Source organism: Phaeodactylibacter sp. (assembly GCF_022763345.1).
Lineage (GTDB): Bacteria > Bacteroidota > Bacteroidia > Chitinophagales > Saprospiraceae > Phaeodactylibacter.
Genome location: NZ_JALEGS010000105.1, coordinates 1 through 54,569, shown reverse-complemented (window position 1 = coordinate 54,569; position 54,569 = coordinate 1). Strand labels below are relative to the sequence as shown.

45 protein-coding genes are annotated in these 54,569 nt (G+C 52.4%); 23 read left to right on the top strand and 22 right to left on the bottom strand.

The features are described from left to right. Positions 1–185 precede the first annotated feature (185 nt). Positions 186–1,457 carry a SpoIIE family protein phosphatase gene (locus MRY86_RS25715; protein WP_293570283.1) on the top strand — a complete coding sequence of 424 codons (1,272 nt, stop codon included), beginning with the start codon at positions 186–188 and terminating at the stop codon, positions 1,455–1,457. Here MRY86_RS25715 and MRY86_RS25710 read toward each other — a convergent pair. After that, on the bottom strand, positions 1,454–1,636 hold the full coding sequence (locus MRY86_RS25710; protein WP_282784554.1) for a hypothetical protein: 183 nt from the start codon (positions 1,634–1,636) through the stop codon (positions 1,454–1,456). The genes MRY86_RS25715 and MRY86_RS25710 overlap by 4 nt on opposite strands. 258 nt (positions 1,637–1,894) lie before the next feature. On the opposite strand from MRY86_RS25710, the gene MRY86_RS25705 reads away from it, so the two are divergent. From MRY86_RS25705 to MRY86_RS25695, 3 genes are all read left to right on the top strand, one after another. Then, on the top strand, positions 1,895–5,152 hold the full coding sequence (locus MRY86_RS25705; RefSeq protein ID WP_293570282.1) for a DUF2723 domain-containing protein: 3,258 nt from the start codon (positions 1,895–1,897) through the stop codon (positions 5,150–5,152). Beyond that, on the top strand, positions 5,139–5,585 hold the full coding sequence (rpiB, locus tag MRY86_RS25700; RefSeq protein ID WP_293570281.1) for a ribose 5-phosphate isomerase B: 447 nt from the start codon (positions 5,139–5,141) through the stop codon (positions 5,583–5,585). The genes MRY86_RS25705 and rpiB overlap by 14 nt, the downstream gene beginning before the upstream one ends. A gap of 261 nt (positions 5,586–5,846) precedes the next feature. Next, the gene (locus tag MRY86_RS25695; RefSeq protein WP_293570280.1) at positions 5,847–6,269 is read left to right on the top strand and encodes a transcriptional repressor; all 423 of its coding nucleotides are present in this window, start codon (positions 5,847–5,849) and stop codon (positions 6,267–6,269) included. A 162-nt stretch (positions 6,270–6,431) separates the two neighbouring features. On the opposite strand, the gene MRY86_RS25690 is transcribed toward MRY86_RS25695, so the two are convergent. Next, entirely contained in the window at positions 6,432–7,295 is an 864-nt protein-coding gene (locus MRY86_RS25690) for a DUF4625 domain-containing protein (protein WP_293570279.1), read from the bottom strand. A 158-nt stretch (positions 7,296–7,453) separates the two neighbouring features. On the opposite strand from MRY86_RS25690, the gene MRY86_RS25685 reads away from it, so the two are divergent. Both MRY86_RS25685 and MRY86_RS25680 read left to right on the top strand, forming a co-directional pair. Then, positions 7,454–9,811: a TonB-dependent receptor gene (locus tag MRY86_RS25685; protein WP_293570278.1), complete on the top strand. Its 2,358-nt coding sequence runs from the start codon at positions 7,454–7,456 to the stop codon at positions 9,809–9,811. Between the two features lie 31 nt (positions 9,812–9,842). Then, positions 9,843–11,300, top strand: coding sequence for an RNase adapter RapZ (locus MRY86_RS25680; protein ID WP_293570277.1), 1,458 nt, complete (start codon positions 9,843–9,845; stop codon positions 11,298–11,300). Between the two features lie 156 nt (positions 11,301–11,456). Here the strand turns inward: MRY86_RS25680 and MRY86_RS25675 are convergent, their stop codons facing one another. The 3 genes from MRY86_RS25675 to MRY86_RS25665 form a co-directional block, all read right to left on the bottom strand. Continuing rightward, entirely contained in the window at positions 11,457–12,065 is a 609-nt protein-coding gene (locus MRY86_RS25675) for a hypothetical protein (protein WP_282778681.1), read from the bottom strand. 228 nt (positions 12,066–12,293) lie between these two features. After that, positions 12,294–13,313, bottom strand: coding sequence for a T9SS type A sorting domain-containing protein (locus MRY86_RS25670; protein WP_293570276.1), 1,020 nt, complete (start codon positions 13,311–13,313; stop codon positions 12,294–12,296). 581 nt (positions 13,314–13,894) lie between these two features. Beyond that, on the bottom strand, positions 13,895–14,275 hold the full coding sequence (locus MRY86_RS25665) for a T9SS type A sorting domain-containing protein (RefSeq protein ID WP_293570275.1): 381 nt from the start codon (positions 14,273–14,275) through the stop codon (positions 13,895–13,897). A gap of 474 nt (positions 14,276–14,749) precedes the next feature. Between MRY86_RS25665 and hemN the strand changes: the two genes are divergently transcribed. The 5 genes from hemN to MRY86_RS25640 all read left to right on the top strand — a co-directional run bounded on the left by hemN (position 14,750) and on the right by MRY86_RS25640 (position 20,518). Then, the gene (gene hemN, locus MRY86_RS25660; RefSeq protein WP_293570274.1) at positions 14,750–16,105 is read left to right on the top strand and encodes an oxygen-independent coproporphyrinogen III oxidase; all 1,356 of its coding nucleotides are present in this window, start codon (positions 14,750–14,752) and stop codon (positions 16,103–16,105) included. Between the two features lie 103 nt (positions 16,106–16,208). Next, complete coding sequence (locus tag MRY86_RS25655; protein WP_293570273.1) at positions 16,209–17,564, top strand: vanadium-dependent haloperoxidase; 1,356 nt, start codon at positions 16,209–16,211, stop codon at positions 17,562–17,564. 3 nt (positions 17,565–17,567) lie between these two features. Continuing rightward, positions 17,568–18,872 carry an amino acid permease gene (locus MRY86_RS25650; RefSeq protein ID WP_293570272.1) on the top strand — a complete coding sequence of 435 codons (1,305 nt, stop codon included), beginning with the start codon at positions 17,568–17,570 and terminating at the stop codon, positions 18,870–18,872. A gap of 57 nt (positions 18,873–18,929) precedes the next feature. Beyond that, on the top strand, positions 18,930–20,147 hold the full coding sequence (locus tag MRY86_RS25645; RefSeq protein WP_293570271.1) for a M20 family metallopeptidase: 1,218 nt from the start codon (positions 18,930–18,932) through the stop codon (positions 20,145–20,147). A 2-nt stretch (positions 20,148–20,149) separates the two neighbouring features. Beyond that, entirely contained in the window at positions 20,150–20,518 is a 369-nt protein-coding gene (locus MRY86_RS25640) for a YraN family protein (protein WP_293570270.1), read from the top strand. Between the two features lie 3 nt (positions 20,519–20,521). On the opposite strand, the gene MRY86_RS25635 is transcribed toward MRY86_RS25640, so the two are convergent. Together MRY86_RS25635 and MRY86_RS25630 are read right to left on the bottom strand one after the other, a co-directional pair. Beyond that, positions 20,522–21,370, bottom strand: a complete 849-nt coding sequence (locus MRY86_RS25635) for a hypothetical protein (RefSeq protein ID WP_293570269.1) — start codon at positions 21,368–21,370, stop codon at positions 20,522–20,524. Positions 21,371–21,390: 20 nt separating this feature from the next. Then, complete coding sequence (locus MRY86_RS25630; RefSeq protein ID WP_293570268.1) at positions 21,391–24,171, bottom strand: hypothetical protein; 2,781 nt, start codon at positions 24,169–24,171, stop codon at positions 21,391–21,393. 990 nt (positions 24,172–25,161) lie between these two features. On the opposite strand from MRY86_RS25630, the gene htpG reads away from it, so the two are divergent. Continuing rightward, positions 25,162–27,027 carry a molecular chaperone HtpG gene (htpG, locus tag MRY86_RS25625; RefSeq protein WP_293570267.1) on the top strand — a complete coding sequence of 622 codons (1,866 nt, stop codon included), beginning with the start codon at positions 25,162–25,164 and terminating at the stop codon, positions 27,025–27,027. Between the two features lie 82 nt (positions 27,028–27,109). Here htpG and MRY86_RS25620 read toward each other — a convergent pair whose 3' ends face one another. Together MRY86_RS25620 and MRY86_RS25615 are read right to left on the bottom strand one after the other, a co-directional pair. Continuing rightward, positions 27,110–27,859, bottom strand: coding sequence for a hypothetical protein (locus tag MRY86_RS25620; protein WP_293570266.1), 750 nt, complete (start codon positions 27,857–27,859; stop codon positions 27,110–27,112). A gap of 39 nt (positions 27,860–27,898) precedes the next feature. After that, complete coding sequence (locus tag MRY86_RS25615; RefSeq protein WP_293570265.1) at positions 27,899–28,510, bottom strand: sigma-70 family RNA polymerase sigma factor; 612 nt, start codon at positions 28,508–28,510, stop codon at positions 27,899–27,901. Positions 28,511–28,794: 284 nt separating this feature from the next. On the opposite strand from MRY86_RS25615, the gene MRY86_RS25610 reads away from it, so the two are divergent. Beyond that, on the top strand, positions 28,795–29,178 hold the full coding sequence (locus tag MRY86_RS25610; protein WP_293570264.1) for a nuclear transport factor 2 family protein: 384 nt from the start codon (positions 28,795–28,797) through the stop codon (positions 29,176–29,178). Here the strand turns inward: MRY86_RS25610 and MRY86_RS25605 are convergent. Next, positions 29,175–29,618 (bottom strand): cyclase, encoded by a 444-nt coding sequence (locus MRY86_RS25605; protein ID WP_293570263.1) that lies wholly within the window; start codon positions 29,616–29,618, stop codon positions 29,175–29,177. The two genes, MRY86_RS25610 and MRY86_RS25605, sit on opposite strands and share 4 nt — an antisense overlap. 139 nt (positions 29,619–29,757) lie before the next feature. Between MRY86_RS25605 and MRY86_RS25600 the strand changes: the two genes are divergently transcribed. After that, positions 29,758–31,386, top strand: coding sequence for a mechanosensitive ion channel family protein (locus MRY86_RS25600; RefSeq protein ID WP_293570262.1), 1,629 nt, complete (start codon positions 29,758–29,760; stop codon positions 31,384–31,386). Positions 31,387–31,467: 81 nt separating this feature from the next. Here the strand turns inward: MRY86_RS25600 and rho are convergent, their stop codons facing one another. Next, the gene (rho, locus tag MRY86_RS25595) at positions 31,468–33,138 is read right to left on the bottom strand and encodes a transcription termination factor Rho (protein ID WP_293572046.1); all 1,671 of its coding nucleotides are present in this window, start codon (positions 33,136–33,138) and stop codon (positions 31,468–31,470) included. Positions 33,139–33,601: 463 nt separating this feature from the next. On the opposite strand from rho, the gene serS reads away from it, so the two are divergent. The 4 genes from serS (at position 33,602) to rpmH (ending at position 36,670) form a co-directional block, all read left to right on the top strand. After that, positions 33,602–34,879, top strand: coding sequence for a serine--tRNA ligase (gene serS / locus MRY86_RS25590; RefSeq protein WP_293566861.1), 1,278 nt, complete (start codon positions 33,602–33,604; stop codon positions 34,877–34,879). 42 nt (positions 34,880–34,921) lie between these two features. After that, a complete protein-coding gene (locus tag MRY86_RS25585) occupies positions 34,922–35,614 on the top strand; it encodes a zinc metallopeptidase (RefSeq protein ID WP_293566862.1) in 693 nt (230 codons plus the stop codon). 191 nt (positions 35,615–35,805) lie between these two features. Further along, complete coding sequence (gene frr / locus MRY86_RS25580) at positions 35,806–36,372, top strand: ribosome recycling factor (RefSeq protein WP_293566863.1); 567 nt, start codon at positions 35,806–35,808, stop codon at positions 36,370–36,372. Positions 36,373–36,514: 142 nt separating this feature from the next. Continuing rightward, positions 36,515–36,670 (top strand): 50S ribosomal protein L34, encoded by a 156-nt coding sequence (gene rpmH, locus MRY86_RS25575; RefSeq protein ID WP_072013644.1) that lies wholly within the window; start codon positions 36,515–36,517, stop codon positions 36,668–36,670. A 165-nt stretch (positions 36,671–36,835) separates the two neighbouring features. Here the strand turns inward: rpmH and MRY86_RS25570 are convergent, their stop codons facing one another. The 11 genes from MRY86_RS25570 to MRY86_RS25520 form a co-directional block, all read right to left on the bottom strand. Beyond that, the gene (locus MRY86_RS25570; protein ID WP_293566864.1) at positions 36,836–38,653 is read right to left on the bottom strand and encodes a tetratricopeptide repeat protein; all 1,818 of its coding nucleotides are present in this window, start codon (positions 38,651–38,653) and stop codon (positions 36,836–36,838) included. A 176-nt stretch (positions 38,654–38,829) separates the two neighbouring features. Next, positions 38,830–39,732, bottom strand: a complete 903-nt coding sequence (locus MRY86_RS25565) for an energy transducer TonB (protein WP_293566865.1) — start codon at positions 39,730–39,732, stop codon at positions 38,830–38,832. Positions 39,733–39,743: 11 nt separating this feature from the next. Next, on the bottom strand, positions 39,744–40,094 hold the full coding sequence (locus MRY86_RS25560) for a VanZ family protein (RefSeq protein WP_293572045.1): 351 nt from the start codon (positions 40,092–40,094) through the stop codon (positions 39,744–39,746). Between the two features lie 79 nt (positions 40,095–40,173). Continuing rightward, positions 40,174–40,566 carry a glycine cleavage system protein GcvH gene (gene gcvH / locus MRY86_RS25555; RefSeq protein WP_293566866.1) on the bottom strand — a complete coding sequence of 131 codons (393 nt, stop codon included), beginning with the start codon at positions 40,564–40,566 and terminating at the stop codon, positions 40,174–40,176. Positions 40,567–40,758: 192 nt separating this feature from the next. Beyond that, on the bottom strand, positions 40,759–42,078 hold the full coding sequence (locus tag MRY86_RS25550) for a citrate (Si)-synthase (protein WP_293566867.1): 1,320 nt from the start codon (positions 42,076–42,078) through the stop codon (positions 40,759–40,761). A gap of 236 nt (positions 42,079–42,314) precedes the next feature. Further along, a complete protein-coding gene (locus MRY86_RS25545; RefSeq protein ID WP_293566868.1) occupies positions 42,315–42,725 on the bottom strand; it encodes a hypothetical protein in 411 nt (136 codons plus the stop codon). A 237-nt stretch (positions 42,726–42,962) separates the two neighbouring features. After that, on the bottom strand, positions 42,963–43,865 hold the full coding sequence (locus MRY86_RS25540) for a MoxR family ATPase (protein WP_363325415.1): 903 nt from the start codon (positions 43,863–43,865) through the stop codon (positions 42,963–42,965). A 98-nt stretch (positions 43,866–43,963) separates the two neighbouring features. Further along, positions 43,964–44,818 (bottom strand): xanthine dehydrogenase family protein subunit M, encoded by an 855-nt coding sequence (locus tag MRY86_RS25535; protein WP_293566870.1) that lies wholly within the window; start codon positions 44,816–44,818, stop codon positions 43,964–43,966. Positions 44,819–44,851: 33 nt separating this feature from the next. Continuing rightward, positions 44,852–47,221: a xanthine dehydrogenase family protein molybdopterin-binding subunit gene (locus MRY86_RS25530; protein ID WP_293566871.1), complete on the bottom strand. Its 2,370-nt coding sequence runs from the start codon at positions 47,219–47,221 to the stop codon at positions 44,852–44,854. Further along, positions 47,218–47,709 (bottom strand): (2Fe-2S)-binding protein, encoded by a 492-nt coding sequence (locus MRY86_RS25525; RefSeq protein WP_293566872.1) that lies wholly within the window; start codon positions 47,707–47,709, stop codon positions 47,218–47,220. The genes MRY86_RS25530 and MRY86_RS25525 overlap by 4 nt, the downstream gene beginning before the upstream one ends. Before the next feature lie 61 nt (positions 47,710–47,770). Beyond that, positions 47,771–48,229, bottom strand: a complete 459-nt coding sequence (locus MRY86_RS25520) for a carbon monoxide dehydrogenase subunit G (protein WP_293566873.1) — start codon at positions 48,227–48,229, stop codon at positions 47,771–47,773. A 195-nt stretch (positions 48,230–48,424) separates the two neighbouring features. Between MRY86_RS25520 and MRY86_RS25515 the strand changes: the two genes are divergently transcribed. From MRY86_RS25515 to MRY86_RS25495, 5 genes are all read left to right on the top strand, one after another. After that, positions 48,425–49,534 (top strand): XdhC family protein, encoded by a 1,110-nt coding sequence (locus tag MRY86_RS25515; protein WP_293566874.1) that lies wholly within the window; start codon positions 48,425–48,427, stop codon positions 49,532–49,534. Positions 49,535–49,648: 114 nt separating this feature from the next. Beyond that, positions 49,649–50,602, top strand: coding sequence for a phosphotransferase (locus MRY86_RS25510; protein ID WP_293566875.1), 954 nt, complete (start codon positions 49,649–49,651; stop codon positions 50,600–50,602). Next, positions 50,599–51,417, top strand: coding sequence for an inositol monophosphatase family protein (locus MRY86_RS25505; protein ID WP_293566876.1), 819 nt, complete (start codon positions 50,599–50,601; stop codon positions 51,415–51,417). The genes MRY86_RS25510 and MRY86_RS25505 overlap by 4 nt, the downstream gene beginning before the upstream one ends. A 31-nt stretch (positions 51,418–51,448) precedes the next feature. Then, positions 51,449–53,122, top strand: a complete 1,674-nt coding sequence (locus tag MRY86_RS25500) for a hypothetical protein (protein WP_293566877.1) — start codon at positions 51,449–51,451, stop codon at positions 53,120–53,122. A 159-nt stretch (positions 53,123–53,281) separates the two neighbouring features. After that, positions 53,282–54,436, top strand: a complete 1,155-nt coding sequence (locus tag MRY86_RS25495; RefSeq protein WP_293566878.1) for an FAD-dependent oxidoreductase — start codon at positions 53,282–53,284, stop codon at positions 54,434–54,436. The last annotated feature ends 133 nt before the right edge of the window (positions 54,437–54,569 follow it).

Below are 54,569 nucleotides of genomic sequence, written 5' to 3'. Positions count from 1 at the left end.
TATCTCGTCGGCAACTTGTTCTAGCTCGCTCGGGGTGGGGGTTGGCTTCTTCATACTTTAAAGATAGCTAACTTGTGCAATTTGTTATACACACAATCTGGCCTTGACTTTAGGTGCCGAAGCGGAGTTTACTATATTTACTGCATACTGACCGGGAATACCTCCGGAAAACTACAAAATTAACCATGCCTGGTTTCTCAGATTTAAAAAAAGGACTGTCGAGCATCGAATCCCTGGAGCGTGAGCTAAACCTCAAACAGCTCCAAATCAATCGATTGCTGAACATCACCCAAGCCATCAACAATAATGTGTCGGCTGAGGGGCTGTTCAATATGTACCGGTCTTTCCTGAGCTGGGAAATCGGCGTAAAGAAAATGGCGCTCTTCGTTCAGGATGAGGAGAGCGGAAAGTGGAAATGTACGGCAAGCATCGGCATTGAGGAGGATATCCCTACCCCTGACGTCAGCAAGCAATTCCACAAATACACCCGCCTGATCAGTGTAGACGAGGAGGAGCACCCCTTCATTCGACGTTTTGATGTGGTCATCCCGGTGCGGCACAAGGAAAAATCCATTGCCTACGTCTTTATCGGTGGCTTTAACGAGGAAGATGACATGTACAACAAGGTGCAGTTCATCACTACCATCACCAATATCGTGGCTGTGGCTATTGAGAACAAGCGCCTCTTCAAGCGTCAACTGGAGCAGGAGCGCCTCAAGCGGGAAATGGAACTGGCGGGCGAAATGCAGCGCATGCTCATTCCCAAACAACTGCCTTATACCAGCTGCTATCAGCTCGACAGCATCTACAAGCCGCACTACGGGGTGGGCGGCGACTACTTCGACTTCATGGAGTTTGACAATGGGCGAATCATTTTCTGCATCGGTGATATTTCCGGTAAAGGAGTGGCTGCCGCACTGCTCATGGCTAACTTTCAGGCCAACTTCCATACGCTGATCAAGAAGCAAGCCGACCTGGGCGAGTTCGTCCGCGACCTCAATCATTCCGTCAACCTCATCACCAAAGGCGAGCGGTTCATCACCTTCTTCATTGCAGCCTACGATATGAAGACGCAGACGCTGAGCTACGTCAACGCCGGCCACAACCCGCCTGTGCTGGTCAACGATGGTCAGGTACAATTGCTGGACCGGGGGTGCACCATCCTGGGGTCCTTCCCGGAACTGCCGGAACTGGAAGTAGGCGCAGTTAACCTGGACGGCGAAGCCATCATTCTCACTTTTACCGATGGGCTGACCGACCTGCAAAACGAGAAGGAAGAATACCTGAACGAACAACAGCTGTACAGCTTCGTCCGCTCCAACTACAAGCTTACGGCAACAGACTTCAACCAAAAGCTTATGGGCTATCTCGAGGCCTTCAAAGGGGAAAATATTTACCCGGATGACTTCACGGTGCTCACGTGCAAGATTTTCACGCCCGGGCACAGTCAGGGCTAATCCACCTCTTCGTAGTCAATGTAGTCCTCATCGTTATCCTCGCGGCGTGACGCCTTCCGCTGGTCATCGTAACGGATTTGGTCCCGCTCCTCCTTCTGTCCCCTGCCAATAGCATTGGGGCCAAAAAAGAATTTGTAGGCAGCATAGAGGATCAGTCCGGTGACAAGAAGCTTGAGCATATCAAAACAGATTAGGCATGAATTTCCGGAAAGGAATTGAACCCTGCCGGTTTTCGGGTTTATGAAGAAGCGAAAATAAGCCTTAGTTCGGACTCCCCCGAAAAAGAAGGCTTAAATCAGGGAAGGTAGCCCCAAGTATTCAGCAGGCATTGCTGCCCTCCACTGCCAAGATTTTTTTACTTTTGCAATTCTTACTGCCGGAGCCTGGGCTAAAGTTACCGTTGCCTATTAGTAGCCGGCGAAAAAAGAAAAATATAAATGGGATCAACAAACCGCTTACACACTATCGCTGGCTGGCTGGTATTTGCTATCGCGCTGACGGTCTACTTTTTCTCCGCCGAGCGCACCGGCAGCCTATGGGACTGTGGAGAATTTATCCTTGGCGCCTACAAACTACAGGTGGTCCACCCACCGGGTGCCCCCTTCTTCATTCTTGTGGGCCGGTTGTTCACCTGGTTCGCAGAGCTCTTTTCTGACGCCCCGGAGGATATTGCCTTTGCGGTCAACCTGATGTCGAGTATTTCTACGGCTTTTGCTGCCGCCTTTGTTGCCTGGACAACCATCATCCTGGGCAAGATGGCGCTTGTAGGCCGGGAAGGTACACCGGACAGCGGGCAGAATATCGCACTTGCCGGCGCAGGAATTGTCGCCGGTCTGACCACTGCATTTGCCACCTCTATCTGGTTCTCTGCCGTAGAAGGTGAAGTCTACGCCATGTCCACCTTCTTCACCACCCTTACGCTATGGGCGATGATGAAGTGGTACAATCTGCCGGACACGCCTTCAGCCGACCGCTGGCTGCTGTTTACCGTATATGCTGCCGGGCTTTCTACCGGTGTCCACCTGCTCAGCTTGCTGACGTTCCCGGCACTGGCCCTATTCTACTACTTCAAAAAATACAATGAATACTCCTGGAAGGGCATCGCTATCGCTGCTGCGGTAGGCGTGGCGATCATCGTGGCGGTCCAAAACTTTGTGATCGTTGGCATTCCGGGGCTTTGGTCCACCTTCGACCTCATGATGGTCAATGGGCTGGGGCTGCCTTTCCACTCCGGCATTATCCCGACCTTCATCGTGGTAGCTGCCATCATCGTGCTCCTGTTGATGTATGTGCACGGAAAGATCACTTCTCCCGTCCCGATGTACGTGCTGGCGGGCGTGTTCCTGCTGATCGGGCTGTATGCTGAAAACAGCATGGGCGGTGGCCGGTTTATCCGTATGGTGGCTCGTGCGGCAGTTATCGGCGCTTTAGGCTTCTTCATGAGTTCGCTGCTTAACCGTTATCGGCGGGAGATGCAACTGTTTGCCATCGGCGCTGCACTGGTCATCGTTGCCTTCTCTACCATCGGGCTGGTGGTGATCCGGGCCAATGCAAGCCCGCCCATCAACATGAACGCACCAACTGATGCCATGCGCCTGTTGCCCTATCTCAACCGTGAGCAGTACGGTGAGCGGGCACTGCTGAAAGGTCCGCACTTTGATGCGCGCCCCATGAAGACAGAGATCGAAGACCGCTACGGCCGTAAAGGCGACCGCTATGAGATCGTGGACCAAAAAATCTCCTACGTCTACCGGGATCAGGATAAAATGCTGTTCCCGCGTATGGGCGATTACAGTCAGGGACGTCCGCGACTTTACAAACAGTGGGTCGGTATGGACCCAAGCAAGCCGCTCCCCCCGGGCCGGCCTAATCAGGCGGACAACATAAGTTTCCTGGTGAATTATCAGCTGGGATGGATGTACTGGCGCTACTTTATGTGGAACTTCTCCGGCCGGCAAAATGGAGAACAGGGTTTCTATCCCTGGGATAAATCTGCCGGCCATTGGATATCCGGCATCAAATTCCTGGATGAAGCCCGTCTGGGCAATCAGGATAAAATCCCGGAAGCCGAGAAAAATGCGGAGGGCCGCAACGTCTACTATATGCTGCCGTTCTTGTTCGGACTGTTGGGGCTGATTTTCCACTTCTGGAAACGGCCTAATGAGGCTACGGGGCTCCTGGCCTTGTTTATCATCACTGGTATTGGCATCATTATCTATTCCAATCAGCCTCCAAATGAGCCTCGTGAGCGGGATTACGTACTTGTAGGGTCCTTCTTCACTTATGCGATTTGGATTGGAATGGCAGTGCTGGCACTGTTCGAGCTGCTCAGGGAACGCGTCAAACTGGCTGGCCCGGTATCTGCCGCAGCAGCCGCCGCCGTTATACTCATTGCACCTGCACTCATGGGCACGCAAAACTTCGATGATCATAGCCGGATCCACCACACCGGTGCACGGGACTATGCCAACAACTTCCTGCAGAGTGTGGAGGAGAATGCCATCATCTTCACTTATGGTGACAACGATACCTACCCGCTTTGGTATGCACAGGAAGTGGAAGGCATTCGTACCGATGTACGGGTCGTTAACCTTAGCCTGATTGCGGTAGACTGGTACATCGATCTGTTACGCCGGAAGGTCAATGACTCTCCTCCGATCAAGATGACGATCCCTAGCGAAGCTCTGCGCGGCAATATGCGGAATCAAGTCTTCTACTACAACACATCAGGGCAGGATCGCCCTAAGACGCTTCAGAACTTCCTGGAGTTTATTGGCAGTGACCATCCGATCACCCTGCCGTTCTCCTCCGGTGCACGCGAGGTGGAAAGCTACTACGACACCAAGCAGGTCTACATTCCGGTCAATAAGCAGGAAGTCCTTGCCAAAGGCGTGGTCAGTGAAAAGGATACCGCCAATATTGTAGACGCCATACCGCTCAACCTGCAGTCCAAAGAATACATGATCAAGGATGAATTGGCGATACTGGACGTGATTGGCAGCAACCTTTGGGACCGCCCCATTTATTTTGCAGTAACGGCCAGACAGGAAAAGCTCTTCGGCCTGGACGACTACATGCAACTGGAAGGCCTGGCACTGCGCATCGTCCCCGTAAAGTCGAGTAGCGAGCAGCAATACGGCATCATTGGCAGTGGCCGGGTGGACGGTGAGAAGGTCTACGATAATGTCATGAACGAATTCATGTGGGGCAACTTCGATCAGAAAGAGCTCTTCGTGGACCGCAGCTACGCACCAAGTGTACAGAGCCATCAGCTGAGTATGCGCCGCGCCGCCCTACAGCTGCAGCGTGACGGGGAAACAGAAAAAGCGGTTGAGCTCATCGATAAGTACTTTGAAGTCTTCCCGGATATGAACTTCCCATACGATTACCGGGCCTACTACATGATTAGTGTATACCTCGAAGCCGGAGCGTATGAAAAAGCGAAACCGCACCTTCAGATTCTGGCGGAACGCACTGCTGACGAGCTGGACTACTACAACTCCCTCGATCCGGAAATTCTGGAGACCAGCTTCCAAACTGAATACATGCTGGCGATGCGCACTATGGACGATATCGTTCAGGCCGCCCGGCAAAACAATGACGAGGCATTTGCGCAGGAGCTACAGCGCCTGTTCGAGCCATTCCAAATGGAAATGCCGGAAAACATGATGCAACAACGCAATGGAGGACGCTAAAAAAACCATCGCCATCGGGTGCGACCATGCCGGCTACCCTTACAAAGACTGGATTATTGCTTTCCTTGAATCGGAAGGCTGGGCGGTCCGGAACTTTGGCACGGATTCACCGGATTCCGTTGACTATCCTGACTTTGTGCACCCAACCGCCGAGATGGTGGAATCGGGCGAGGCACAACTGGGGATTGTCCTCTGCGGCAGTGGCAATGGCGTGGCGATAACCGCCAATAAACATCAGGGCATCAGAGCGGCACTTTGCTGGCTTCCGGAGCTGGCGAGCCTGGCACGGGAGCACAACAACGCCAATATGCTCGCTTTGCCGGTCCGTTTCATTGAGGAAGAAACCGCTGTTGAGATTACCCGGGCCTTTTTGGCCGCTTCCTTTGAGGGAGGGCGGCACGCTCGGAGAGTAGGCAAAATTGCCTGTGGATAACCCTCTACAGTGATCCTCGAAAAGCCCCGCCTGCAACATCAGGCGGGGCTTTTTTTTGACCGAAGCTCGTCTCTCTGACTTCTAGAAGCAAAAAAGCCCGGAATTTCCATCCCAGGCTGCTGTATATTGAATTAGTATGAAAAAATAAACCTTTTAAATGCAACGTCGTTGCAATAATTCTTATTGTGCACGCCTCCCATTCAACCGAATCCCCCTCAATTTTGTACATTTGAAAGGCAATTAATTTATAAACTGCGCAGTATGGTCCGGGAAGAAGACATTCTCCAGAAACTGGAATCGCACCAACTACGGAAGACCGCTTTTCGAAAGGAGGTCCTTGAGCTTTTCATGGCTTCTGAAGGGGAAGCACTTTCTAATCAGGAACTCGAGTCTCAACTCGACAACCCGGACCGCATCACCCTTTACCGCACCCTCAAAGCCTTTGAGGACAAAGGGCTGATCCACCTGGCGGCAGACAGTGGGGGCATTAGCCGGTATGCCCTGTGCCTTGCCGATTGCACTACCCACGCCCACCATGATCAGCATGCGCATTTTCAGTGCCGGACCTGCGGCAAAACCATCTGCCTCGAAGGCGAAGTCGTCATCCGAGCCCAAGCCCCCAAGGGCTATAAAGTCGAGCGGGAAAACCTCACCCTTGAGGGGCTCTGCAATGAATGTCTTTAGTGCCTCAAGCCTATAAATTCTTGACACCCCAAGTTTCGTTCTTTTCCGCCTACTCTTCGTTGAAGAACCGCTCCTTTAGCTCGGGCTAAAGTCGCGAACCTTCGCCTTGATTAGTCGAAAAATAACTTCAACCTAAGTATCAGAAATCTATGACTTGAGGCACTAGTCCGTAACGACCACTTCAAAAGTAACCGGTTCAGCTATATTCCGCACCCCATCGTGTGCGTCCACCCTAAAGCGAAAGTTGCCGGCTTTCAGTGTCTGTGGAATGGTATATTCAAAATCGAAATTGTAATCTTTTTCCACTCCTGAATCAAAGGCGACATAAGCGCCTGTGCTAAAGGTATTGCCTGAGCTTAGGTCCGTGTAGCTCAGAAAGACAATGCCATTCCCCCCTTCGCTCAGGGAGTAGTTGTCGGTGACCGTCCCGGAAAAGGTAACGGTACTACCCTTGGCAGCAGTAAAGCTGGCTTCCGAAGGAGAGCTGAGCGTCAGGGTTGGCGCTTCTCCGTCTGTAGGATTGATCGCACGGATGCTGTAAAAATTGGCCAAAGGGTTGTCATTACCGGCTTCATCAATGACTTGTATCTGAAAATGATAAATGCCCGAAGTAACGTCTGTAGGCACCTGCAACTGCAACTGCTCTTCGGCAGCTTCACCCGAAAGCCCTTTAATATCGAGCACGGTCCAGTCCTCCGTCTGATTGCTCACATTCGGTACGGCGACGCCTGGTACGGCACTCCCCCCGTGCCCGTGGCAGTCAAAATTATTATGGATATCCACTTTGTACTGCGATAGCGAACGGTCGTCAGCAAAGCGCAAAGATGCCACCAGGGTCTCTCCACCAAGAACTGTAAAGACCGTGTCTTCAATACTTCCGCAAACAAGGCCGGCCTCAGGAGCAGGAGTCAGGGAGAGTATCTGCATAGATGGAGCAGATATATCCACTTCATCAGATCCGCCACAGCTCATGGCAAGCAATACGAAGAGGACAGTTCCGGTAAAAATAGTTTGAATTGAATTCATAAGTCAAAAGCGTCAGTTACTTCACAAAGATAACCTCCTAAAATGCAACTATGTTGCATCAAGTGCGTTATTTTGCAAGCCCAATAGCAAAATGGGCGAACATAGGTCCTTACAAGCTGCATATGAGAAAAAGAGCCTTTTTAAAATACACACTTGCCGTGCTATCATTTCTGCTGCTACAGACCGCAGCCGCGCAGGTTTCCGGCCGGGTGGTTGACCCACAGGCTGCCCCACTGACCGGAGCCACCGTATTGCTGTTGCCGGACAGCCTGGTCCGGATTGCAGATGAAGAAGGGCGGTTCCGGTTCAGCACATTGCCCAACGGGGCGCATCTCCTCCGGGTGTCTTTTGTAGGCTATGAGACGACAGAACAGCCCATCCGCTACGAAGGTGTTCCCATTCAGCTCCCCCCCGTCACGCTGCAGGATGCGCAGGAGCTACTGGAAACTGTGGTCGTCACCGAAGAGCACGCCAAGCAGGAAGAAACCCTAGCCACCGAGCACTTTACCGGGGCCGTGATCGAAGAAAACCTGCAGGGTACCTTCGCCCAATCTATCGACAAGCTCCCCGGGCTCAGCGCCATCAACATAGGCACGGGCATCGCCAAACCGGTGATCCGGGGCTTGTCCTCCAACCGCATCATCGTCAACCATCAGGGGATCAAGCAGGAGGGGCATCAATGGGGAGCAGACCACGGCCTGGAGATCGATCAGTTTGGGGTGGAACGGGTGGAAATCATCAAGGGGCCCGCTTCCCTGCAGTACGGATCAGACGGGCTGGGCGGCGTGATCAACATTATGCCCGGAAAAGTGCCCCCGGAAGGCGTTATACTGGGCAGCATAATGGGCCTGCACCGCACCAACAACGCCCACTGGGGCGGCTCTGCCAAGCTTGGCTTCAACCTCAACGGCTTTTTTACTCAGGCCCAGTACAGCCATCAGGACTTTGCCGACTACCGCGTGCCGGCAGAGACCTTCGACTACAACACCTTTAGGCTGCCCATCATCGATGAACGGCTCAAAAACACGGCAGGCAATGAGCGCACCATCAGCGTCACCACTGGGCTCAACCGCGACTGGGGCATCACCCGCCTGACCTTCAGCCGCTATCAGCTGGAAGCCGGGCTGTTCTCGGGCGCCGTGGGTATCCCCCGTTCCTACGCCCTCACCGATGATGGCAACCGCCGGGATATCGACATTCCCAAACAGGAAGTGGAGCATACGCGCCTGAGCCTGCATCAGGACCTGGTGCTGCCGCAGGGGCACATCAATTTCAACATCGGCTATCAACGGAATCTGCGGCAGGAGTTTTCCTTTCCGGAATTCCACAGTATTCCCAGTTCGCAGATTGACCCCGGCAATACGCTCGGGCTGCAGTTTTTGCTGGAAACGTTCAGTGCTGACCTCCACTACGAGCGCGAAGGCACCAACGGCTGGCGGGAAGTCTACGGCGGCAACGCGCAGTGGCAGTTCAATGAACGGGCAGGCTTCGAGTTCCTGTTGCCTGACTTCCGCACCTTCCGGGCGGGAGTATTCGGGCTGGTGGAAAAGCAGCTTTCGGAGGACCTGCTTGTCAACGGCGGGCTGCGCCTCGACTATGCCACCAACGATACGGAGTTCTACCGGCAGTGGGTGTGGGACAGCAATGAGAATATCACCGATTCCCTGGTTGCGCCGGTCACGACGCCGGAGTTTTTCAACTGGTCCGCCTCAGCTGGGCTTTCAGCTGTGCTTTGGGAAGACCGCGCTCAGTTCAAAGCCAATATTGGCAAAAGTTTCCGGGTACCTTACCCGGCAGAGACGGTTTCCAATGGCATCCACCACGGCACCTTCCGCCACGAGATGGGCACGCCCGGGCTGGACTCCGAGCATGGGTATCAGCTTGACCTCAGCCTGGAGTGGGAACGCCCCCGCTTTTCCGGTATGGTCGCGACCTACTTCAATTACTTCGATAATTACATCTACCTGGGACCGACTTTCCCGGCCCGTTTTTCGCCCCTGCCAGAGTCCGGGCAGATTTTCCAGTACCGGCAGGATGATGCCATTTATACCGGTTTTGAGGTGCAGTACGACTGGGATTTTTTCCCCCGCTGGCGCTTTTCGCAAACCGCCGACTTCGTGCAGAGCTACAATATTCGCACCCAACTGGCGCTGCCCTTTACGCCTCAGCCCACGGTACAAAGTAGCCTACGCTATACGGTGGAGCCCCAGAACAGCCGGGTCGCTTCCTTCTACGCTGAGGTCAGCCATCAATACGCCTTTGCTGCGAAAGGCCCCTACCGTGTAGACCGGTCGGAACGCTCCACGCCTGCTTATCAACTATTCGGGGCAGCACTGGGGCTGAAGTTGCACTGGTTTGGGCCGCAGCCGCTGCAGTTTAATGTGCAGTTGCAGAATGCCCTCGATGTCTTCTACCTCAACCACCTGAGCCGCTATCGCCTGATCAATGTGCCGGAGCAGGGCCGCAACGTCAATATCAGCCTGAAAGTGCCCTTTTGGGGGCGGTTGAAACGATAAGAATCTCCCGCATTTTTCGCAACTTCGCAGCATGAAGACATCCCTGCTCGAGAAGCACTTATCCGACCTTTTTGAAGAATGGGCAGGCGTCAGCCCGGAGCTGATGCTGCCCCTTGCGCCTTCCGGTTCGGCGCGCATTTACTACCGCCTGCAGCACGATGGCAAAAGTGCGATAGGCACCTACAGCCCCAACCGGCAGGAGAATGAGGCTTTTGTGGGCTTCTCCCGCCACTTTCATGCCAAGGGGCTACCGGTACCGGAGATTTACGTGGAACAGCTGGACAACAACGTTTACCTGCAGGAAGACCTTGGGGCGACGACCCTCTACAGCTACCTGCTTCAGCGCGACGATGGCCCTTTCCCCAATCACCTGATGACCATCTACAAGCGGGTGGTGGAAGACCTGGCGCGGGTGCAGATCAGGGGCGGGCAGGGGCTGGACTACAGCAAGTGCTTCCCCCGCGCTGCGTTTGACCAACAGTCGATGCTCTGGGATTTCAATGCCTTCAAATATCAGTTTCTGCGGCTGGCGGGTACCGATTTTAATGAGCAGCGGCTGGAAGAAGATGCCCATCGCCTGGCAAATTTCCTGCTGGAAGCCGGCACCGATCACTTCATGTACCGCGATTTTCAGTCCCGCAACATTATGGTGCGGGGTGGCAAGCCATTCTTTATCGACTATCAGGGCGGGCGCCAGGGTGCGTTGCAGTACGACCTGGCTTCCCTCCTGTATCAGGCCAAAGCCAATATCCCGGATGAGCACCGCGAAGCCCTGCTCGACCACTACCTCGACACCGCCACACAGCTTACGAAGATCGACCGGGCGGCATTCCGGCGCTACTACTACGGCTTTGTGCTGATGCGCAGTGTGCAGGTGCTGGGCGCCTACGGCCTGCGCGGGCTGTACGAGCGCAAAGAGCATTTTCTCAAAAGCATTCCCTTCGCCCTCGACAACGTACAGGAACTCTTCAGTCAGGGCCGCATAGCGGTGGAACTGCCGGAATTGAAAAAAGCCATCGAACAGGTGGTGGCTTCCGGTCAGTTTGAGCCCTTCGATACGGAGCGGGGCGCGCAGAGCCTGCTCACGGTGCGTATTCACAGCTTTTCCTACAAAAAAGGCGGCATCCCTCCTGACCCTTCCGGCAACGGCGGTGGATTCACTTTCGACTGCCGCTTTCTGCATAATCCCGGGCGCTATGAGCCTTACAAACAGCTCACGGGCCGGGACGAGCCGGTAATCAACTTCCTGCAGCACCATAGCAAGATGGGGGAATTTCTGAACGATGTCTTCCGAATTGTGGACGAAGCTGTGGAGAACTACATAGAGCGCAGTTTCACCAACCTAATGGTCAGCTTTGGGTGCACCGGCGGGCAGCACCGTTCTGTCTACGCAGCCGATGCCCTGGCTAAGCACCTGAAAGAAAAGTACGGTGTAGCGCTGGAATTGGAGCACATTGAGCAGGAGAAGAAAAACTGGATTAATAAGTAGGGGGTTCCGGGAGGGATCCCAAGGGAGGTAGAGGATAAGGTTGAGGTTGAGACCAGGTTTGGGCTGCAGGGGAGAGGAATAGCAAGCTATTCCCGCCTGGAAGCCATCGCAAAGCCACTCAACCTTAGCCTCAGCCTCAACCTCAGCATGGCTCCCCTAGCTCAGCACCCCCTGCATCAGCTCTCCAAACTCGGCAGGAGCTTTAAAGAGGCTATCGTTGTAAGTGGTCGCCCGGAAGCGCAGGTTGTGCACCCGGTCGTTGCGGTGCTCCAGCTCGATCATGATGTTGCCAAAGTGCTGCACGAATCGCCCATCCTCCTCCTGATTGCTTCGGATGCTCAGCCCCGGCTTCAGGTAGTGGCGCTCGATGGTTTCCACCCAGTTGGCGCGCTGATAGCTGCGGCGGTCGGAAATCTGCGTACGGTACTTCAGCGCCAGTACCTGCTCTTTGAGGAAATCAAAAAAGTGCTGCACATCCCGCTGACTGTAGCCCGTCTGACTGAAGTGGACCACAAAACCCTTGGAGGAAGGCGTATTGAGGAAGTCCAGCGCCTCGTCGATATCATCCGGCCGGATACGGTAAATGGCATACTGTTCGTTGAGCCAGTTGAGCAGGCGGCGCAGCACCAGCGTTTTCTTCCAGAACTGGTAGTCTTCCCGTTCTTCCGCACTGCGCTCAATCATCTCATGGATAAGCGGCTGGGAAGGCGAGCTTTCCTCCGCTTGCTGAAATAGATTCTTGAAATATGACCACAGCTTATCCATCGTGCTTTTTGGAATGTTCAACAGCGGGGCGGGCGGTTTGTTTTGGGAGGCGTTGCCGGGCAGGCTGCCAGAACTATAGGTGAAGCTGTCTCGCCGGGCGCTCTCCTTTCGCCCGGCGTGCTGACCAGGAGCAAACCAAGAGAACACAGGGTGAATGCCCTGGCAAGGGCTTAGATGAGTGCACCCCGTGAGCTTCCTACCACTTTGCCCCTTTAACCTTATCCCCCCTCACTCCACCAACACCCGCAACACCTGCAAAGCCCGCCCCGACTCCTCCATAAGCCGCAAGAAGTAGACGCCCGGCGGCCAGTCCCCAACCGGGATATTTTGAAGCGGCAAAGAATCAAGCGCGTGCTCCGCCAGGTGACGGCCGTACGCATCCAGCCATTGTGCCCGCGCAGCCTGAGGGTTGTCTGTTAAAGCCTCCAACTGAAGGACTGCCCCTCCGGAAATCGGATTGGGATAGACCCGGTAAGTGCTTACGCTGTATGGCGGTGCCGCAATCTCCTCCATATCTACAAACTGTAGTCCCTCCTCACAGTTGGGGTGGTAGCAGCCGGCGCTGTCTAGTTTTAGGAGCCAGGCGGTCTGCTGTAATAGGATAGTATCTTCCAGAAAACCTCCGAGGATCAATCCTCCATCTTCAGTTTCTATCCCACAATTAAGCACCCCTAGATGCAGCCCTCCACTGTTATCTAGATACATACGCTCCCAATTGAGCTCACCTGACTGTGTCATGGAAAATACCCAGCCTACACCACCGTAGAAATCTTCTCCCAAGTAAGTATTTGAGGCTCCTACACCGATTATATTCCCGGCTTCAGTTAAGAACAAATCAGATATATAATTGCCAAGGCTGACAAACTCAAAGTCGTACTGCTGCAAGACTTCACCCTCTGGGCTGACCCACAATAGAACGGGGGCTCGTCTAACCCCCTGTCCGATTTCCCGGAAAAAAGAAACGAGCAATTGACTATTGTCCAGCTCAATTACATTCTCGGTTTGAGCACCCGATAAATAATACTCCCCGATGGTAGAGGTCCAAAGCTCATTGCCATCCGGGTCTATACACAGCAGCCGCAGCCGTTTGTCTACTCCTGAGCCGCAGGACTGATAGGAAAGACACTCTCTATAGACGATCACCACATTGCCATTTTCTAATACGGCTAAATCCCGGCTCCTGATCAATCCATATTCCCCTGCGTAAAAGCGCTCCCACAGGATGTTGCCCTCCAGGTCTAATGCCATTACCCACACTTTCTCTTCACCTGGGGAAAGGGTGCCGTGATCTCCATGAACAATGAGCGTGCTATCATTTAAAAAATCGATTCCATAAAATCTATCATTATAAATACCGCCAAATGATTTCAACCATAAACTATCACCTTGCTTACTTTTTTTTAAAAAATAACCATCAATATCGTTAACCTGCCCATTATCGATATTTCCTACAAAAAACACAGCATCATCTGAGATTGCCATTGATTGATTTCCGGAGCCTATACTAACTGAGACCCTGGCTCCATTGCTTACAACAGACTCTGAGATGAATGCTGCTTCCAAATCAGTTATTGCCATTTTATGAACATACTCATACAGAGGAGGAGGAGAGCTGAGTACATCTAAATAGTATACAGAATCCTCTGTGGCAATTGAGGCAATCTGCTCTGGAGGATCAAGGTAGAGTGCTTTTGAAAACGGAGCCTGTCCGAACAGAGTGCCTTGCATTAAGGATAAGCAAAAGGGTATGAACCAAAGGTTTTTCATGATTCCGTATTGTAAAACAGCAGTGAGGGCATTCCCCCACCGCTGTAGATAGATTAAAATAATTACTTGACAATTCCTTTCAGCGTACCAATTCGTTCCCCTTCTGATACCGCTTCAAAGAAGTACAAGCCTGTAGGCTGCCTGCTCAAATCAATCTCAAAACGCTGTCCTTCCGGGAATTCCAGGCTATAGATACTACGTCCTGCCAAGTCTCTGATTTCAATCAGGATGGGCTCAGCGTAATACTGGCCAAGGTCTAAAGTGAATGCCCCGGAAGATGGGTTGGGTGCGATACTTAGGCCAGGAACCGTATTATTTGCTTCTGTTCCCGGAAGCTCAACCCCAAGCGGTAATTGATAGTCCGGCCAAAATTGACGGTCTAGTAACAGCCCCAGCAAAGCCCTGGCGTAACTGCTTTCCGGGGCTGAATGTATATAGAACATGTTAAGCTATTTTAAAAGATTTAGAATACAGATAGACAGCGGCTGAAAGTTTATGTACTCTATATCAATAGTAACATGGTTAGCCACAGATGATCGCAGTACATTTTTCATCAAGCGCATACTGCAAGATAACATTTTAGCTCAAAGCTCGATTACCAAATCAAAACTTCAACATTGTGAGGGCTTGTTGCTGGTTCAATAACCTGGCACAGCGCACCGGGTGAATCCCCCGGCAATGGCTTGGCTTAGTGCACCCGGTGAGGCTGTCTCGCCCGGCGCACTCCCTTCGCCGGGCGTACTGACCAAAAGCGCACCGGGTGAATGCCCCGGCAGTGTCTCGGCTTAGTACACCCGGTGAGGTGGTCTCGCAAAACCTGACTTTAATCACCCGCCCCCAATGACCTCCATCACCCAAAACGAGGTGAGCCTGCCCTAAATTTGCCCCATTGAATTGACCTCACAAACAAGACACACATGACCGCGCAGCAATTGCTCGACAAATACAATGTCGCCGTTCCCCGCTACACGTCTTACCCTACTGTACCTTACTGGGATGCTTCCTGCCCTTCCACCGGAGATTGGAAAGGGAGTGTACTGCAGGCTTTTGGCGAAAGCCGCGAAATCAGCCTTTACCTCCACCTGCCGTTTTGCGAAGCGCTTTGCACCTACTGTGGCTGCAATAAACGCATCACCAAAAACCACGCTGTGGAGTCGCCTTACATCGAGGCAGTACTCAAAGAGTGGGCCCTGTACCGCGACTTGCTGCCGGGCCGCCCTATCCTCCGGGAGCTGCACCTTGGCGGGGGCACGCCGACGTTCTTTGCGCCGGAGAACCTGCACCACCTGCTGTCCAATATCCTGAAGGATGTGGACCTGGCAGAGGACTATGAGTTTGGCTTCGAAGCTCACCCGGGCACGACCTCTGCCGAACACTTGTCCACCCTGCGCGATCTCGGCTTCACCCGCCTGAGCATCGGTATTCAGGACTTCGCACCGGAGATCCTGGAAATTATCAACCGCAAACAGACTTTTGAGGATGTACGCTTCGTAACCGAAAAGGCACGGGAACTGGGCTATGAATCCATCAACTACGACCTCATCTTCGGGCTGCCCCTGCAAACCCCGGCCCACATCATGGAGACCATCCGCAAGACCAAAGCCCTGGCACCGGAGCGCATTGCCTTTTACAGCTACGCCCATGTGCCCTGGATCAGCCCTGCCCAAAGAGCCTACTCCGAGGATGATTTGCCGAAAGGTAAAGACAAACGAGCGCTCTACGAGCTGGGGCGGGAACTGCTGGAAGAAGCGGGCTACGTGGAAATCGGCATGGACCACTTCGCACTGCCCAAAGACAGCCTCTATCAGGCTATGCAGGAGGGCGCCCTGCACCGGAGTTTCATGGGCTACACCCCATTCACGACCCACCTCAACCTGGCACTGGGCGCTTCCTCCATTAGCGACAGCTGGGGCGCTTTTGTGCAGAATGAGAAAAAGATCGAGCGCTATCAGGAGCTGGTCAATGCCGGGGAGCTGCCCATCGTAAAGGGGCACCTGCTGACGGAAGAAGACCGCACCCTGCGGCAGCACATCCTCAACATCATGTGCCGCTACCGGACGAACTGGGCCGATGCCGGGCTGCAGTGCGAGGCGCTCTACGCCGGGCTGGACCGCATGGACGAGCTGGAAGCCGACGGGCTTATCATCCGGCGCCCCTTTGAACTCGAAGTGACCGATATCGGCAAGCCGTTCATCCGCAATATTTGCATGGCGCTTGATGCCCGCTACTGGCGTAAGAAGCCCGAGGGGCAGCTCTTTAGTCAGGCGGTTTAGGCCTTGCCAAAGTCAAGCTTTGCAAATGAATCCCCTTTTCCCCATCAAGATTGGGGATTAAGTTGTTACTTTTGATGAACTTTTAACCACAACCCGGTTGATTATGCATTGGAAAGTTGGATTGTACCTCATTGTACTGGCGGCCATCACCTGGTCCTGCCAACCGACAAACCCCAATTATCAGGAGGACATCAATGACGCAGCTTACTTCCATGAGTCCATGAAGAAGCTGAGCGACGTGATTGTGTACGATATTTTTTCGCCACCGGTCGCGAGCCGCATCTATGCCTACGCGAGCATTGCGGGCTACGAGGCCCTGCAGCCGGACTATCCGGAATACCAAACGCTGGCCGGCCAAATCAATGGTCTGGAAGCATTGCCGCAGCCCGAGGAAGGGCAGGTCTACTGCCACCCGCTTGCGTCCCTGCATGCCTTTCTGAAAGTCGGCAAAGCCCTGACATTCTCAGAAGACAAAATGGATGCCTATCAGCAGGAGCTCTATCAGCGCCTCGACAGCATACATGTGCCAGAGGATGTCTGGGATCGTTCCCTGCTGTACGGAGAGGCGGTAGCCGACCATATTCTGAAATGGGCAGACAAGGATATGTACAAGCAAACGCGGACATATCCCAAGTTTTCCATCAATGATGACCCCGCCCGCTGGCAGCCCACGCCCCCTGACTACATGGACGGTATTGAGCCTCACTGGCGGGAAATCCGGACGCTGGTGCTGGAATCTCCACAGCAATTTACACCACCGCCGCCCACGGAATTCAGTACGGAAAAGGACAGCAAGTTTATGCAGGAGACCATGGAGGTCTACAACGCCCTCGCTGTTGCCGATACTACTGAGCAAACGGAACGCCGGTCAATTGCTAAGTTTTGGGATTGCAATCCCTACGTATCCCACCACACTGGTCATGTTATGTTTGCCACCAAGAAAATCACCCCGGGCGGTCACTGGATCGGCATCACCAAGATTGCCTGTGAACAGGATGAGGCCAGCTTTATGAAAAGTGTGGAGGCGTATACCCTGACCTCAATCGCCCTGTTTGATGGTTTCATCAGCTGCTGGGACGAGAAATACCGGAGCAATCTAATCCGGCCCGAGACGGTCATCAACAAATACATTGACGAAGACTGGGTGCCAACGCTCCAAACGCCACCATTCCCGGAACATACGAGCGGGCATAGCGTGATTTCCCGCGCTGCCGCTGTAGCCCTGACTTCGATTTTTGGCGATGACTTTGCCTTTAATGACACCACCGAAGAAGAATATGGCCTGCCCGCCCGTCAATTCAAGTCCTTCTACCACGCTTCCAACGAAGCAGCCGTGAGCCGCCTGTACGGGGGCATTCACTACCGCCCGGCCATTGATTACGGAGTGGCACAAGGCGAAAAGGTGGGCGAATATGTGGTCGAAGAACTACAATTAAAGCAGCAACTGAGCTCGAAGTAACCCATGCCGGGGCTCGACCGCAAACTCACCCTCTACGGGCTCACCATGATTGCGGTGGGCTCCTGTATCGGTAGTGGCATCTTTGTAACGCCCTACGAGGTGGCGGCGGCGGTGCCCCATCAGGGCATTATCTTGTTGGTGTGGATACTGGGCGGGCTGATTGCCCTAACCGGTGCGCTGACATTCGCGGAGCTGGGCGGCATGTTCCCCACTGCAGGCGGTGTTTATGTCTTTCTTCGGGAAGCTTACGGCCCCTTTGCCGGGTTCCTGTACGGCTGGACCATCCTGCTGGTCATCAACACCGGCGCTTTGGCGGCACTGGGCATTGCCCTGGCGGAGTACCTTTCCTTTTTCTACGCTTTTTCGGCTTCCGCCAAAATCGGGATAGCCATTGGGGTGATTGCCGGGCTGACCCTGTTCAACCTGGTCGGCGTCAGTGCCAGTCAGTGGCTGTCGAATGTCTTCACCGGGCTGAAGCTGCTGGCCATTGCCGGGCTGATTGGGCTGGGCTTTTGGTTTTATGATGCGCAGCAAGTCACATTCGATCCTTTCACTGCCCATAATCTACCTGATAACATCCTTTCTGCTTCCCTTCTGGCACTGGTTGGCGTTCTCTGGTCTTTTGGCGGCTGGCACCATGCCTCTTATCTGGCGGGGGAAGCCGTAGCGCCGCAGCGTACCGTACCCCGGGCGATGGTGCTGGGCGCGCTGATTGTCACGCTTACCTACGTGCTGGTCAATATCGGCTACATGCTGCTCCTTCCGGTGGAGGCGATTGCGCAAACGACCCGGGTAGCCGGGGATGCAGCGGCAGTAGTACTCCCTGCAGGCGGGCAAATTATGACGGTCGCTATTGCCATTTCCATCTTCGGCACGATAGGAATTTACACCATGTCTGCTCCACGCATCTACTTTGCTATGGCGCGGGATAAGGTGTTCTTCCCGCAACTGGCTAAGGTGCACCCCCGTTTTCACACCCCGGCGGCAGCCATGTTGGTACAGGCCGCCTGGGCGGTACTGTTGTTACTGTTCTGGGGCACCTTTTCCGACCTCATCACTTACGTCACCTTCATGGATATTGCCTTTATGGCGCTGGCAGGCGGCAGCATCTTCTACTTCCGCCGGAATCAGCCCGAGCGGGATCGGGTATACCGCTGCTGGGGCTATCCGCTGGTGCCGGGCATTTTCGTGTTCATCAGTACGGCTTTTGTCCTCAACACCCTTTACCAGCGCCCGGTACAGGCCCTTGCCGGGTTGTTTATGCTGGGGCTGGGCATGGCTGCTTTCCGATTTTTCCGTCATAAATAAGGGTGGCGTTCGGCTTACAGCTGCCAATTCCCTATTTTAGTCGCAAATCAGATCAATATGACCGCCCTCAAGACCGCGACAACCCTTAAGGAAAAGATACAGCAACTGGCCAATGATTTTCATGCCGATGTGGTGGCCATCCGCCGGCACCTCCACCAAAACCCGGAGCTTTCCTATGAGGAAGTGCAGACCGGGCAATACATCGCTGCCCAACTGGAGGCGATGGGCATCCCCTATGAGCATGGGGTAGCTGACAATGGTGTAGTGGGGCTTATCCACGGCCGTAATGGCAGCAGCAAAGTGGTGGCTTTGCGTGCTGATATTGACGCGCTGCCCATCACGGAAGCCAACGAGGTGCCTTATAAATCCAAAAACGAAGGCGTGATGCATGCCTGCGGGCACGATGTGCACACCTCTTCCCTGCTGGGCGCAGCCCGCATCCTCAATACGCTCAGGGATGAATTCGATGGCACCATCAAGCTCATCTTCCAGCCTGCTGAGGAACGACTACCAGGCGGTGCTTCCATTATGATCAAGGAGGGCGTGCTGGAGAACCCCAGGCCCGAAAGTATTTTGGGGCAACACGTACACCCCCCCCTGCAAGCAGGTAAAATCGGCATCAAAGCCGGGCAGTACATGGCTTCCGCCGATGAGCTCTACATGACGGTGACCGGCAAGGGCGGGCACGGTGCCCTGCCGATGGACTGCATTGACCCCATCGTCATCACCGCCCACATCATCACGGCTTTACAGCAGATTGTAAGCCGCAATGCCAATCCTGGCACGCCAACGGTGCTCACCTTCGGGCAGATTGCCTCCACCGGGGGCGCTACCAATGTGATCCCAAATGAAGTCAAGCTCAAAGGCACTTTCCGTACTATGGATGAGCGGTGGCGCTTCGATGCCCACCAACGGATGAAGAAGATGGCAGAGAGCATTGCTGAGGGCATGGGCGGCCGTTGCGAACTGGACATACGGGTCGGCTACCCCGTACTGCACAACCACGAAGCACTGACGCATAAAACCCGCGCCCGGGCTGAGGCTTATCTGGGCAAAGAAAATGTAGTAGAGCTCCCCATACGAATGACGGCAGAGGACTTCGCCTACTATTCTCAGGAAATGCCCGCCTGCTTCTATCGACTGGGCACCGGCAATCCGGCAAAAGGCATCACTTCCCCCATCCATACCAATACCTTTGATGTGGACGAGGACTGCCTGGCGCTGAGCACTGGCCTTATGGCGTGGCTGGCTTTACAGGAACTGGAGGAAGCCTAGACATGGCCCGCCACAACGACATCGGCCATGCCGGGGAAGCCATTGCCAAGCGCTACCTGGAGGAACGCAGCTACCGCATTCTGGAAACCAACTGGCGCTACCGCCGCGCGGAGGTCGACCTCATTGCTATGGATGGGAAAACCTTGGTTTTTGTGGAAGTCAAAACCCGCAACACCACCGCCTTTGGAGAAATTGAAGACTTTGTGACCCGGAAAAAAGAGGATCTGCTGATCGCGGCAGCCCATGCTTATATGGAGCACATTGACCACGACTGGGAAATTCGTTTCGATATCATCGCCATCCTGTACCTCGATGAGCAATCGTACAGCTTGAAGCACATCGAGGATGCCTTTTTTCCGGGCCTGGAATAGTTACTAAAGCGCGCTGTCCCAGAATTGGTAAAGCTCATGACCAGTACCACCAGGCAGGAGGGCCGAGAGTTCAGCCAATAGAAGTGCCTTGCGTGGAGCCAAGTGCTGCTGCCGCTCCTGCAGGAAGAAGTCCGTTGCGGTCCGCCGCCCCTCGTCCGAAAGGCTGCGGTCTTCAGTGATACTCTCCCGCAGGAAGTCGATGCCCTTTGCCCAGGTCTTTAGACCGGCAAGCTGCACCAATACCAGATAGGTCTCCATTTCGGTACTGATGCCGGCCGTAGGTTCCCGGTCCCGGAGGTGGTTCAGGGCTTCTTCCAGATCGGCCTCCGTATCTTCAGCATTATGGTACACCTGCTCCTGATACTGCTGCTTTGCTGCCGCAAAATTGACAGCGCCTTTATGGAAAGAAAACAGGTCGCTGCGTACCTGATCCAGTACCAGAATATCGGGTAGAGCTCTCATCAGCGTCTCGTCCCGGGACATGCGGATGCGCTTTTCGCTTTCAAGCCGATTGAAAGTTTGCAACGCTTCCAGTGCCGACTTTTTTGAGACATCGTAGGCATTCAATTTCCATTCGCAGAGGGCTTTGAGGGCAAGGGCGTTGCCTTCCAGGTTATTTCGCGAAAGCTGGCCGCGCTTTTTCACGGCCTTGCTCACGTGCCGGTAGGCGACTGCATAGGACAAGGTTGGTGATACAAACACACCCGACTGGGGTGTAAAGCGCTGCTGATTCTCAATGGTAGCGGCCTCGTTGAACGCTTTTTGAGCCCGGTCCAGTTGGCGCATTGCACAACCGGGCAAGAGTAGAGCGAGCGTCAGTCCGAGGAAGAGAAAACGAGTCATCTTAATCATTTTAGTTAATATTTTGAGGGTTATGGTAAAGCACTTCCGTTAATATCTCCAATTTTTACAGCGATCATATCTGGCAACTGCACCGCTTGCGCTGGCAGGTCATCCACCATTAGCACTTCGGGCAGTGGCTCCGCCCAGGGGTTTTCCGGGTTGATAAAGGTATGGTTAGCGGGTATCAGGCGCCAGCTGTCCTGATCGGGCAGCTCCGTATCCAGATTGAGGATGAGTTTTTGCAACTGAATAAGGTCAAGGGTGGTGATGGATTGAGAGTTATTGGCGTCCGCTGCTATGCGCAGGTAGGGATTGTCCAGGGGGCTAATACCCAGGATATGCTGGCTGATGAGGATGAGATCGAAAGTGGAAAGGCCATTGATATCATCGCCATCTTTAGAAAAGCTCAGGGTGAAGTTTTGACCAAAAGATAACCCGCTGATGGCATAATTACCGTTGTCGGTATCCAGGTTAAGCCCAATTTCGTCTATGGAAACAGTGGCATCGGTGGCATCCCCAAAGGCAGTCCGTATTGCGCCTGAAATGGTGCCCCCGGTTTGAGGCAAGTCTTCCAGGTTAATGCTGTACATAGACCGGCCGTAGGTGCCAGCGTAGAGCGTACGCGTAGGCTGATGCAAGCAAAGATCGCCAATCACCACAGGGGGCAGGCCAAAGCCCAGCGGCTGCCAGGTCAGAGCCCCGTTGTAGCTGATGTAGACGCCCACGTCGTTGCCCAGGTAAAGGTGTTCCGGGTTTTCAGGATCAATGATGATCTCGTTCACCGGTACTTCAGGGAGCCCGAAGGAGACATCCTGCCAGGTTTGCCCGCCATCTTCGGTTTTGAACACGTGGGGCAGGTAGTCATCAAACCGGTAGCCGGAGAAGGTGACGTATGCGGTTAAGCTGTCCACCGGGCTTGCAGCAACACGCGTCACCCAGCGGTCAGGCAGGTTGCCGGAGACATCCTCGAAGGTCAGCCCGCCATCGGTACTCTTCTGCACGAAGCCGTTGTCGGTGCCTACGAAGATAATATTTGTATCCACCGGAGAAACAGCGATGTCTGTAAGCGTGCCATAGACCAGATTGCCGGGTTCATCGGGCCCGGTGAGGTTATCGCTCAGGATATTCCAGAATACTGCCCGGTTGGTCGACTTGTAGAGGCGGTAAGTACCGTAGTAAAGGCTATTCGGATTGAGCGGATTGAGGGCCACGGGGGTACTCCAGTTGCGCCGGTCCCCGCTCATAATGCCATTCAGGGCAGCGAAAGAGGGGATGCCGCCGGCTACGGACCGCCGTAGTCGTCCACGCTGAGATTCCAGATAGACGAAGTTATTATTGGTAGGGTCAACCAGGCAGCGGAAACCATCGCCACTCCAGATCAGGCCCCAGTCATCCAGCCCCGCTGTAGTGGTGCGTATGGTGCCATTATCTTGAGTACCGCCGAAGCGACGGTCGGGGTTGAGGTTGGCGACCTCACAGGTATAAAACTGCGTGATAGGTAAAGTGGGCTTATGCGTCCAGGTTTCGCCATCGTCTTCTGAAATGTACAGCCCGCCATCGTTGCCCAGGACCATGTAATCCGGGTTGTTGGGATCAATATAAAGGTCATGCTGATCAACGTGTACGGAAGTGCCCGTGATATTGGTCCAGCTTCCACCGCCGTTGTCCGTTCGGTAGAGCCTGAGGCTGGGCAGAAATATCGTTTCCGGTAAATGCGGGTGGGGGAACAAGCGGCCAAACCACCACATAAAGTCAACGCCATTGACACCACTTATACCAGCATTATACCAGCTGTCGCCACCATCGTCACTTCGGTAAACGGCCTCCAGGTATCCGACCGTATCAATCAGTTGGGCGTAGATCATTTGCGGATTAGCGGGCGACAAGGCCAGGCCGATACGACCGGTTGCTCCGCCCGGCAGCCCATTGGTGAGGTGCTCCCAGGTATCGCCGCCATCATAAGAGCGGTAGATACCAGAGCTATTGCCGCCATAACGATAGTAGCCAGGCGTACGTACCCGCTCCCAGGTAGCCGCATAAATGGTATCGGGATTGTGCGGGTGCAGGACCAGGTCAATCGCTCCTGTGGAATCGTTGAGGTATAAAACCTGCTCCCAGGTTGTGCCGCCATCATCCGTACGGTATACGCCCCGCTCCGGATTATCGGCATAAAGTCGGCCCATGGCTGCCACATACACCCGGTTAGGGTCCTGTGGGTGCACCTCCAGCCGGCCAATGCTCCCACTTTGCTCCAATCCAATGGGCTCGAAGGAAGCACCGCCATCGGTGCTCTTGTACATACCTACACCATCGTAGGCTATGGAACCACCACCTGCATTCGCTTCCCCGGTCCCCACATAGATGATGGAGGGGTCAGAAGGAGCAATATCCAGGTCGCCCACGGAGAGGCTGATCTGATCATCAAAGACGGCCTCAAAGGTATCCCCACGGTCATAAGAACGAAATACGCCCCCTGAGGCCGCCCCGACCCAGAGGGTATCCGGGAAATCCGGATGCACATCAAGAGCAGTGATCCGGCCACCGATATTCATGGGGCCTTCAAAATTCCAGCTTGCATTTTGCGGGCTGCGCGCCAGCTGTTGCGCGACCGCTTGTTGATGCTGCCGTACACTGCGGGTGTATACTTTGTGGTTGATGCCACCCGGATACGCCCGCTGCCGGAATAGCCAGTCGCTGGGCTCTTCCTCCTCGTATGCTTCTTCGTACTTATCAAGACCAGGGTCAGACTGGCAGCCCTGCCCAAACAACGCAAGCAAAATAAAATATAGGATTAGGTTTAAGTTTCTCATAGGGATTACAATTGAAGCGCCTAAAAGGCAATATAACCGATACCAATGGCTCTGTGCAGGATATGAGGCTATCGGAGTGTTTTGAACTGAACCGCTCCAGCCACAAGATAAGGAATGACTTTTTATACAACCCCGGAATACAGCAAGAACTTGGACCAGATAAAGGTCTACTCGCCGTGTAGGGGTCATTGCTTTTCCGCCAATACACTGTTAGTGCAGGTGAAGGCGGGAAAAGTACTAGAGGCAGGGTGCTTTAGCAGTTAACCTCCTGCATAGCTATGAAAGGCAACTTGCTTAAAGCGGAATTAGTGGATACACCTTCATCTTTGCCAAAAAAAGAAAGGGCGGAAGGTTAACCTTCCACCCAGTCTTTGTGTGGCACTTGCCCTTACCCCCCAATAACGAGCAAGCACGCACTTCTTGAAATGCCTGATGGCATTGATATTTAAAAGGTCCTATTGCGCGAGCAACGGGTCAACTACCCCCCAGTATTGACCACGCTGCTCACAACAATAGACCTTTGTAAGCTACACGAGGCAGCCTACATCGGCTTTTATCCAGGCATGCGAATCGGGGGCGCACAACCTGTTGTTTATACACGACAAATACCTGCTTGGTACCACCGTGCAAACGATGTCTTGGTAAATAAGAAGTTGGTGTGTAGATAGGGGGTATTGCCCAAACAATGCGGGCGCACCTCTCTTTTTGAATAGCTCTTCTGGAACAGGCAAAAATCGTTTCGGCCTTATGACACAATATTAGAAAAAATCTTAATAAAGGTCAACTTTTAGCTTTATTGGTTGCTCTCTTTTTGCTCTTTCTGTCTACTTGTACGCCCTCCAAACAGTAAGGTTACGTCAAATTGTCAGTTTTTTTCGGCTGGCACGCCGTTTGCACGCACTCCTGTACCGGGCACTGCTGTAAGGTGCTGTATTCCTGATAGTTATTTGAATACACTTGCAATCAAAAAATTTAAAAAATTCCTGACCAATGCAGAAAGGCAACATATCTGTACAAACGGAGAACATCTTTCCGATCATCAAGAAGTTTCTCTACTCTGATCACGAAATTTTCCTGCGGGAGCTCGTTTCCAATGCGGTAGATGCTACCAACAAACTGCGTACCCTTGCTAAACGCGGTGATGCCAAAGGCGATATTGGCGATACCACGATTGAAATCCTGCTGGATGCGGAGGCTCAAACGCTGACCATCCGGGACAAGGGGATCGGCATGACTGCTGATGAAGTGCAAAAATACCTGAATCAGGTGGCTTTCTCCAGCGCATCCGAATTTTTAGAAAAATACAAAGATGATGCCTCCATCATCGGGCACTTTGGCCTGGGCTTTTATTCTGCCTTTATGGTGTCTTCTAAAGTGGAGGTCAAAACCCTTTCTTACCAGGAAGGCGCACAGGGTGTTACCTGGACCTGCGAAGGCAACCCGGAGTATACCCTGGAGGAAAACGACAAAGACTTCCGAGGCACCGATGTGATCCTGCACATCAATGATGAGGACAAGGAATTCCTGGAGAACCACCGCATACAACAGCTGCTCGACAAGTACTGCAAGTTCCTGCCGGTTGAAATCAAGTTCGGCACCCGGACTGAAACGGTAACAGAGGGGGAAGGCGATGACGCAGAGGAAAAACAAGTAGAGGTTGACAACATCATCAACAACCCTAACCCGGCCTGGCGCAAACAGCCTGCCGACCTGACGGATGAGGACTACAAAGCTTTCTACAACGAGCTCTACCCGTTCAGTACGCCACCGATGTTCTGGATACACCTTAATATCGACTATCCATTTAACCTGACCGGTATCCTGTACTTTCCTAAGCTGGGCAACAACTTCGAGGTACAAAAAAACAAGATACAGCTGTACAGCAATCAGGTTTATGTCACTGATGACGTAAAAGATATTGTACCAGAATTCCTGACGATGCTGCACGGTGTGATCGACTCACCGGATATTCCGCTGAACGTTTCACGCAGTTACCTGCAAAGCGATTCAAATGTCAAGAAAATTACCGGCTACATCACCAAAAAGGTAGCCGATAAACTGGCGGACCTTTATAAAAAGGAGCGGGACAACTTTATCAGCAAGTGGGACGACCTTGGCGTCTTCATCAAATACGGCATGATTTCCGATGAGAAATTCTACGACCGTGCCCTCCCCTTCACATTGGTGAAAAGCCTGGACGGCACCTTTACGCCAATTGACGAGTACAAAGAGAAAGTAAAAGAGCAGCAGACCGACAAGTACGATAAAATCGTCATGCTTTACACCCACGCTCCCGATCAGCACAACACCTTTACAGAAGCGGCTAAGAACAAGGGCTATGACGTGTTGATCTTCGACAACGTCATCGACAACCACTTCATGCAGCACCTGGAGCAAAAGCTGGGCGACGTGACCTTCGTGCGCGTAGACTCGGATACAGTCGACAATCTGGTACAAAAAGATGAAGCTACCGAATCGGTTCTGAACGAAGAGGAGCAAAACACCGTAAAAGGCGTCTTTGAGAAAATCGTCACAGACCAGGGTAGCAGCGTAATTACCAAGGCCCTCTCACCGGAAGATCAGCCGGTAACCATTACCCGGCCGGAGTTTATGCGCCGCATGAAGGAAATGCAAAGCTTGCAGGGCATGAGCTTTGGTGACTTCCCCGATAGCGTCAACGTTGTCGTGAATACCAACCACCCGCTTGTAGCGCAAAAGCTGCTCAAGGAAGAGGACGAAGGCAAACAGCAGGAGGTAGCCGACTACCTGTACAAGCTGGCTATGCTCAATCAGCAAATGCTGAAGGGTGCAGACCTGACCGCCTTTATCAACAAGAGCCTCAACTTCCTGAAGTAAGCAGGATTAAACGTTAATACAGATAAGCCCTCAGCCCATTAAGAATGGGTACTGAGGGCTTTTTTGTTCTTCAGCGCTACCATCAAGGTTCCAGCTCCGCTTCCAGGCGGGCCGCTTTTTCAGCCCTAGCACCCTGGAAAGCAGTCTGGCTCAGCAGCTGCGATGCCACATCTAGTTCATCGTTCTGAATATGGGCTAAAACGAGCAGCCAGTACAGGTCTTCCGTTTCTACGTTGTCCGATTCCAGCTGATGCAGGATATGGATAGCCCGCTCCGGCTGCCAGTTTCCGAGCAGCGCACTAGCCATCAAAAGCCGGGCCTGATCATCTTCAGGATAGGCATTCAGGTGCTGCTCCAAAAAAACAATACTGGCTTCAAAGTCCTCATTTTCGTACAGCTGCAATGCCGTTTTAAGCTCCGGTTTAGATGAGCTGCCCGGGCTGACTACTGTTCCCCGTAAATTGAGGTAGGCTGGCTGAACTGGCTCGTAAAAAGCTGCAAATACAGTCTGATGCCGGGTAGCCGCCTGATACTGCCAGAGTGCGTATGCTCCGGCCATAATGAGCAGGATCGCCGCCGCCCGGTTCATCCACACCCGTGGCAATGGGCGCCTACGTACCGGAAAATGCATTTGCCCCAGCTCTTCTAATGCAGCTTCATCTGCTTCCGAAAAAGAATGCTCTGTGTACCCTTCTGTAGCAGCAGCACACAATGGGCAGTCCAGCAAATGCGCCTCCACATCATGCACCTGGTCTGGGGCAAGCTCATGGCGGGCATACCTTTGGAGCTCCCGCGCTGACAGGCAGCGCCGCTCCTTAAAAAATGATTTCATACTCCAGATTTTAAGCGGCCGGCACCGATACCGATACCGCTACGGCCTCTCCGACAGTAGCTCCCGTAATAGTACAGACAGCTTCCGCCGCCCGTTTTGTAGATAGCTTTTTACCGCTTTTAAATCATACCCCAGTGTTTCGCTGACCTGTTTATAGGTCATTTCTTCGAGGTAAAAAAGCTCAATGCATTGGCGCTGTTTTGTCTCCAGTTGTTCCAGCGCCTGCGGTAGCAAGTCGGATAAATGAGGGTGTTCTCTACTTATATGTCGCAGCAACCCCTCATTTTCCACAAATTCGTCGGCACTTTTTTCAAAAAAAGTTTCTTCGCCGCTTAAAAAGGGGCCGGCAGCCTGTACTCTATACCTGGATATACAAAGGTTTCGGGCAGTACGATTGAGCCATCGGGGCAAAGAATGAATTGCTTTGGAAGCAGGCACTTCCATTAAGGCCGCAAAGGTCTCCAAAGTGGTGTCCTTGCGATCTGCCACCTGATGCAGGTGGGTGCAGCATAATTTATAGACCAGATGGTGATAACGCTGATAAATTTCCTGAAAGCAAGCCTCGTCCCGCCGCTCCTGCCATGCGGCAAGAAGTTGTTCGTCGGTCCAGTCTGATAGCCTGCGCGGAGCAAAGCGGAGGAAGAGCTTCATACCAATGCTGTAAGTCTATGCAATATAGTGAACTTGCCACAAACCACCAGCAAGTTGTTCAACGTGGTGTACTTAGAGGAAAAATAGAGCGCGCGTCCGTATAAATTATGGAATCATCCATTTGGGGTTGCCAGGGTTTAGTTTGAAAACACATCAGTTTTTATCCGGGCAGCAAGGAAGTGACAAAGCAGGGAAATAAAGCTTTTCGCGTATTTAATCTATTTTATCATTTTTTTGATTACAAACCATTCTGCATGGCGATCGGTTGTAATAAAAAATATTTTATGCCACAAAATGCCGATCAAAACAAACAAACCGCTATAGCCTATTATGAAATGGCCTTTAACGGAGCCCCAAAGGAAGCCGTTGAACGCTATGTAGGCGATCAGTATATTCAGCACAACCCATTGGTGAAAGACGGGAAAGCAGGGTTCATAGAATACTTCGAACGCATGGCTGAAGAATACCCGGATAAGCAAGTGAATTTCGTAAGAGCGGTTGCTGAGGGTGAATTAGTCGCTTTACACACCCATCAAGTATGGCCCGGACAGGAGGAATATGTCACTATGGATTTTTTCCGGTTTGACGAGCAAGGGAAAATTGTCGAGCACTGGGATGCTATCCAACAAATACCCAACCATTCCGAAAATGGCAACCCGATGTATTAATCCGGCTGTCCGAAATAGGCCCGGTAAATCCGTTTGCGGGGGTAGAAACCAATGAAGATGGCCGGGTACATCAGTAGCGTAACAAGAGCGTTGGGGCCTTTGAAAGTAATATCATCGACGATGCGGGAGGTATGCTCCGTGACTTTTTCCACCACATGACGGTGGCGCCAGTACCGAAGCGGAAAAGGCAGGGTCTCTCCCTCATCCACGAAGTAGGCCTGCTGCTCGTCAACCCCATCTTCAGTAATCAGGCTGACCCAATCCGCCTTAATGGGGCTGAGGAAACGGAGGTGTACCCGGTCGCCTTTTTTGGAGCCCGTGAATTCCACGATTTCAAGTTGACCCTGTTTGGGGGTTAGTGCCTCAAAAAGGTCACGGTCGAAGCGCTCCATTACTGCTTTGTAATTTCCGCTGACGGTAGTTGTGAGCTTCAGATTCATATTTCCATTTTGTCAGATGCTCAACGCCCGTTGGTGGGCTTTGTTTACAGGCTTGTTCGGATTTCACAGTCCGGGCTGCTCTTACCAACTTAGTCTGAGTGATTCATTAGATTTGCAGAGAACCAACCAAAATGAAATCATGCGATTGCTAAAGCCTGTTTACCGTTTGCTGCTAGCCGCGCTCCTGACACCATTTTGGCTGTCTGCGCAAAACAGCGATACTGTACCCGTAACGCTGGAAACTCCTCACAATACAGCACTGGTGCATCTGCACTACCTGCAACCAGCTACCTATGAGCCCGCTGCTGCCGCCCGCACGCTTTATGGTGTAGCCGACAGCACCCAGGCAAGCCGCCTTGCCATCAAGCTCAAGCAGGTTTATGATGGGCTTGGCCTTTACGTCCGCCTTAACCGAATACCGAAGGAAGCCGATTATGTCGATTCCACGGTTGCACAATCGGTTTTCACACCCTTCCCTAACGAACTGCCTCAGGTTTATCTGGAAAAAGTGGACGGGCGATGGTATTACTCAGAAGAGACCGTCAGTCAGATCAACACCTTGCACGAAGAGGTCTACCCCTTTGGGACGGACCTCCTCCTGCAGCTTATTCCACATATCGGTGAACGGGAAATACTGGGTCTGAAAGCCTGGCAACTGGTGGGCTTGCTCCTGCTTTTGATTTTGGCTATTCTGGTCCATTTTGTACTTAGCCGGCTGCTCAAACCTGTGGTCAGAAAGCTCTCCCACTCCCGGCTCTACCCATCCCTGGTGCCGCCCAAGCTGGTCTGGACCATTGCTCGCCTAATCAGCGTGCTGGTGGTGATAAGAATGCTCAAGCTGTTCGTACCCACCTTGCAGCTCCCCATTGAAGCGGCCAATTTTACTATTGTGGTGATCAAACTGGTGACGATTGGGCTAGTAGTGGGCATTTTGCTGCGCATCCTGGACGTCATTATCCTGTATGCCGGAAAGGGCGCCCAAAAGACCGAGAGCAAAATGGACGAGCAGCTGCTGCCGGTCATCGAACGCGGGGTGCAGTTCCTGATTTTTGCAGGAGCCATCATCCAGATGCTGCGGGTATTTCAGGTGGACATCACCACCCTTATTGCCGGCATTTCCATCGGCGGCTTAGCCATTGCCCTGGCTGCCCAGGACACCATAAAGAACCTCTTTGGCTCCCTCACTATTTTCATGGACAAGCCCTTCCAAATCGGGGACTGGATCAATTTCGCTGGTGTGGACGGTACGGTAGAGGAAGTCGGCTTCCGGTCTACCCGGGTGCGCACTTTTGCCAATTCCCTGGTGTATGTACCCAATGGGAAGGTGGCAGATATGGTGGTAAACAACTACGGGCTACGGCAATACCGGCGGTACAGTACCACGCTTGCGCTGACTTATGACACGCCCCCGGAACTGATTGAGAAATTTGTAGAGGGATTGAAAGGTATTGTTGCCCGCCACCCGCTTACGCGCAAAGACTACTACGAGATCCACCTGAATGGCATGGGGGCACACTCACTGGATATTTTGTTTTATATCTTTTTTGAAGCCCCAAGCTGGTCGGAAGAATTAAAAGGCAGGCACGAAATCCTGCTCGAAGTGCTCAAATTGGCGAAAGCCCTTGGTGTGCGGTTTGCCTTCCCTACCCAAACCCTGCACCTGGAAGAAATGCCAGGCACTACGCCAACCACGCCGCATTACAACACAGACCCTAACGAGCTGGACCGGCGGCTTCAGGATTTTATGAAGCAGCACAGTCAAAATTAAAGCCGCTTCCTCCTAAAATGAAAATCCCCCGCCCGGCGATTGCCAGTGCGGGGGATTTTTTATTTAGACCCATGTCAGCAATTAGCCATTCATGGAAGTCAGGAATTCTTCGTTGGAAGAGGTATTGACCATGTGCTTGCGAAGGAACTCGAATGCTTCGTCCGGCTTCATATCGGCCAGGTGATTGCGGAGGATAAACATCCGCTGCAGGGCATCTTTGTCCAGCAGAAGGTCTTCGCGGCGTGTGCTCGACTTGGTAAGGTCGATCGCAGGGTAGAGGCGCTTGTTCGCCAGGGAGCGGTCAAGCTGCAGCTCCATGTTACCGGTGCCCTTGAATTCTTCGAAGATCACACCGTCCATCTTGGATCCGGTATCGATCAGGGCAGTCGCCAGGATCGTCAGAGAGCCACCGTCCTCAATATTACGGGCAGCACCGAAGAATTTCTTAGGCTTGTGCAGGGCGTTCGCTTCCACACCACCGGAAAGTACCTTGCCACTGGCAGGTGCTACGGTGTTGTAAGCCCTTGCAAGACGAGTGATAGAATCCAGCAGGATAACTACGTCATGCCCGCTTTCCACAAGGCGCTTGGCTTTTTCCAATACGATATTCGCTACACGCACGTGATTGTCAGCAGGTTCATCGAAGGTAGAGGAGACCACTTCTGCATTCACACTACGCTTCATATCGGTCACTTCCTCCGGGCGCTCATCGATCAGCAATACGATCATGTAGCACTCGGGGTGGTTTTTGGCGATTGCGTTGGCCACATCCTTGAGCAGGAAGGTCTTACCAGTTTTCGGCTGGGCAACGATCAATCCACGCTGTCCTTTACCGATCGGCGTGAAGAGGTCGATCATCCGGTTGCCAATATCTCGCCCGGTAGGCGAGCTGGTAAGGGTGAACTTCTCCGTTGGGAACAGTGGCGTGAGGTAATCAAAAGGTACCCGGTCACGGATATCCTGAGGCTCAAGGCCATTGATACGGGACACCCGCAACAGCGCGAAGTACTTTTCGCCGTCCTTTGGAGGGCGAATGGCACCACGTACGGTATCTCCGGTGCGCAAGCCAAAGAGCTTGATCTGAGAGGGAGAAACGTAGATATCGTCAGGTGAAGTCAGGTAGTTGTAATCGGAAGAGCGCAGGAAGCCGTAGCCGTCCGGCATCATTTCCAGGATGCCCTCGCCCTCGATAATACCATCGAGCTCAATATCAAACTTCTCTTCAGGTTCAGGCTTAGGCTCCTTCTCCTTACGCTTGGAGGGAGGCGGGCTGTCAGCCCTTTTCTTCTTGTCGTCTTTCCGGCTTTGCTCTCTTTGTTCGGGCCGGGGTGCTGCCTCTTTTGGCTTTTCCATTGGCTTTTCGGGCGTTTCTTCCGGAAGGTCCTGGTCCTCGTCCTGGTCCTCGTCGGGCTTTCTGCTGTCCGAATTGTCGTCATTGGCAACTTTCACCACCCGTCGTGTAGAGCGGCGGCGGCCTCCGTCTCTTTTGCCGTTGTCGTCCTCATCGTCATCCGAATCATTGGTCCGTCGGTTAGGCTTTTTGTCTGAAGAGCGGCGTTTGGGCTTGCTATCCTTTTCTTCTGCTTCGGCGGAATCCGTATCCGTACCTTCGCCAGAGGCAGCCTGATGGTCTAAAATTTTGTAGATCAGTTCTTGCTTATTCAGGCGTTTGTAACCGGAAAGCCCAAGTTTTTCGGCTAGTTCCCGGAGCTCTGGAACCAGCATGTAGTTTAACTGTGATATATCTAACATAGTATCGCTGTGTTACTTAGAGTTTGATGTGTGTGTCGCTTAAGGACGGTTTGTGTGGTTAATGAAATGAATGAGTTTGGGGAAATAGTAAAAGCAGAGGCATGAAAAATTCTTGCTATTCCTATGGATGAATTCTTGGGTAAAACCCAGAAAGCCACTCCTGAAGACAGGGGGCAAGCGAATTCATTCAAGCTAAATAAGATGTTCAGGAACATCCAAAACACATGACGTGTCACTTAAAATCTTAACCTTTATAAACTTGCAGGAATAAGCAGGATAGAATTTGTGCGCCTTGGATCGCTCTTACAGAGGCTGTATTGGCGTGCATTTGTGCTTTGGTGCTACAAAAATACGTTTATTTTCTGAATTCAAATAGTATCTTTGCAAAAATTAAACTGATTATTCTTCCATAAGTTCGATCGGGCACTGCCACCCGCAAAAATACGTAAACGAAAACCGCATCATGCTGGAACTTAACTTTCTGAGAGTCAACACCGAACGCGTAAAAGAAGGCCTCAAGGTCCGCAACTTCTCAGATGAAGCACTATCTATTGTAGACGACATTATTAATCTTGATGACCGCCGCAAAGCCACACAGACGGAACTGGACAGCCTGTTGGCGGAGCGCAATACCCTCTCCAAGGAAATCGGGCAGCTTTTCAAGTCAGGCCAAAAAGACGAAGCTGAACAAAAACGCAGCCGGGTCAATGACATCAAAGAGGAGGCAGCCAGCCTTGAAGATGCCCTGAAATCTATAAAAACCGAGTTGGACGAAGCTCTTTATCAGGTCCCCAACATTCCGCACCCTTCTGTGCCCAAAGGCTCTACCGAGGACGACAATGAAGTCCATAAAGCCTGGACCGAAGATTTGCCAGAGATGGGCGATGGAGCTTTGCCGCACTGGGAGCTGGCTCAAAAATACAACCTCTTTGACCTGGAGCTGGGCACCAAAATCACGGGTTCCGGCTTCCCACTGTACCGGGGCAAAGGGGCTCGCCTTCAGCGGGCGCTCATCAGCTTTTTTCTGGATGAAGCCAATCGCGCAGGGTATGAAGAAATACTGCCCCCGCTCATCGTCAATGAAGATTCCGCCCGTGCCACCGGACAGCTGCCGGATAAAGAGGGGCAGATGTACCATATAGAAAAGGATGGGTTTTACCTGATCCCTACCGGTGAAGTACCGATCACTAATATTTTCCGGGACGAGATCCTGTCTGAAGACGACTTTCCGGTGAAACTGACCGGATACACACCTTGTTTCCGGCGCGAAGCAGGTTCTTATGGTGCGCATGTAAGGGGATTGAACCGCGTGCATCAGTTTGACAAGGTGGAAATTGTACGCTACGAGCATCCCGACCGCTCCTACGAGGCGCTGGAGGAAATGCTTGCGCACGTGGGCGGCCTGCTCGACAAACTCGAGCTGCCTTACCGTATCCTGCGCCTTTGCGGGGGCGACCTGGGCTTCACTGCCGCGCTTACGTTCGACTTTGAAGTCTATTCTGCGGCACAGCAAAGATGGCTGGAAGTGAGCTCTGTGTCCAATTTCGAAACCTACCAAAGCAACCGGTTGAAGCTCCGGTTCAAGGATGGCAAGTCCACCCGGCTGGCGCACACCCTGAACGGTTCAGCACTGGCATTGGCGCGTATTTTTGCCGCCCTGCTGGAGAACAATCAAACAGAAAACGGGATTATTATTCCTAAAGCACTTCGAAGCTACACCGGCTTTGACCTGATTGATTAACCCAAACGATTCGCACTGACAGAATCCTAAAATTACAAAGCTATGGTCTTTGATATGGGCTATATGATTGTGGCGGGCGTGATGTCACTGATCGGCATGTTCGTCAGCCAGCGGCTGAAGAGCAAGTTCAGCCATTATAGTCAAATTCCCCTGCGCTCCGGCCTGCCCGGTTATCAGATTGCCCAGCGGATGCTCGATCACTACGGCATACGCGATGTGAAAATCGTAGAGGGGCAAGGCTTTCTTACCGACCACTACAATCCGGTAAGTAAAACTGTGAGCCTTAGCCCGGACGTGTACCGGGGCAATACGATCGCAGCAGCAGCGGTAGCCGCACACGAATGCGGGCACGCAGTACAACATGCACAAGCCTATAGTATGTTGCAGGTACGCTCTGCGCTTGTACCGGTGGTCAATATCTCGGCGATGGCACAGCAGTGGCTGTTGATCATTGCTTTCCTAACCCTGTCTTCCATGCCTTCAATTATGCTGATCACGATTGTAGCGTTTGGGGTGACGGCTCTGTTCAGCTTCATCACCCTGCCTGTGGAGTTTGATGCCAGCAAACGAGCGCTGGCCTGGCTGGAAAGCAGCGGCGTAACCGGCGGGCAGGAGCAGGCAGGCGCTAAGGATGCCCTTTGGTGGGCAGCGATGACTTATGTTTCGGCGGCGCTGTCGGCGCTTGTGATGCTGCTGTATCTGTTTATGCGATACTCTGCTGCCACAAGGGATTAGCCGCAGTTATGGGCGCTGTAATGTGCAATTACTAAGATGCTGGCGGGGTTTCGGTCAAAAAGCGAAATCCTGCACAGCCCTAATAAATCGCTCGAATTTTATGTATTTTTGCCCTGCTCTGGCTAAAAACCGGTAATATTTACCGAAATCCCGGGGCAACCAAATTCATCCACTGCTTAAAACTTACGCTCATGCAACAGGAAGAAGTTGATATTTATATTGAGGCGGCAAAAGAAGGTATGGACCATGCCGTGGAACACCTGCAAAAAGAGCTACTCAAAATCCGTGCGGGCAAAGCTACCCCGGACATGCTCTCCGGCCTGACTGTGCCCTACTATGGTTCACAGACGCCACTAAATCAAGTCGCCAACGTAAGCACTTCTGATTCCCGCACCCTCGTTATTCAGCCCTGGGAGAAAAACATGATTCAGCCTATCGAAAAAGCGATCATGGAAGCCAACCTCGGTTTTACCCCGCAAAATGATGGCGAGGTAATCCGCATCAACATCCCTGCCCTCACCGAAGACCGCCGTAAACAACTGGTAAAGCAGGCCAAAGCGGCTGCTGAAGAATCAAAAGTAGGACTGCGAGGTGCCCGCCGCGATGCCATGGAACAGCTCAAAAAAGCAGTGAAAGACGGCTACCCGGAAGACATGGGCAAACGCATGGAAGAGGAGGTCGAGAACATGACCAAGTCTTACTCTGCCAAGATCGACAAGCTCGTTGAAGGCAAGGAAAAAGACATTATGACCATCTAAGGTACCGCCTAAGGTACTCCGCTGGCATCTCCTATTATTAATAATCAAAGATTTGGCTTGGTCTTTCCAACCAAATGCCCTACCTTTGTCGCACTTTTGAGAAAAGGTAGAATTTACACAGAAGGATAAAGAAAATACCGCAATGAAGCGTACATATCAACCCTCAAGAAGAAAGCGTAAGAATAAGCATGGTTTCCGTTCACGGATGGCAACGAAAAACGGTCGTAAAGTACTGGCAAGCCGCCGGAAGAAGGGCCGGAAGAAGCTGACCGTTTCTAACGAGACTCGACTGAAGTAATAGCAGGGGCAGTTTCGCCCCTTTCACTTACTACGCTTGCGCAGTGTGCGATATAAAAATGTACGCTGCGAAAAAAGATGGAGCTAAGCAGGAATTGCCCTGTACTTAGCTCCATCTTTTGTGTTTATATCACAAGCCTGGCACGGCAGGAAGGCAACCGCCCGCCTACTGTATATCGTCTCCCCTGAGTATGCGGTAGCGTTTCCGTGCTTCTACTGCCAGTGTGCTGTTGGAGTAATCAATAAATAGCGTTTCGTACAGCTCCTGTGCTTTACTCGGCTGCTTCAGCTGATTTTCGTAAAGCGATGCCAGTTGGAAAAGGGCATTGTCTGCGCGGATTTCATCCGGATGATTGTCTACTATTTCCTGTAGCAGAGCCGCAGCTTGCTCATAGTTGCGCTTTTTCTTTTGAATTTGCGCTTTCAGGTAGAGCACGTCGTCTCCCAGGGAATGGTTAGGAAAAACAGTTTTAAGGGAATCCATCTTTTCGAAAGCCTCCTCGAAGCGGTTCTGGAACACCAACAGGTCGGCATCAGCATACAGCTTGAGCGCTGTTTCTGTGGTATCTAGCCCAAGATTGTCCATAATAAATACGGATAAATCGAGCGCATCATTGGCAATCAGCTTCGAAGTTGAAGACTTTAGGATATCAAACTGTGCCTGTGCCCACTGAAAATCGCCGGCGTAGTAAGACAGGCGGGCATTCCGGAAGCGTGCCTCGTGACCAAGCAGATCTTCCTTAAACGCTTTATCTACCTGAGAATAGAGCAGTGTCGCTTCCCAAACCTCGCCCTGCATCAGGTAATAATCGGCCAATGACAGCTTTCCTCTGGCCTGAACGTTCGGGTTGACGTTCGGGTAAGCAATCATTTGATTGAGCAATTCAATGGCTTTGTCGAGGTCATTGATGTAGAGGGCTTCCAGCTCAGCGAGCTCGAGGATGATTCTGGCCGTCACTTTAGAGCGGCCAAATTCAGTCAGAAATTCTTCGTACTCTTTTTCCAGCTCCCGCAGTTCCTCCATCGTGTAATCGTACCCACTAACGAGCTGTTTACGCTTGGAGCGCAAAGACTGCCGCTTGGCGTCGAGGTAGTAAGGCGACTGAGGGCCTTTTTCATCCACGATATACTCGTAGGCTTTGATGGCGGCAGTGTAGTCCCCATCGTTGGCAGCGATATCGGCTAAGGCAAAGACCCTACCCCCATTTTCGTTGTACCGCCGGTCCAGTGCGCGCATCTGACGGAGTGCCCCGTTATAATCCTTTCGCTGGATGAACACCCAGGATAGAAGCTCAGGATAAAGCGGATTGTCTGCGTCTTCCTGAATCTTGGCGTAGAGTTGTTTTTGCACTTCCAGGTAATCCTCTGCATTCAGGTAGCGCTGCAGGATAGACTTTACCCGGGTGATACGGTTGGGCTCCGCTTCTATACTGACCAAATAGTTTTCGATCATTTTGGGAATATCTCCCTTGCGCCGGTATAATTCACCCAAGTCATAGGCAAAGATGTCCCTGTTTTTTAGCATTTCCGCCCCCCGTTCATAGGCAGCAATAGCCAGATCGTATTTCGTGAGCGTCATGAAGGCATTGGCCAGTCTTGTGACCTGTATCTGATTCTTGGGCAGCTTCTCAATAGCCGTCTTGTACATTTCTTCTGCCTCGTCATTTCTCACCTGCCGCTCCAGCAGCTTTCCGTACGTAACGTAGGTCTGTACATTATCGGGGTCGCGCCGCAGGTGTTTTTTAATGGCTTTCTCACTGGCATCATAGTCGTCCATAGACATGAGCGACTCAATGTAGCGGTCAAAATAGAAATCGTTATAATTCGACTCTTTGTACAGCTGCTCGTACAAAACGGAAGCCTTCTCAAACTCGCCGTCCCGGTAATACTGATTGGCCAGCTGCCGGTCCTGTCCAAAGGTTAAGGTAGTGAGGGTGCCTGTAAGCAGCAAAGCAAAAACCCATTTCAAGTGTCTCTTCTTCATCAATGTATCGTTGTAGCTATTATATCCCAAACGTTTTTCCAGAGGAAAAGGTATGCTTTTTCTTTTCAATTAACGGAGTAGCAGCAGGATTGGTTGGGCAGGTGGCCATAAAAGCAAAAACGGCTGACCGCTCCTCAGAGCCATCAGCCGTTTTATAGGAAAACCAAAGTAGTGTACTACTCAAGGCGGAAACGGACCGGCAGGTTAAACTGTACGCGAACGGCACGTCCACGCTGCTTACCGGGGATCCACTGAATTCCCTGTTCTTTCATCAGGTTAACCACCCGCAGTGCTTCTGCACCGGTTTGCGCACCGGGGTCACGCACGACGTTGGCATCTGTGATGGAACCATCCGTCTCTACAACGAACTGCACCACTGCAGTACCTTCCACACCGTTCTCCCGGGCAATAGCCGGGTACTTGATGTTTTTGTAGATGAATTCAAGCATTTTTTTATCCGCACACTGTTTACGCTCCTCTTTAGTTGGGAGGTCTTCACAGCCTGGGAAACGAGGCATGTCTTCCACAACCTTGAAAATTTCCTCCACCTTTGGCTTGGGTGGTGGGGGTGGCGGTGGTGGTGGGGGTGGCGGCGCGTCATCAACAACGGGCGCCTCTACGATCGTCTGATCGTCGATTGACTGGTCCTCGAACGTGACTTCTTCGTCTTCGAGAATTTCTTCATCCGGCACCTCTTCGATCACGGGTGGTGGTGGAGGTGGCGGCGGGGGTGGCGGTTCAGCCGTACGTGGGGGTTCTACCTCAATTTCATCCGGCAGCTCAAGCGCATCATCCGGAATATAAATCTCCTCTTCGTACTGTGTCCAGCCGAAGGCAAGCACAGTGAGGCCCACTGCAAGGGCGAGGCCGAGGTTGAAGTACGTACCGCTGTACTTAAAAGCATCAGCACCAGCGTACTTGGTTCTGGAGGTAAGCGATGAGCCGGAGTCGGATTGCTGTAACCCTTCTTTCGCACGCTTGGAATAAATACTGCGCATTACTACAATAAATGCAACGATGCCCACAGTAATTAGCGCCAGCGCGGTGGCTAATCCCCCACCAGTAATTGAAACATCCATACTGACAAGGTTTATTTTATCAAAAAACTAGACAATAATACACATGCTACGGAGCCGATAATATTAGCAAGAATATCGTAAAGCTCAAAAAGACGCCCCGGGAAAAACAAATATTGGACGATTTCTAAAGCAAAACCGAACGAACTGCTGATCACAATGGCCCAAAGAATGGGGTGCTTTTGCAGCCCCCTCATTCCAGACCGGGCGAATCCGAAAGCAAGCAGGCTCGCCAGTATAAAATAGGCGGCAGCGTGCGCGAGCTTATCGGGCTCCAGTAGTGAGGTTAACTTCGGTGGAGAGACTTGCCCTCCGGTTGAGAAAAAAATAAGCGCTCCTGCCCAAACGAGGGCAGGTAACAACATCGTTTTGTTGTTGTCTTTATTGGGTAGATGCAGCGCTTTGAGTTTTTGGTGTGTGATGGGGAAATAAAATTACTTTTTTTTAGCTGACCAGCTTTTTATAAGCTTCTGCATCCATCAGTTCTTCGAGTTCAGCAGGGTTGGTCATTTCAATCTTAACGATCCAGCCTTCTCCGTAGGGGTCTTCATTGACTAGCGTAGGGTTATCCCCATCTGTTTCATCAATCTGAGGATTGAATTCCAGTATTTTGCCAGAAACCGGCATAAAGAGCTCAGACGTTGTTTTTACGGCTTCCACGGTTCCGAAGACTTCGTCCTTATCCAGGGTTTCATCGACCGTTTCTACTTCAACGTAGACCAGCTCGTCCAGTTCGCCCTGCGCAAAATCTGTAATGCCAACATAAGCGATGTTGCCTTCTTCTACGCGGACCCATTCGTGCTCATTCGTATACTTGAGCGTATCAGGAAATTCCATATTTCTTAGAGTTATTTTCGTTTTCTGTTGCCAGGCTGAACCTACTTAGCGGTAGGGGGAATGCCCGGCGCGGTCAAAAATAAAGGAATTTTAGGAATAAAGGATTTTATAGACGGGAAGTTTGAACAGAGACAGACCGCAGGGAGGAAAAAAGGCAGCTGCCTTGGTAGACAACTGCCTTTTTTAAGTCGGTTAAGCTTCCTGCTCCATTTTTGCAAGGGTGCTTTTCACCCATTCCGTGGTAACGGATTTTGGCCGTTCCAGCGGGAAGCCCAGCGCGCGTGACCAGCATAGGGCAGAAAGCACACCCAATGCGCGAGACACACCGAACAGTACGGTATAGAAGCTGTATTCCTTCAGCCCGTAATGCACCAACAGTGCACCTGAGTGGGCATCCACGTTAGGCCATGGGTTCTTCACTTTGCCCAGGCTTTCCAGGATTGGCGGCACTACATCGAATATTTTCCAAACCACCTTGACCACTTCATCGTCCTTAATGTATTCTTCCGCAAAGCGCTTCTGCGCCATGAAGCGGGGGTCAGGCTGCCGCAAAACCGCGTGGCCGTAACCCGGAATGACCTGTCCGGCAGACAGCGTGCTGTTCACATAGTCGGCAATCTGCTCTTTGGAAGGCGACTTGGTTCCCAGGGCGTCCAGCATTTTGAAAATCCAGCGGATGACTTCCTGATTCGCCAGGCCATGGAGTGGGCCAGCCAGGGCATTCATACCTCCAGCGAGAGAGTAGTAAGCATCGCTAAGGGTGGACCCTACCAGGTGCGTGGCATGGGCAGAAGCATTTCCACCTTCGTGATCAGCGTGGATCGTCAGGTAAAGCCGCATGAGGTTTTTAAAGTCACCTCCCTCTATACCCAGCATATGGGCAAAGTTGCCGGACCAGTCCTGAGAGACATCAGGGGAGATGTGATCTCCATTGTGGTACGTACGGCGGTAGATGTAAGCTGCGATACGCGGCAACCGGGCGATGAGGTTCATCGTATCTTCATAAGTCGGATCCCAGTAATCTGCCTTGTCGATACCCTCATCGTAGCGACGGGCGAAGCAGCTTTCCGTTTGCATGGAAGCAATAGCAAGAGAGAACTGCGTCATTGGGTGGGTATTCACAGGTAAGCTGTCCAACACCTTAAAGGTGTGCTCCGGCACATGGCTTCGGGTTAGCCACTGCTCCGTGAGCCACTTGACTTCCTGCTCCGTTGGGATTTCACCAACCAGCATCAGCCAGAACAAGCCTTCAGGGCGAGGCTCTTTGCCATCGGGGCCTTTGGGGAGCACTTCCCGGAGTTCAGGGATGGAATAGCCCCGGAACCTGATCCCTTCGATGGGGTCAAGCTGGGAGGTTTCCCAAATCATGGTTTTGATACCGCGGGCACCACCATAAATCTGTTTCAGGGTGACTTCGTCAAATTTTTTGTTGCCGTGCTCTTTGAGCATAGCACGAATTTCAGTCCGCAGAGCGGTCGCTTTTTCGTTGAATTTCGTTTTTAAAGGATCCATTAATGCTTTATAGTTATTATGGTGTCATGTAAAAAGGTAACCGTACAGGTAAAACACAAGACAGCAAATCCTGTTCGTAGGTATTCTGCCGAAGAGGATCATTAAAATCAGGGATTATGTTGGGAAGGCCCTGCTTGATGATACATATATTTTACGGCACCGCTAATATTACATCAATAAACGAAGAATAGTTGTTGGCAAATAAAAAAAGCGGCCCTTGACGAACCGCTTATTTTTTATTCCATTTCCCAGACTGCGAGTTGGATTTCCTCACGAGTAGCGCCCTGGGCTTTCATTTTTTTGATCAGCTCCGACTCTTTTTTTCGCCGTTCGATCATCTGTTCCCTCAGAATAGGGAGTTGTTCCTGATTGAGCAGCCGCTCAAGAGAGACGATTTCTCCTTCTCGGATTGCATTTTTCTTTTGCAGGTAGAGCTTTTGGTCGGAAGAGGCAAGGTGGGCTATTTCCGATTGATTCCGAAGGCGCCGTTCTGCAATAGTATACGCCCCGGCCTCCTGTGCTTCTGTCAGCTGATAGGTAGCAATCAGGGCTTCCGCTGCCGCATTCACCTGGGCTTTGTCGACAGCCTGTGCCTGAAGGTGGATGGATGCGCCCAATAAGAGTGCGATAACAACGATATATTTCATAACTAACTTGATTTTGGGCTAAAATACAATTTTTGTGCGTTCTGCAACTCCCTATCCGGTCTAAATACCAATAATTGCCTGGCAGCAGACGCAGGGGCGGCTTATTTTTCAGTCATTAGTGGCTTGTTAGCTGATACTAAGGAAATAACGGTGCAACTGCCTCCCTATTTGGCTATTTAAAACACCGTTCTACATCCTTCTACAGTCCTGCCTTCATTATGTGGAGACGCCACACCTTTACAGGTCTTCCAGTTTCGAAATAGCCCCCACCTTCTCAAACAACTCCGAGAGGGAATCCTGCGTGTGGCGGATATCCTGCCAGTCCTTGAGGACAATACCCAGGGTGGACTCCACGATGCTTTTATCGAGGTGGTCAATGTGGAGCGCGGAGAGCGCCATGGCCCAGTCCAGCGTTTCAGCGATACCCGGAACTTTCTCCAGGCGCATTTGACGGACCTCCTGCATAAAGGCGCAAATCTGCCGGCTCAGGTCTTCGTCTATACCCGGTACTTTGCTGCGCACAATCTGCAGTTCCTTTTCAAATTCAGGATAAGAAATGTAGAGGTAAAGGCAGCGGCGGCGCAGGGCTTCCGAAAGTTCCCGCACCCGGTTGCTGGTGACGATCACCTGCGGAATATGACTGGCTTTGATGGTCCCGATTTCCGGGATGCTGATCTGCCAGTCGGAGAGGACTTCGAGCAGGAAACTCTCAAATTCCTCATCAGCCCGGTCAATCTCATCGATCAGTAAGACCGGGGCTTTTTGGTGGGTAATGGCTTGAAGCAGGGGGCGCTTGAGCAGAAAGCGTTCGCTGAAGATATTGCGTTCTTTTTCCTCCAGCGTTTTGCCGCTATGCTCGTCCATTTTGAGGTGTAGCAGCTGCTGCTGATAATTCCATTCGTAAATAGCGTGGGTAGCATCAAGCCCTTCGTAGCACTGCAGGCGGATGAGGTCGGTATCCAACGCCCGGCTCATCACTTTGGCGATTTCCGTTTTGCCTACGCCGGCCGGCCCTTCAATCAGAAGGGGCTTGCGCAGTTCCTTGGCCAGAAATACGGACATTACGATAGAAGGCTCTGTGATATAGCCCTGCTCGTAAAGCATTTGCTGAATGTGCTGTAAGCCCTCGTTTTTGATCATAACGGCTTGGAAAGGTTCAGTTAAACAGTACTGCCGGGCGGCATCACCACCCGGCAGTCTCCAATCATTCAAGTTTCATACACTACTTTGAAAAGTGGCTATTGCGTAGCGGCCATCAATGCCCGTTTGGCATAGACTTTCGCTAAATGTAAACGGTATTCTTCGGAGGCAAAGTGGTCTGCCATGACCATTGCATCCGCTCCGGTGCCTTCCACGGCAGCATCGATATTGGCTTCCGTAGGCTCCTTGCCCACCAGGGCTTTTTCGATATTACCCGCAGCAAAAGCGGCATCCGCCAGGCCATTGATGCCGACCTTGACGCGCTCTATCTTCCCACCTTTGACCGTCACTGCGGCGGCGGCACCGACAATTGCAAAGCGGGAGGCCGGCTGCATAAATTTCTGATAGGTACTGCGGGTACCTTCCGGCGGCAATGGGATGCTGATTGCCGTCAGCAGCTCATTCTCCTGCAGTTCGGTCATATAGAATCCGGTGAAGAAGTCCTCGGCGGGCACACTACGCTCCCCGTCCGGCCCTTTGAGGTGAACGGATGCCCCGGCAGCAATCATCACACCGGGCCAGTCGGCAGCGGGGTCCGCGTGAGCAAGGCTGCCCCCAATCGTACCCATATTGCGCACCTGCTGATCACCGATAAGGTCGGCAGCTTCCGGCAGCATACTGTAGGTTTGGTGCGCCAGTTCAGAAGTAGCCACATCGTGATGGGTGGCACCGGCACCTATGACCAGCTTATTGCCATCCTTCTTGATGTAGCGTAGCTCCTGAATTTTTCGGATATCGATAAGTACGCCGGGCGCATTGAGCCGCAGCTTCATGGCAGGAATGAGGCTGTGCCCCCCTGCCAGTAGTTTGGCATCCATGCCGTGCTTGACCATCAGGGTGATGGCGTCGTCTACGGACTCGGCGCGGATGTAATCAAATTTATTGGTTACCATGGTTGTTGTTGAGTTTGAAAGTCTGACAATAGATTAGCTCTGCATGTGCCGCCACACGCGCTCAGGCGTCAGTGGCATCTCCAGGTCTTTCTTGATACCGAACGGCCGGAGGGCATCCATCACAGCATTGACTACCGCCGGCGTGGACCCGATACAGCCCGCCTCCCCGGCGCCTTTCACGCCCAGTGGGTTGTGCGGGCAGGGCGTCACCGTACGGTCAATCTCGAAACTTGGCAGGTCATCCGCCCGTGGCATGGTGTAATCCATATAGGAGCCATTGATGAGCTGTCCGTCTTCGTCATACATCGCCCCTTCAAAAAGCGCCTGCCCGATGCCCTGCGCCAGCCCGCCGTGGATTTGCCCATCCACGATCATAGGGTTGATGACGTTGCCTACATCATCTACTGCAATGAATCGCTTTAGCTTTGTATGGCCAGTATCCTTGTCAACTTCCACAATCGCTACGTGGGCACCATAAGGATAGGTAAAATTGGCCGGATCGTAGAAGCTGGAAAAGTCCATGCCAGGCTCTACGCCTTCCGGATAATCGTGAGGCACGTAAGCCGTCAGTGCCACATCCCCAAAAGCAATACCCTTATCGGTTCCTTTTACTGTCCATTTGCCCTCCGCGAACTCCAGGTCTTCCTCAGCGGCTTCCAGTTTGTGGGCAGCAATCTTGGCGCCTTTTTCAATGATTTTATCCAGGCTCTTTACGATGGCGCTGCCTCCTACCGCCAGGCTACGCGACCCGTAGGTGCCCATACCGAAGGCGACCGAATCGGAATCGCCGTGTATAATTTCCACGTCATCCAATGGAATACCAAGGCGGTCCGCTACCACTTGCGCGAAGGTCGTTTCATGACCTTGCCCGTGGGAGTGTGCTCCGGTAAATACGCTGACTTTGCCGGTGGGCTGTACCCTTACCTGACCGACTTCATATAAGCCGGCCCGAGCACCGAGTGCTCCAACCACTGCCGATGGCGCAATACCGCAAGCTTCAATATAGGTGGAAAACCCGATGCCCAGCAGCTTGCCTTCCTTGCGGGCTTCCGCCTGCTCCTTGCGGAATTTTTCGTAACCGACCATCTCCAGGGCACGCTTCAGCACGGCATGATAATTCCCGCTATCGTATTGAAGGGCGACCTGTGTCTGGTAGCCCGGCTGTTCCACCCCATCAAATGGAGGGATGAAATTCTTCAGGCGGAGTTCGGCAGGGTCCATATCCATCTCCAAAGCGGCCGTATCCATGAGGCGCTCCAACAAGTAGGTGGCTTCTGGCCGGCCGGCGCCCCGGTAGGCGTCTACCATTACCGTATTCGTAAAGACACCGGTTACGTCCACATTTATTTTGGGGGTGACGTACAGCCCCTGCATCAGCGTGCCGTGCAGCCAGGTGGGCACACAAGGCGCAAAAGTAGACAGGTAGGCACCCAGGTTAGCGTGGGTTTTGACCCGCAGCGCCAATACATTGCCTTCTTTATCGAAGCCCATTTCCGCTTTGGAAATATGGTCACGGCCGTGCGCATCCGTCATGAATGCTTCGCTGCGGTCGGAAGTCCACTTTACCGGGCGCTTCAGGCGTTCGGAGCACCAGATCATCAGTGCCTCCTCGGCGTAATGGAAGATTTTGCTGCCAAAGCCGCCGCCTACGTCCGGGGCGACCACACGGACGCGGTGCTCAGGGATGCCCAGCACGAAGGCACAAAGCAACAGCCGAGTCAGGTGTGGGTTTTGTGAGGTGGTATACAGGGTGTATTTTCCGGTGGCTTCTTCGTACTGCCCGATAGCAGCCCGCGTTTCCATCGCATTCGGGATCACCCGCTGATTGGTGAACTCAAGCGTGGTGATATGATGCGCCTGCTTCATCGCCTTATCGACCTCCTCCTTGGGGTTGCCCAGTTCCCAGTCGAAGCACTTGTTGTTCGGCGCTTCGTCGTGTACGAGGGGCGCGCCGTCTTCAGTAGCCTTTTTGGCATTGGCTACAGCCGGGAGTTCTTCCCAGTCGATGTCGATTTCGTCAGCAGCATCCCGGGCTTCTTCCCTGCTTTCTGCGATCACTACGGCCACGCCGTCGCCCATGTAGCGGGCTTTATCGGCAACCAGCAGCGGGTGGGGCGGTTCCTTCATGGTATCACCATTTTTGAAGTTGACCTGCCAGCCGGTTGGGATGCCATTAATGCCGGAATCGGCAATATCCTTTCCGGTATAAATTTTGACGACACCGTCCATCTTTTCAGCCCGGCTCGTGTCTAAATTATTGATTTTTGCGTGTGCGTAGGGGCTGCGCACAATATAAGCGTACAGCATGCCCGGCAGCACAATATCATCGGTGTAGCGGCCTTTGCCCGTGAGGAAACGCTTATCCTCTACGCGCTTGACGGCCTTGCCTATATAATTGGTCATGATGCGACAGCTTTTTTCGGTTCGTTAATTTTTTTAGCGGCGTACTGAATGGAGCGTACAATATTGTGATAGCCAGTACAGCGGCAGAAATTGCCCTCCAGCCCTTCGCGGATTTCCTGTTCGGAAGGATCGGGGTTGCGGTCCAGTAAATCGACAGCCGCCATGATCATGCCGGGCGTGCAGAAGCCACATTGCAGACCATGTTCTTCACGGAAGCCCTCCTGAAGCGGATGCATTTCGCCATTTTGCGAAAGTCCTTCAATGGTGGTCACTTCTGAGCCATCGGCCTGAACGGCAAGCATGGTGCAGGATTTGACAGCGTTGCCATCAACGAGGATGGTACAGGCCCCACAATTGCTGGTATCACAACCCACGTGGGTGCCGGTCAAATGGAGAATGTCACGTAGGAAGTGTACCAAAAGAGTACGTGCTTCTACTTCCTTCGTAACAGACTGCCCATTGACGGTCATGGTGATTTTAGTCGGCATAGGGTATTATGAGTTTTTGATCAATTGGAAATATATCCGGTGTTTCAAAGCTTTTGCGCTATCAGGCGGGCTGATGCGCCGGGTTTTCCAGCTCTTCCTCCAGCGCTTTAAAAAACTGTTTGCTTAGGGTATTGGCCACGCCGGAGAGGACGCGTTGCCCGGTACGGGCGAGCAGTCCGGACAGACGGGCTTTGCCATCAAAAGAAAGCTGGGTCGTTTCTGCTCCGGTCTCTTTCAGGTCGATTTTCACATCTGCGGCCACGTTACCAATTTTGCTGTTTTGCTGAATCTTGAGGACGAAGCTTTCCGGCTCCTGCTTTTCGGCCACTTCCAGGTTACCGGAGAAAGAACCACTGACGGGACCCATTTTGACATTGGCGATGGCTTTGTAAGTATCCGGCCCGGTTGCTTCGAGCTCAGAGACCCCAGGCGTGATCCGCGCAAGCGTATCCGCATCCATTAGCATTTGGAAAATCTGGTGAGCAGGCGCATTGAATTGGTGTGATCCTTTGAGATGCATGGGTGTGTTTGTCGTTTATCGGTTCATCCTTCTACAAGGATTCTAAAGTTATAAATTTAAGTGCTATTTTAGTAAATAAATAAGAATAAAAATTGGTTTTTGACATATAGATTAAAATTTACACAAGAAAAACCTAAGTGCAGTACTTATTTGTTAGTATTGACAACATCAAAAAACCGTGCCGGAAACCCTGCTATGAAAGAAATCAAAACGATTATCAAAACCTATGATGAACTGGACCGCCACCAAAAACTGGCCCTTGCTACTGTAGTTCGGGTGGAGGGGTCTTCCTACCGCCGTGCCGGTGCCCGTATGCTGGTGATGGAAGATGGCAACTGGATTGGAGGCATTAGCGGAGGCTGCCTGGAGGGTGATGCTTTGCGCAAAGCTCAGCTGGCCATGTTTCAGGACAAGCCCTCCCTGGTCACCTATGACACCACGGACGATGACGCGCAGTCGATCGGAGTGGGGCTGGGCTGTAATGGGATCATTGATGTGCTCATTGCCCCGCTCAAAGACGAACCGGATAACGCACTGGAGGTGCTGCGGCGGTGCACAGACGAGCGGCAGCCTAACATTCTGATCACGATATCGCATAATGAGGATGGACCTGACGCTTTGTATCCGGGCCGTATGTTCCGGTACGAAAGCGCTGAACAACTAAAAGCGATTTTACCGGAAGGCGCTCCGGTAAAGGCCTTAGAGGCAGATGTGAAAACCGCCCTTGGCCGGCAAAAGTCCATCACCGGGCAATACGAACTGGATAATGGGGGGGCTGTCAGCGCATTCATTGAATTCCTGACCCCGACCATCCGCCTGTTGCTCTTTGGCGGTAATTATGATGTTTTTCCTATGGCTCAACTGGCCAAAGACCTCGGCCGCCACGTCACGGTCTATGCCAATCCTCACAAGCTAAGCCGTTCCGTATTTCAACAGGCCGACGAAGTTAAAGCCAAGGATGATGCGGTGGAAGTGGACGAATACTCGGCTTGCATCCTCATGGCGCACGATTACAAAACCGACCTGAATAACCTTCGGCGCCTTCTGCAAACGGAGGTGCCCTACATTGGTATGCTCGGGCCCCGTAAGCGGACCAATAAAATGTTGGACGAATTGGCTGCGGAAGGGATCACGCTTTCCGAATCCGATCAGGAGCGCCTCCACAGCCCGGTAGGCCTGGACATCGGGGCGCTGTCGCCGGAAGAAATTGCGCTTTCTGTGCTGGCGGAAATCCGGGCTTACTTTAGCGGGCGGCAGGGGGGCTTTCTAAAGCATAGGTCGGGGGCCATACATGAGCGGGGTTGACACCCTATTTTAATTGTGCATGGGCTGCTCCACCAAGTGCTATGAGGTTAGAAAAGCAGGTTTCTTTACGCAGGGTAAAGTTCATTTGTAGCATCCTCTTTATATTACCGCTCTATGGATCCCTATTTTCGATCAATCATTAAGCAAGAGACCGGCGCATCAGCATTGAAGGAGCAGGAAACCCTGCAAGCCTTATGGAGCGGGTACGGTAAAATCCTGCGTATCAAATTGGCGGATGCGGCTGTTGAAAGTGTTGTTGTCAAGCATGTCCAACTTCCAGCGCAGCAAAACCATCCCCGGGGGTGGAATACTGATTTGGGGCACCAACGCAAAGTAAAATCCTATCAGGTGGAAACCCGGTGGTACGACACCTACAATGAGCATAGTGCGGCCCGCCTTCCCCACTGCCTCGCCATTGGCAGGCGGGGCGATGAAGTCCTGATGGTGCTCGAGGATCTGGACGGAGCCGGGTACGCCCTGCGCAAACAAGCCGTCTCGTGGGAGGAAATCAATGCCTGCCTGCAATGGCTGGCTCAATTTCACGCCAGTTACCTGGGAAAGACACCGGACGGGCTTTGGGAAACCGGCACTTACTGGCATCTGGCCACCCGCCCTCAGGAACTGGAAGTGCTGGACGATCAGGCGCTAAAGGAAGCGGCTCCCCTCATCGACGAAAAGCTGAATACCTGCCAGTTCAAAACCTTTGTGCATGGGGATGCGAAGCTGGCCAACTTTTGCTTTTCCATGAACGGGAGGGTCGCGGGTGTGGATTTCCAATACGTGGGCGGTGGATGCGGGATGAAAGATGTAGCGTACTTCATCGGGAGCTGCCTGGACGAGCGAGAATGCGAGCGCCTGGAGGGGCAAATCCTGGATACGTACTTCGCCCATTTGCATGCTGCGCTTGAACAACCGAACGCTGCACTGGAAAAAGAGTGGCGGTCTCTATACCGCGTGGCCTGGGCAGATTTCCACCGTTTTCTGAAAGGGTGGAGCCCCAGCCACTGGAAAATTAACAGCTACAGCGAGCGCATCACCGCAGAAGTGATTAAAAGCCTTACCGCATGAATTTTTCCCTGCTTAGCCAAACCGCGATAAAAGCTGCCCTTGCCGCCGGGCAGGCCATCCAAAAGGCCATGGGCGAAGAGGTGCCGGTGCAGCAAAAGCAGGCGGGCGAGAGCTATGCTTCACAGGTCGTCACCGCGGTAGACAAAGCCGCTGAAGCCGTCATTCTTTCCCACCTCCTGCCTACTTGTGAGGCGTTTGGCCTGGCGCTTTTATCAGAAGAGACCGAAGACGACGGGAGCCGCTTTGAAAAAGACTTTTTCTGGTGCGTTGACCCCATGGACGGCACCCTGCCTTTTATCCGGAAGCAACCCGGTTTTTCCGTATCCATTGCCTTGGTTGGCAAAGACGGGACGCCCCATATTGGTGTGGTGGTTGACCCCAGCACCAATACCCTCTACCACGCCATACGGGGCGAAGGGGCCTGGAAAAACAGCACGCCCTGGGCCATCCAAAACACCAATGACCACCTGACCTACGTGACCGACCGCCCACTGAAGGACACGCCCCGGGCTCCCGAAATCCGGCAGTTTTTGCAGCAGCAGGTAGAACAATCCGGGTTAAGCGGTGTACAGGAAATCTCTGGTGGCGGTGCTGTGCTGAATGCCATCCGCGTGCTTGAAAATGGACCGGCCTGTATGCTCAAATTTCCCAAAAAGGAAAAGGGGGGAGGCAGCACTTGGGACTTCGCGGCTACGGCCTGTATTTTTCAGGCAGTGGGTCGGCCTGCTACGAATTTCAATGGAGGGCCGCTGGACCTGAACCGGAAAGGTAGCACGTTTATGAATCACGAAGGGGTTTTGTATCTTAACACCTGAGGTGCAGCAACCTACAGTCAATACCGCATACATGAAGCTTCCACAAGCCATACTGGCGATTATCCTCCTTGCCAATCCGGTAAGCCTGCCCGGCTCATGCGCCGGGGAATATTTCTCCATTACGGAATTGCTTAACCACGACCCCCAAAACCATCATATTTTCACCTGTGCGATCATTGAAACTTACACAAGGAGGCACAGCTTCGAGAGCATTGCTGTGGTGAAAAGAAGATTTAGAGGCAGCCCGGTGGATACCATTTTTTTAAATACGGGAGGGGGCACCACAGCAGGCGGACAAAAGTTATATCCGGGCGAAGTGTGGCTGGTTTTCAGTACGACAAAGGATAGCTTGCACTATGGGGCAACAGTTTGCGATTTTTTGTCGGCACGGATTAAAGCAGGGAACAATCAGGCCTGTTCCCGGTCCATCAGCCCGTTAGGCAACACTTATCTTGACGTATTGGAGGCTTACGAATCGGTACGGGAAAATAAATTTTCGGGAAGCAAACACATCACCGGTGATGGCAGGCTTGTTGCCAAAGGGCACTTTTTGGCGGGAGAGCCTCATGGCGAATGGGTGCACTACAGCAGGCGTGACTATTTCGAAAAGGAGATCAAGAGAAGTGAAATTGCCTACCGGAAGGGGGCGCTTCATGGCGAATATCGCATTTATCGTGAAGCGGAAGAAGACAACTTCGTTTCCGAGCGCAAAGTGTACCACGGTGGCCGGCTTTTGCTAAAAGAAATGCATGAAGTGAAAGGGCAGGTCAGGTATGCGTACAACAGTGATGAGAGGAGAACGATGGTTGCAGCATTTACAGATTCCCTTGGGCAACAACGCAAGCACATTGCACAGGTTGAGCTGTGGTATGACAGCGAGCCCCCACTTTACCCCATCCGGTTCAGGCACGGGTACTACCTCCTTAAATCAGGCAGAGACTCCAGCAGCTATAGCCCATTGGCAGAAGGTGTATATTTCCGTGGTATGAGAGTGGGCAAATGGACTTTTTTCAACAAGGAAGGAGCGATCGTGGCCACCAAAACGTATCCGGATATTCCAGCTGATACTTCTACTCTTCAAATTTTTGATGAGGAAGGGCAGGTCAGGCTAAGCGGCACTTACACAGATGGTAAACGAAAAGGGGTATGGCAGTATTTTTATGATGGGCAGCTGGAGCATGAAGAAGTGTACAGCTCCGATGGAAATTTGCTTTCCAAGACCCGCTTTTACAGAACAGGCGGCTTTGAATACACCCCCTATGCCAACAACCTGCAGCATGGCTGGAAAACGGTTTTTGCCCAGTCCGGCACCATAAAAAGCATGGAGCATTACAAGCACGGGCGCCTGTCCGGGACCAGCATTTTCTTCAATACAGATGGCACCCTCAGCAGGGAATTGCGGTATGTCCAGTCAAGAGCCTACACCGTAAGTGACCCAGGTAATAGCACTTATCTCGTTAACGGTTTTTTGAACGGCCCCTTCGTGCAGCACCACTACAAGACCGGTGAAAAACTAGTGGAAGGAACATATTGGATGGGCTACCGGACTGGCATTTGGACGGAGTACGCAACAAACGGCGGGTACAGGAAATTGTACTATCCTACCGGACAGCAAGCGCTAATGAACCGGTGTGGGCATGCCATGCCGGAATTGACGGAGCAGTATGACAACGAGGGGAATTTGCTAAATTCATGGAAATTTTGAGCCGTCTCAATTGATCTGCGTTATAAGCTTTGCATTCTATCCAAAACAAGTGACCGTGACTCAGTTGCGAGACGCTAAACATTTGAAGAATACGAACTAACGCAGGCTGGATTTTATCCCGGGAGGAGCCTGTTTAAGTCATCAAAAAATTTAAACCCTGTGCAATATTCACTCCATTCCAATTCTCATTCCAGCGATGTGCTAATCATCGGCGGGGGGCTTGGCGGGCTTACGGCAGCCCTGCATCTGGCAAAAGCAGGGGTGCAGGTACGGGTTTTGGAAAAGGAAGCCTATCCACGGCATAAGGTCTGCGGAGAGTATGTTTCCAATGAAGTATTGCCTTACCTCAAAACCCTGGGCGTTGATCCTGTAGCAGCGGGCGCCACTCATCTTCAGCGCTGCCTGCTGAGTGCAGAAAGCGGTCGCAGTGTGGAAGCCCCCTTGCCGTTAGGCGGGTTTGGGTTGAGCCGGTACCGGCTCGATCAGCTGCTTTTCGAGGCAGTCCTTGCCGCTGGCGGGAAGGTTGAATTTGCGGAAGTAACGGATGTACAGACGGACACGGAATGCACACAGGTACACACGCGCAGATCAGGCACCTACCGCGCCCGCTTCGTTATCGGTGCCTACGGCAAACGCTCCCGGCTGGATAAGAAACTGAACCGGGCATTCATCAGGGAAAAAACGCCTTATCTGGCCGCTAAAGCACATTACACCGGGGCGTTCCCGGAAGACCTTGTAGCCTTATATTGCTTTCCGGGTGGTTATTGCGGGGTATCAAAGGTAGAGGAAGGGCGTATTAATGTATGCTACCTGGCCCATCAGCGTACCTTCAGGTCTTATCAAAATTTGGCGCAATATGAACAAGCGGTATTGTACCAAAATCCGGAACTGAAAGCCATTCTCACCCGCCTGACACCTGTTTTTGAACGCCCCCTTACCATCAGCCAGATTTCATTTGCCCCGAAACGGCAGGCGCACGATCAGCTCCTTTTGGTAGGCGACGCTGCGGGGATGATACACCCCCTTTGCGGGAATGGTATGGGCATGGCTATTGCAGGTGCCAGGCTTCTGGCAAAAAACATGTTAACCTGTTTAGATCAACCGGATTTTCAGCAGGCCCACCTGGCAGAAGGATATAGCAAGGACTGGCAGGCAGCATTTCAGCACCGGCTCAACTTTGGACGGCTCTTTAACGCCTTGTTCTACCGGCCCACCTATTTCGAGTGGGCGGTTAAGGGACTGAGTTACCTCCCATGGGCATTGCCTTTTTTTGTTCGGCAAACCCACGGACAGCCAATTTTAGAGGATGAGTAGCATTGCTATTTGGAGCGCAATGATAAAAACCTCAACTTATACTGACGATTAAGTGGTTTGCCACAGCAAACCTACTCAATGTCAGATGCTATGTTTAGCATCTGAGCAAGTTCTTTGAAAATTTCATAGATTA

Coding starts and splice junctions, on each gene's coding strand:
- MRY86_RS25570 (WP_293566864.1), bottom strand. CDS start 38,653: ATGAAGAAGAGACACTTGAAATGGGTTTTTGCTTTGCTGCTTACAGGC.
- MRY86_RS25535 (WP_293566870.1), bottom strand. CDS start 44,818: ATGGTAACCAATAAATTTGATTACATCCGCGCCGAGTCCGTAGACGAC.
- serS (WP_293566861.1), top strand. CDS start 33,602: ATGCTGGAACTTAACTTTCTGAGAGTCAACACCGAACGCGTAAAAGAA.
- MRY86_RS25705 (WP_293570282.1), top strand. CDS start 1,895: ATGGGATCAACAAACCGCTTACACACTATCGCTGGCTGGCTGGTATTT.
- MRY86_RS25500 (WP_293566877.1), top strand. CDS start 51,449: ATGAAGCTTCCACAAGCCATACTGGCGATTATCCTCCTTGCCAATCCG.
- MRY86_RS25520 (WP_293566873.1), bottom strand. CDS start 48,229: ATGCATCTCAAAGGATCACACCAATTCAATGCGCCTGCTCACCAGATT.
- MRY86_RS25675 (WP_282778681.1), bottom strand. CDS start 12,065: ATGGATAAGCTGTGGTCATATTTCAAGAATCTATTTCAGCAAGCGGAG.
- MRY86_RS25620 (WP_293570266.1), bottom strand. CDS start 27,859: ATGAAATCATTTTTTAAGGAGCGGCGCTGCCTGTCAGCGCGGGAGCTC.
- MRY86_RS25680 (WP_293570277.1), top strand. CDS start 9,843: ATGAAGACATCCCTGCTCGAGAAGCACTTATCCGACCTTTTTGAAGAA.
- MRY86_RS25515 (WP_293566874.1), top strand. CDS start 48,425: ATGAAAGAAATCAAAACGATTATCAAAACCTATGATGAACTGGACCGC.
- MRY86_RS25635 (WP_293570269.1), bottom strand. CDS start 21,370: ATGATTAAGATGACTCGTTTTCTCTTCCTCGGACTGACGCTCGCTCTA.
- MRY86_RS25525 (WP_293566872.1), bottom strand. CDS start 47,709: ATGCCGACTAAAATCACCATGACCGTCAATGGGCAGTCTGTTACGAAG.
- MRY86_RS25655 (WP_293570273.1), top strand. CDS start 16,209: ATGCATTGGAAAGTTGGATTGTACCTCATTGTACTGGCGGCCATCACC.
- MRY86_RS25695 (WP_293570280.1), top strand. CDS start 5,847: ATGGTCCGGGAAGAAGACATTCTCCAGAAACTGGAATCGCACCAACTA.
- MRY86_RS25715 (WP_293570283.1), top strand. CDS start 186: ATGCCTGGTTTCTCAGATTTAAAAAAAGGACTGTCGAGCATCGAATCC.
- MRY86_RS25605 (WP_293570263.1), bottom strand. CDS start 29,618: ATGAATCTGAAGCTCACAACTACCGTCAGCGGAAATTACAAAGCAGTA.
- MRY86_RS25600 (WP_293570262.1), top strand. CDS start 29,758: ATGCGATTGCTAAAGCCTGTTTACCGTTTGCTGCTAGCCGCGCTCCTG.
- frr (WP_293566863.1), top strand. CDS start 35,806: ATGCAACAGGAAGAAGTTGATATTTATATTGAGGCGGCAAAAGAAGGT.
- MRY86_RS25565 (WP_293566865.1), bottom strand. CDS start 39,732: ATGGATGTTTCAATTACTGGTGGGGGATTAGCCACCGCGCTGGCGCTA.
- MRY86_RS25640 (WP_293570270.1), top strand. CDS start 20,150: ATGGCCCGCCACAACGACATCGGCCATGCCGGGGAAGCCATTGCCAAG.
- rpiB (WP_293570281.1), top strand. CDS start 5,139: ATGGAGGACGCTAAAAAAACCATCGCCATCGGGTGCGACCATGCCGGC.
- MRY86_RS25545 (WP_293566868.1), bottom strand. CDS start 42,725: ATGAAATATATCGTTGTTATCGCACTCTTATTGGGCGCATCCATCCAC.
- MRY86_RS25510 (WP_293566875.1), top strand. CDS start 49,649: ATGGATCCCTATTTTCGATCAATCATTAAGCAAGAGACCGGCGCATCA.
- MRY86_RS25645 (WP_293570271.1), top strand. CDS start 18,930: ATGACCGCCCTCAAGACCGCGACAACCCTTAAGGAAAAGATACAGCAA.
- MRY86_RS25665 (WP_293570275.1), bottom strand. CDS start 14,275: ATGTTCTATATACATTCAGCCCCGGAAAGCAGTTACGCCAGGGCTTTG.
- MRY86_RS25530 (WP_293566871.1), bottom strand. CDS start 47,221: ATGACCAATTATATAGGCAAGGCCGTCAAGCGCGTAGAGGATAAGCGT.
- MRY86_RS25560 (WP_293572045.1), bottom strand. CDS start 40,094: ATGTTGTTACCTGCCCTCGTTTGGGCAGGAGCGCTTATTTTTTTCTCA.
- hemN (WP_293570274.1), top strand. CDS start 14,750: ATGACCGCGCAGCAATTGCTCGACAAATACAATGTCGCCGTTCCCCGC.
- htpG (WP_293570267.1), top strand. CDS start 25,162: ATGCAGAAAGGCAACATATCTGTACAAACGGAGAACATCTTTCCGATC.
- rho (WP_293572046.1), bottom strand. CDS start 33,138: ATGTTAGATATATCACAGTTAAACTACATGCTGGTTCCAGAGCTCCGG.
- MRY86_RS25585 (WP_293566862.1), top strand. CDS start 34,922: ATGGTCTTTGATATGGGCTATATGATTGTGGCGGGCGTGATGTCACTG.
- MRY86_RS25505 (WP_293566876.1), top strand. CDS start 50,599: ATGAATTTTTCCCTGCTTAGCCAAACCGCGATAAAAGCTGCCCTTGCC.
- MRY86_RS25630 (WP_293570268.1), bottom strand. CDS start 24,171: ATGAGAAACTTAAACCTAATCCTATATTTTATTTTGCTTGCGTTGTTT.
- MRY86_RS25670 (WP_293570276.1), bottom strand. CDS start 13,313: ATGGCATTAGACCTGGAGGGCAACATCCTGTGGGAGCGCTTTTACGCA.
- rpmH (WP_072013644.1), top strand. CDS start 36,515: ATGAAGCGTACATATCAACCCTCAAGAAGAAAGCGTAAGAATAAGCAT.
- gcvH (WP_293566866.1), bottom strand. CDS start 40,566: ATGGAATTTCCTGATACGCTCAAGTATACGAATGAGCACGAATGGGTC.
- MRY86_RS25615 (WP_293570265.1), bottom strand. CDS start 28,510: ATGAAGCTCTTCCTCCGCTTTGCTCCGCGCAGGCTATCAGACTGGACC.
- MRY86_RS25650 (WP_293570272.1), top strand. CDS start 17,568: ATGCCGGGGCTCGACCGCAAACTCACCCTCTACGGGCTCACCATGATT.
- MRY86_RS25540 (WP_363325415.1), bottom strand. CDS start 43,865: ATGATCAAAAACGAGGGCTTACAGCACATTCAGCAAATGCTTTACGAG.
- MRY86_RS25710 (WP_282784554.1), bottom strand. CDS start 1,636: ATGCTCAAGCTTCTTGTCACCGGACTGATCCTCTATGCTGCCTACAAA.
- MRY86_RS25550 (WP_293566867.1), bottom strand. CDS start 42,078: ATGGATCCTTTAAAAACGAAATTCAACGAAAAAGCGACCGCTCTGCGG.
- MRY86_RS25690 (WP_293570279.1), bottom strand. CDS start 7,295: ATGAATTCAATTCAAACTATTTTTACCGGAACTGTCCTCTTCGTATTG.
- MRY86_RS25610 (WP_293570264.1), top strand. CDS start 28,795: ATGCCACAAAATGCCGATCAAAACAAACAAACCGCTATAGCCTATTAT.